The following is a 57,468-nucleotide window of genomic DNA, read 5'->3' as shown; positions in this document are numbered from 1 at the left end:
ACAATTGCCGGTATCGCAACGGGACTTTGGTGTATTTACATTATGGCAAGCCGCTCAATATCAGCTGTGGCAAGGTGATTTTTTTGAATTGCCATCAACAGCAGTGAGTGGATGCCAGCTCATTTACGACCGGGCCGCGCTGGTTGCACTTCCACCGGACATGCGGCAACGTTATGCCCAAACATTAAAGCAATTGCTGCCACAAGCAACGCTATTGTTGATTAGTCTGGAATACCCAGAACACGAAAAACAGGGGCCACCCTTTTCTGTCTCTTCAGCTGAAATTTCACAATTGTTTGATTTTGCCGACATTAACCTTTGTGGTATTCGCAATTTGACCGGTCAGGGGTTTGCCCGCCGCAAGTTTGAAACCAGTTCGCTGGTTGAGAAAGGCTGGTTGATCCGCTGGTAAGTTCATATGAAACCAGACATTTGTGAGAAGGGTGTTTCTAACCGATTGATTTACGGCAAGTCATGTCAAAAAATATACGAAAACCCAATAAAAAACGGCCACCTGGGCCGTTTTCGTCATGCTGAAGCAGCTGCAGGGTTAACTGTCGCGGCCGGCTTCAGGATTGTTAAATACATCAACATCCAGGCATTTTTCGCTTTTGGCAACCAGACACGACACCATCGCATCGCCGGTAATATTCACCGCGGTGCGGGTCATATCCAGTAAACGGTCGACGCCGATAATCAGCGCAATACCTTCAACCGGCAAGCCCACTTGCTGCAACACCATCGCCAACATCACTAAACCAACACCAGGCACACCGGCGGTGCCGATGGAAGCCAGAGTCGCCGTCAGTACCACCAGCACATAATCAGAGGTGGTTAAGTCGATATTGTAGACTTGTGCGATAAAGACCGTCGCAACGCCCTGCATAATGGCGGTGCCGTCCATATTGATAGTTGCACCCAGCGGTATAGTGAAGGATGCCACTTTGTTGTCAACGCCAAGCTTGTGCGTCGTGGTATGCATGTTACTGGCAATTGACGCATTACTGCTGGAGGTACTAAAAGCAAATAATGCAGTCTCTTTCATTTTGCGGAAGAACATCAGCGGGCTTAAACCACCGGCCAGTTTAATAAACAGGCCATAGACAATAAAACCGTGAAACAACAGTACAAACAATACTAAAGCGAAATATTTACCCAAATTACCCATATCGTCTAATTCGAGGGTGGTGAAAAGTTTCGCCATCAGGAAGAACACACCATAAGGCGATAAATTCATCACAATATTGACCAGCTTCATCACGACTTCGTTCATGTCATCGAAGAACTGACGAATACGTTTGCCGGATTCACCACTTAATGCAATGGCAATGCCGAATAACACTGCAAAAATAATGATTTGCAGCATTTCACCTTTAGCCATGGCATCGATTGGATTACTTGGGAACATGTTAATGAATACTTGCGCGACCGACGGAGCTTCTGCCGTTTTGAACTCAGTACTCAGCTGCATATCAACGCCAGTGCCTGGGCCAATTAAGGTCGCGAAAAATACTGCAAAACTGATGGCAAGTGCGGTAGTCAACACATAAAGACTGAAGGATTTTGAGCCGATCCGGCCCAGAGTGCTGATGTCATTGAGCGAGCTGGTACCACAAATCAGCGATACTAATACCAAAGGAACGACTAACATTTTTAAGCTGGCGACAAAAATCTGGCCACCGACATGAAAAATGCCATCAACGAAAAATGCTTTGATGCCAAAAGAGAAACCAGGGAAACCTATTTCGTAATCAGCTTCATTTCCAATGATCCATTTAAACATAGCGCCGACCAGAATGCCGAGTGCCATCGCGATTAATATCTTACTGGTGAGTGAATATTTTGTATTTGTAGTCATCTGGCGAGTAGGTTATAACAAGGATAAGAGGCGGCTAGCCTACCAGTTTTTGGTTTAAAAGAAAAATTTGTACAAAATCGTTAATTTAGCGCTGACGAATTTGAATTTATTCGGCTAAGATGCAGAATTAACAAAATCTAAATATAAGAATCAGCTAGGGAGAGTTTTCATGCGAAACATCCGGCAACTTCTCGTTGCGTTTTTGATGAGTGCAGTAGTCGCTTGTGGTGGTGGTGGTACATTAGGCGAAAGCGGTACTCCAACAACGCCCAGTTATAGTATCGGCCTTGCATTAACCGATGCAAGCGGAGTTCCTTCAACAGGGCTCAGCAAAGCAAATCCATTAAAACTCAAAGCAACTGTCAAAGCGACCAACGGCTCAGCGGCCAACAAGCTTGTGACCTTCACTATTAACGATACTGCACTCGCTTCATTTAATAATGGTGCCGGAACAGCACAAACTCTGGCCGACGGCACTGCTGAAATCGGCTTGCTGGCAGGCACCAAAAGTGGTGCCGGTGAAATTTCAGCATCAATCGACGGTGGCACGCCGGTAAAAATCGCTTTTACTTCGGCTGGGGATAGTGCTGCTGGCGGCGCATTTGTTATTTCAGTTGAAACATTTGCCGCAGATGGTTCCGTCGCAACAGAAGTGGGCAAAAATACGCCTCTGACGGTCAAGGCGACACTGACTTCAGCTTCAGGTGTTGCACAGTCTGGCAAACTAATCCAATTTTCAATTGATAATCCAAGTCTAGCGACCTTCAACAATGACGCGGGAACTGCGGTAACCAATGCCAGCGGTGTGGCGACAATTGGTTTGGTAGCAAGTACTAAAAGTGGTGCTGGTGTCATTACTGCAGCATTGTCTGAAGACAATCAGTTCCGTGGCACAAAAGCCTTTAGTTCCAAAGGTGATGGCGGAGTCGTAGATGCCACTCCGGTGGGTTCGATTTTGCTTTATGCAGATAAGTTACAATTAGGCGCAGGCAGTACAGATCGCGTCGAATTGTCAGCGCTGGTAAGGGACAGAAACAATATCCTGATGAAAAACGTCAAGGTTCAGTTCTCGGCTGACAATGATTCTGAACTTGAAGTTGTTTCCGAAATGACCGGCAATGATGGAGTCGCAAAGGCCAATCTGTCGTCCAGAACGAATTTTAACTTGCGCACAATCAAAGCCACTGCAACTGCCGGTGGCGAAAACAAAACTTCTCAGGTCGATATTAAAGTTGTCGGAACAAACATCAATATTGTTGGTCCGAGCGCCGTTGTTTTGGCAGGGAGTGGACAGTTCACGATTTCATTACTGGATTCAACCGGTAAAGGCATTCAAAACACCGTAATACAACTCTCATCAAGCCTGAAGAATAATTTTAACATTACTTCTCCTGTGACAGACCCTTCGACGGGCAGAGCTGTAGTTACCTATACTGCTGTTAACGGTGGTACAGATCTAATAACCGCAACAGCACTTGGTGTTACAACCACATTCAGTGTGGCTATTGATCCGGACGCTTTTGCATTTGAATCAACCGGCTCAAACACTACGCAGGAAATTCCATTAAACACTGCAGCGCCAGTCTCCGTAAAATGGTTACGCAATAACTCTCCATTGGTTGGTAGTGATGTGCTGTTCACGACGACTCGTGGGGTAATTGCGCCAACAGCGGAAACTTTGGCGGATAAAGTTGTAGCGACTAAAGCAACAGATGATGCTGGTGTGGCGCAGGTATTTGTTCGCTCTGATTTTGCTGGTTTTACCAATATTGGAGCTTCATCAACAGCAAATGGCTCAAAAATCAGTTCGAGTAAATTGATTGAGTACATTGCCACGACGCCAAGTGTGACAAAAGGCATTGAAGTCCAGGTATTCCCGGCACAGTTAGGCGCAGGTGAAAAAGCAACAGTGCAAGCAGTGTTACGGGATGATAAAGACAATCCAATCAAAAATCAGTTAGTGGCATTTTCGCTGTCGAATTCTGCAGGTGGTCAGTTAAGCCCGTCAACAGGTATTTCCAATTCACAAGGCGTTGCGACTACAGAATTTATTGCTGACGTGAATTCTGGTGGGTCAGGAACTCCAACTGCACCACAAGGCCTTCGAATTAACGCAACTTTAACTACAAATTCAAATGTAAAAGGCGATACGGGTGTTGTGGTTGGTCGTCGTACATTATTCTTCCGGTTTGGTAGTGGTAATGTTTTAGCGAAAATTGAGCCTAACTTATACTCAGCGCCGTACGCTATTATTGTAACTGACGCAGCTGGAAACCCGATTCCAAACCAACAATTGAACGTTGCTATCACATCAACTCGATATCGGAAAGGCGTCTTTTTGAAACGACCTCTTATCGGTGCATTTGTTAATTGGGAAGCTGTGAGATCTACACCTGCTGACTGCAGTTCAGAAGATGTAGATAGAGATGGAATTCTAGACTCAGGCGAGGATTTCAATGATGACGAGCAATTGACTCCGGGCAATGTGGCAACTGTGTCAAGAACTGTTACTGCTGATGCGGATGGTATTGCCCAAATTAACTTAATCTATCCGCGTGAATATGCACATTGGGTGATTGTAGACTTGTCAGTGTCATCAACTGCTGCAGGTACTGAAAATGTATCAAGTAGAGAAATTTTATTACCTATTTTAGGTTCTGATGCGACGACGGAAAGTTCGCCACCTCCAAACAGCCCGTTTGGGGTTGGCCGAGGAGTCGATGAAAACAGGCTGGTCTATACTGGTGACCCTGCAAGCTGTGCCACAACGGACTGAGTGCAGTTCCAGAATGAGTGATAAAAACTCCGCTATATGCGGAGTTTTTTTAGTTATGTGATTGGGCTCCGTTCAACCCAAATCCTGACTTTAGTTGCGAAATGACGCCTGGTACATGGACAGGTATTTTGCTGAAAAACAGCTCGTCGATATGGTGAACATTTATTGAGACAGCTGCAAAAAAAAACCTGCAATTAAGCAGGTTTTATCATATTTACTAACACAGTGTCCTACCGCTGGAACTGATAAACCGCACCCAGTTTCAATATCTGCGTCAATTCATCCAGAGCTGTGCGCGATTCATTTAACAGCTGTGGATCAGCTAAATCAGCCTCTGAAATCTGGTCGCGATAGTGGGTATTGACCCAAAGATTCAGCCGGTTAAATAGCGCATCTGTCAGCAACACATTTTGGTTAACAGCTTTATGTTCTTGCTCACTCATCGCCACCCGCAGCCTTAAACAAGCTGGACCACCGCCGTTACGCATGCTTTGTTTCACATCGTAATAGTGGACCTGGCGGATCGGCGTGCCACGACCGGTCAACTGTTCAAGATAAGCCGACACTTGTGGATGGTCGCGACATTCAGTCGGCGCAATAATCGCCATCTCGCCGGATGGCAGTGTGATTACCTGGGTGTTAAACAGGTAAGTCTGTATCGCCTGTTGTACTGTCACTTCATGATCAAAGACTTCGATTAAATGCAGTTCACTGGCATCACCAAACTTACGTCGTACTTCATCAAGCTTTTGCGCGCTGTCGACAAACGCCTGCTGATGGTAAAACAGCACGTTTTGGTTGCCGACTGCAATCACATCATTGTGAAACACACCCTGATCAATCACTTCCGGACTTTGCTGGATGTAGACTACTTGATCATCCGACAGACCGTGCAAACGCGAGACCGCTTCACAGGCTTCAAAAGTATGACGCGCCGGGAAGTTGCGGGGTGCAGGTTTGTTGTAGTCAAAGGCGTAACGGCCAAATACAAATAACTCAACGCCTTTAGCGCCGTAGTCGCTGCAAAGCCTGGTGTGGTTAGCTGCACCTTCATCACCAAAATGGTCATTGTCAGGTAAATGTTTATGGTGCGCAAAGTGCTGCTCATCATTAAACATCGCCTGCAAAATCCGGCCGGTCGTTTCAGGTTCTAACGAACGATGGAATTTGTTGGTCAGGTTCGCCGGCGTAAAGTGAATTTTACCATCATCGGTATCTTTACTTGGCGAGATAGTGGCAGCGTTGGCTGTCCACATACTGGAGGCAGAACAAACCGCCCGGAATACCGAAGGGGCTTGTTTTGCCGCCTTGGCAATCACATCAGCATCAGAACCGGTAAAACCCAACCGGCGTAAAGTGTAGACGTCCGGTCGTTCTTGTGGTGCTAACACGCCCTGAACCATGCCGAGATCGGACAAGGCTTTCATTTTCTGCAAGCCCTGCAAAGCGGCTTGTTTTGGGCTTGAGGTGTTTTTGGCATTGTTGAGTGACGCAACGTTGCCGACGGATAAACCGGCATAGTTGTGCGTCGGCCCAACGAGGCCGTCAAAGTTTGCTTCGAAATACTTCATTTTTGCTTTATTCCTTCAGTTGGGAAGGGGCACTGTTATTGTTTTTATTGCGGCCGTTGATAGATTGCTTCATTTTATTCGGTGATTAAATCACCAGAATGCCCCGTAAATAGCGGGCTTTCACGATAATAATGAGTTTATTCACTTGTCACAACTTCAGTTTGCGGATATACGTTAAAAAGACATGTAGAATGGCCACATAAGTTTAGGGATCTCGGAACAACGATGGCGAAATCACTGGTAATAGTCGAATCACCGGCAAAAGCTAAAACGATTAATAAGTATTTGGGCAATGATTTTATTGTAAAAAGTAGCGTTGGACACATCCGTGACTTGCCTACCAGTAGCAATAAAGACAAAAGTAAAACCAGCGAAGTAAAGCTTGAAAAAGCGCAAAAAGAGTATTTGGCGCTGGTTGATCGGATGGGAATTGACCCGGCCAATGGCTGGAAAGCCCGCTATGAAATTCTACCCGGCAAAGAAAAAGTCGTTAAAGAACTCAAAGCGCTGGCGGAAAAAGCCGACACCGTTTATCTGGCAACAGACTTAGACCGTGAAGGAGAAGCCATCGCATGGCATCTCCAGCAGATCATTGGCGGCGACGAGCAAAAATTCAAACGGGTGGTGTTTAACGAAATCACTCAAAACGCCATTAAAAACGCTTTTGTTGAACCTGGAGTCGTCAATGTCGACCGCGTCAATGCACAGCAAGCCCGGCGGTTTTTAGACCGCGTGGTTGGTTTTATGGTGTCGCCGTTGTTGTGGAAAAAAGTCGCCCGAGGTTTATCTGCAGGTCGCGTGCAATCTGTAGCCGTGCGCTTAGTGGTGGAGCGGGAACGCGAAATCAAAGCCTTTGTGCCGGAAGAATACTGGACTGTAGATGCGGCGACGACGACGGCCAATGCCGTGGCGCTGGCTCTCGAAGTCGTTCGTCAGCAAGGCAAAGCTTTCCGGCCTGTTAATCAGGCTGATACGGCGGCCGCTGTGGCGTTATTGCAGCATGCTGCATACAAAGTCACCGATCGCGAAGATAAACCGTCCAGTAGCAAACCACAGGCGCCTTTTATCACGTCAACCTTACAGCAGGCAGCAAGCACCCGTTTAGGGTATGGCGTGAAGAAAACCATGATGCTGGCGCAGCGACTGTATGAAGCAGGTTACATTACCTATATGCGTACCGATTCAACCAACCTTTCGGTTGACGCAGTTACTGCGGTGCGCGAATTTATTGAACAACAGTTTGGTAGTCAATATCTGCCAGAGCAGCCGCTGACTTACGGCAGCAAAGCCAATGCGCAGGAAGCACACGAAGCCATCCGGCCTTCGGATGTCAACGTGCAGGCGACGATGCTGGGCGATATGGAAGCCGATGCGAAAAAACTGTATGAGCTGATCTGGCGCCAGTTTTTGGCCTGTCAGATGCCAAACGCCTTATACGATGTCACCAACATCACAGTACAAGCTGGCGATTTTGAACTCAAAGCCAAAGGCCGTGTATTACGCTTTGATGGTTGGACTCGGGTACAACCGGCACAAAAACGCAAAGACGAAGAAGAAAAAGAGCTGCCGGACGTTAAAGTTGGTGAAGTCCTTTCGCTGCAGCAATTGTTGCCGGCGCAGCATTTTACCAAACCAGCAGCGCGGTTTAGCGAAGCCAGTCTGGTGAAAGAATTAGAAAAGCGCGGTATTGGCCGGCCTTCTACTTATGCCGCGATTATCTCGACCATTCAGGAACGTGGTTATGTGAAGGTCGAGAACAAACGGTTTTATGCTGAAAAAATGGGCGAGATCGTGACCGACCGGTTAGTCGAAAATTTCAGCGATCTGATGAACTTCGACTTCACTGCCAATATGGAACTCAAACTGGATGATATCGCTCATGGTGCGTTGTCCTGGCGTACTGTTTTAGATAGTTTTTACGGCGATTTCTCCAATAAGCTCAAGACAGCGGAAGCTGACGTAGAGCAAGGTGGCATGCGCACCAATCAGTTTGTACTGACGGACATCGATTGTGCGACCTGTGGCCGGAAAATGGGTATTCGTACCGCCAGTACCGGCGTGTTTTTAGGCTGCTCCGGTTACAACCTGCCGCCCAAAGAACGTTGTACCACCACCATGAATTTAACACCGGGCGATGAAGCCGTACTGGTGGCAGATGATGATGAGCTGGAAACTGAAGTGCTGCGCCAGAAAAAGCGCTGTACTAAGTGTGGTACCGCCATGGATTCGTACCTGCTCGACGAACAGCGTAAGTTGTATGTCTGTGGTAATAACCCGGGTTGCGACGGTTATCTGGTAGAAAGTGGCGCCTTTAAAATCAAAGGCTACGATGGCCCGCTGATTGAATGTGAAAAATGCGGTTCTGATATGCAGTTAAAATCTGGCCGTTTTGGCAAGTATTTTGGCTGTACCAACAGTGACTGTAAGAATACCCGTAAGCTGCTGCGTAGCGGGGAAGCGGCGCCACCAAAAGAAGATCCGGTGCATTTGCCTGAGCTGAAGTGTGAGAAGTCAGACGCCTATTTTGTACTGCGGGATGGCGCTGCCGGTTTATTCCTGGCTGCATCAACTTTCCCACGTTCACGTGAAACCCGTGCACCGCTAGTGGCTGAATTGCAGCGTTTTAAAGACCGTCTGGTACCGAAGTTTTTGTATCTGACTGCGGCACCGGCCCAAGATCCTGCGGGTAACCCGACCGTGGTGCGCTGGAGTCGCAAGACCAAACAGCAGTATGTAATGTCGGAAAAAGACGGCAAAGCTTCTGGCTGGTCGTTATGGTTTAAAGATGGTAAATGGCAGGAAAGTAAAGCCGAGGCTTAATCTCAGCGTTCACTTTCACTTGTTATGAAAAAAGGCCACTTCGGTGGCCTTTATCATTGTTTTATATGCAGAAAATTTAATTGTTATTTGATTGACGAAGATAGGGGCATTCCAGAGTAACCAGAGGATTTCAGGCCTACCATTTGCGTTTGGGGGCAAATAACACGTCCAAGTCGTTGTTTTCCGCTTCGGCTTTTTTCTGCCGATCCCGTAAATTACCTTCTTTGAGCTCTTCCGCAATTTCTGCCAGAATCGAATTCATTTCATTGCGTTTTGCCACCACGTATTCGTCAGCGTGTGATGCGTTCGATAAGGTAATTAAGGCTTTTTCATAACATTGCCGTGCTGAGCCGAGCATCTGGCCATTCCGGGCCTGATTGCCGCGTTTAATCTGACTTTCCACATTAATCCGCAACTGCAAATTTTCCAGCCGCCGATCTTCCTGCACCACCAATTGGGTTTCAATGTTGCCGCGTGCATGTTCGGCGCGCAAAATGGTGCGGAGCTTTTTGATTCCCTGGATCATACCGATAATTTGTTTGTCATTATCCGGCAGGCTGATATTTTCAGAACTTGTGCCCTGACCGGGAGCCATTTCAGTCAGACGTTTTTCAGTGTCGGCCAGCCGGCTTTTCAGATCACGAGAACCAGGTTCCAGTTCGACCATCGCTTTGAGAGTATAAGCAATCCGTTTTAACAGCATCTGACTGATGCCTGGAGTAAGTGGGACATTGGCGGCATTCAGCAGAATTTCTTCGGTGTCTTCCAACATACTGCGCAACTTAGAGAACTCAGCCCGCTTCAGCGTGGCTAACCTGTCTTTATGTTGCTGCATCGCGTTCGTGATGACGGCGAACACCACCAGTGCAATCACCAGAACTATGATTATGGTTACAACCATCTGAACCTCTGACTTGGTATATCTCAAGCATCTTAAACAGAAATTGGCAAAATTACCAATGTTCTGCCAGCGAGTTACGGTAACAACAACCGAAAGACGCCACCACCGTAACGACCACCATTACTGAGTTCAATCCGGCCATGGCGACCCTGATTGCGGTGCGCTTTGGCAATTAAGTGTGCAAAAAACAGGCCTAAACCAGTGCGACCCGCGGCAAGATTAAACTGATTCATACTGCTATCGTTATTTTCCAGCATAAAATCCGGAAATCCAGCACCGTCATCATGTAATTCCAGGCATAGCTGGCCATCTTCTGTGCCCGCTTTTAACAGCAATTTCCCCGAGCTATAGCGTAGCGCGTTGACGAACATATCGTTAATCAGATTGCTGACTAAATCATTGTCGAAAAACCAGCTTAAATGGTTTTCGGTTTCAACCTGCACGGCAATATGTTTTTGCTGACTGTACATTTCATTTTTAATCACCACTTCTTCCAGCAAGTCCTCAATAAAATATTCGTCGAGGTGCAGTGGCAGCTGGTCTTTTTCTATCCGGTACAATGAGAGTAATTGCATCAGATTGGTATTCAGGCGCGAAGCCTCGTAATGGATCCGCGCCAGTTCCTGACTAGCGGTATCAGACTGGGGGGCTAAGTCCTGCTGCAGCATATCCATCGACTGGATCAGCATGCACAAGGAGTTTTTCATGTCGTGTACGGCGGAAGCCAGTACAGTGGCAAAATCTATTTCCGGATGTTCCACGATCTTGGTTTTCCTTCTGACGGAGAATGCAAGGCAGCAGTGAAAAAGTGCTACTGATTTTTACAATTTTTAGCTACTATTGGTTATAGCGATGGCCAAATTTTGATTTGGCTGGAATAATCAGAGCATCTGCACATATGCCTAATCATATGTCAATAACGGAAGGCTGACACATGAAATTACAACAGTTACGTTATATTGTCGAAGTACTGAATCACAATCTTAACGTATCCGCCACGGCGGAGAGTTTGTATACCTCGCAGCCGGGTATTAGTAAGCAGGTGCGGATGCTGGAAGATGAGTTGGGTATTCAGGTGTTTGGCCGCAGTGGTAAACATTTAACCCACGTGACACCGGCTGGGCGTGATGTGATTGAAATTGCTCAGCAAATTCTGGCAAAAGTTGAAAGCATCAAAGCAGTCGCGAAAGAACATACCTTACCTGATCAAGGTAAACTCAATATCGCCACTACCCACACCCAGGCACGTTATGCACTGCCACAGGTGATTGGCGGCTTTATGAAGAAGTTCCCCAAAGTGTCTTTGCATATGCACCAGGGCACGCCGCAGCAGATTTCTGAAGCAGCTTCGCGTGGCGAAGCCGATTTTGCGATTGCCACAGAAGCCATGCATTTATTCAGTGATTTAGTGATGTTGCCTTGTTACCACTGGAACCGCAGTGTAATTGTCCGCAATGATCATCCGCTGGCTCAACTGGCGCATCGGATTGAAATTGAAGACGTCGCCAAACACCCAATCGTCACTTATGTGTTTGGTTTTACCGGCCGCTCTGAACTTGATCGCGCTTTTGGCGAAAAAGGGCTGGAGCCGAAAATTGTGTTTACCGCCACCGATGCTGACGTAATTAAAACTTATGTCCGGTTAGGGTTGGGCGTTGGCGTTATTGCTTCGATGGCGATGGACCAAGAGCTGGACAAAGATTTAGTCTCAATTGATGCCAGCCATTTGTTTGCAGCGTCTACCACCAAGATAGGCTTTCGCAAAGGTTCGTTCTTACGTACCTATATGTATGATTTTATTGAACGCTTTGCGCCGCACCTGACAAAAGATGTGGTCGAAAAAGCCAACTTATTACGCAATCAGGAAGAAATCGACCGCATGTTTGCTAAGTTTGAATTACCGATCCGGTAAAAATATTCATACCTAATTAGGAAGGTCTAACTGGTGGGATCAGAGTACGACTCTGACCCCACCAGTATTCAACCACCAGTTTGACCAATTCAGTTCCTGCTTGCTTTACCCTTCTTGCCAACAGGCATCTAACGCTCGTTTTAACCAGCATTTTGACGATCTGGGGAAACCCTCAACTATAGGTTGTCGAATTTTCACCATTCATTTAGACGTCTGGATGTTGATATGTCTATGTTTGCGGGTTATGCTGGCGTCAGACAACTGAAAAAACCACCCGGTTTAAATGAAGTAAATTCATCATGATTGATTTAAAACTGCTGCGGACTTTGCAGGCGCTCCAACAAACCGGTTCATTGCAGGCCGCTGCCAGCCGGTTATTTCTGACACAGTCGGCGTTGTCGCATCAGCTCAAAGACGCTGAAAATCAGTTAGGCGCCAGTTTGTTTATTCGCAAAACCCAGCCGGTGCAATTTAGCAGTCAAGGAAAAATACTACTGGAACTGGCGGCGCAGATTTTACCCTTGGTCGATATCGCCGCAGCTCAGCTTAAAAGCGGCCAGGCCTTGGTACAAACTTTAAGGTTAACGGTGGAATGTCATGCTTGTTTTCACTGGCTGCTCCCGGCAGTGAAAGCGTTTCGTCAGCAATGGCCGGAGGTGACGCTGTCACTGGATACCGACATTGAACACCATGCGGTGGAAGCTTTACTGAAAGACGAGCTGGATTTGGTGTTAACCACCGACGTTCGACTGGAAGGGCAGGTCAGTTTTCAGCCGCTCTTTGAACTGGAGCTGCTGGCTTATATTTATCCTGAACATCCACTCGCGGCAAAAACAGTGATTGAGCCAGAAGATTTACAGCAAGAAAAACTGTTGTCGTACCCCATTCCGCCAGAGCGGCAGGATTTATTCCGCTATTTTTTAAAGAAAAACCAATTTCACGGCCAACAACGGCAAGTTGGCCAGGCGAGTCAGATTTTACAATTAGTCGCAGCAGGTGAGGGTATTGCGGTATTACCGGCCTGGTTGGCCGAGCCTTTTGTCAGTCAGGGCTTGATTGTGACCCGTCCCTTGGGGGAGGCTGGGTTAAAGCGGCAGATGTATCTGGCGAGTCGGCGGGATGATACAAGTGCTGCGACGCAGGCGCTTTATCAGCTATTGCGCCGGTTTGCGCCGCAATAGCTCGTCACTAACATTAGTTGTATTAATTTGCCAGCACAGCAGCTGTTATTGCGGTTCGTACGGCAGTGGATCAATAGTGTTGTTTAAGGTAAACGCTTCCAGCCGTTCCTGGCATGAGCCACATTTACCACAGGCTTGTTCGCGGCCGTTGTAGCAAGTCCAGGTTTTACCATAATCCAGCCCCATCGCCAGACCGTCTTTGAGGATTTCAATTTTGGTTTGTTGCAGGTAAGGGCTGATGATATCGACTGGTTCATAGTTAGCAATCTGACACACATCATTCATCTTCTGCACAAATTCCGGCCGGCAATCCGGGTAAATAAAGTGATCACCTGAGTGCGCGCCATAGTATACCGCTTGCGCATCCAGCGACACGGCATAGCCAACGGCCAGGCTCAGCAAAATCATATTGCGGTTAGGCACCACCGTTGATTTCATATTATCAGCGGCATAATGGCCTTCCGGGACTTCAATATCGTCGGTTAATGATGAACCGCCAATCAGCTGGTTAATGGCTGAAATATCAACGATTTTGTGATGGATGCCCAGTTCCTGACAGACGCTTTGCGCGCAAATCAGTTCTTTGACATGGCGCTGACCATAGTTAAATGACAAGGCATAAACATCGTGGCCGGCGCGAATAGCATTATGCAGCACAGTGAATGAATCCATGCCACCCGAATAAATAACAACAACTTTTTGCGGCATGCTGTGCGCTCCCGTTATAATGCACCCAAAGAAGGGCGCGCATTGTACTTTAAAATTAGCCGCATCTAAAGGAAATCAACTCAGCGTGTATAAAGTTAACGAAATATTCGAAACCATTCAGGGTGAAGGCAACTACACCGGCACTCCGGCAATTTTCTTGCGTTTACAGGGCTGTCCGGTCGGTTGTTCCTGGTGTGATACTAAGCATACCTGGGAGATCCTGCCCGATTTACTGATCCAGCTCGGCGACACCACAGTTAAAAAAGCTGACTCCGATCACTGGGCACAAGCCGATGCCAATGCCATTCTGGCGTTGTTTCAGCAGCGCAGTTATCGCGCCAAACATGTGGTGATCACCGGTGGCGAGCCTTGTATGTACGACTTAAACCCATTGTGTGAGCTGTTGCATCAACATGGGTTTAGCACGCAAATCGAAACTTCCGGTACTTTTGAAATTTTAGCGCCGCTGCAGACCTGGGTCACAGTCTCGCCAAAGGTCAATATGAAAGGGGGTTACGAAGTGCTGCGTAGCTGCCTGGAGCGCGCCAACGAAATTAAACATCCGGTGGCGATGGAAAAACATGTGAAGGAGCTGGAGCAGTTGCTGGTTGGGCTGGATTGTCAGAACAAACTGATTTACCTGCAACCGATCAGTCAAAAAGCCAAAGCCACTCAGCTAGCAATCGAAGCCTGTATGGCGCACAACTGGCGGTTAAGCGTGCAAGTGCATAAATACCTTGGGATTAATTAGCCAGCTTCGCTGAATTCATTCGATGTTCTGCTGGTGTTGCAACCAGCCACAGAGTGCATCCAGTGCCGGTACTGCATTGTCCGCCGCCATCAATTGGTATTTCAGTGGTGGCTGCATCGTCAGAATTTCGATCCAGCGCTGCGCCAACCAACTTGAGTTTTGCCATTGCGGCGTAGGGTACAGAGTTTCCAGTTGCGGGTTTTGTGCAAACACCGTTTTAAGTTCCTGACTTAATTGCTGATGTTCTGGTAAAAACAGGCAGTCAGTCCAATCAGGAAGAGGGTTCGCTGCCGCAACATGCAAGCCATCTTGCTCTTGCCAACGCTCAGTCAGCTCAACCCGTCTGATACCTTCGATGGTGATCCCAAGCAGGCCGTCGTCGAGTTGCGTAAAATCGGTGACTTGTACCAAAGTCGCCACCGGGAAAATTCGATCCGGATGCGTTTGTGCCACATACGGATTCAGCAGCGCGCTGACAAAAGGCCGTTTGCCAGTACAAGCTTCGCGTACCAGCCGGATATAACGGGGTTCAAATACCCGCAGTTTCATTCGCCCATGTGGCAGTACCACCTGACTTAATGGAAATAACGCTACTTCGGTCAAAATTCCCCCTGGCATCATCAGCAAACTCTTTGCTTATACGCAAGCGACCGTATATTGGATTGCCGTAGTTCCAGCTCCGGGATTTTGTGCATGATGTACTGCGCCTACAAGTTAAAATTTTGCTATGGTTAACCGACAACGTTCATTCAGATGTTGGGTGCTGCTGTTGTCAACTTTGAATTTTAAAGGCTGCTGCGGATGACAGAAATGGTCCAAAAGAAGTGCAAGGATCGGGTAAAGGCAACATCAGTGAACGGCTTTTTTTTGCTGCCTGACTTGCGCCTCAAGGCGGAAATAAGCATTGGGTTGCCGATGTTGCTGACGCTGGCATGCCTGTGCTTCAGCATAGCCGCACGAGCGCAAACGAGCACAACTGCAGCTTCGCCGGTTCTGCGTGCTGTGGTCAGTGAAACCAATCCGGTGCCTTATGCGATGTTTTCTGCTGAAGGTAAACTGATGGGCGGGATCAGTAAAAGTCTGATTGATAAAATTGGCCAGCTGAATCAGCTACCCGTGTTGTATTTAGATGTGCCGCGAGCCAGGGTTGAAGGCTGGCTCATCAGTAATCAGGCCGATATCGGTTGTTTTTTAAGTCCGGATTGGGTCAGTCGTCCAAAAGATTTGGCATGGGTTGGGCCGTTATTTTATTCGTCGCAGCTGGTGGTGCGCCGAAGTAACAGTAAACCGATACTCCGGTTAAGCGATATGTATCACAAAAGGATCGGCACCATTCGGGGTTTTGTTTATCCAGAGCTCGAACAAGCTTTTGCCGAACGGCTGATGATCCGCGATGACGCACATTCGCTGGAAAGTAATTTGACCCGGCTAGCACAGGGGCGGCTGGATGCGGTAATGGCGGTGGATTTGTCTTTAGGGTATGTGATGTCAAAACGACAATTTGAAATTGCCTTAAGTTTTGATCCGTTGTGGACCCAACCACCGGCAATTTTTTGTGCCATTAGTCTCGACTCGCCGCTGCGCCCAGCACTGTTACAGTCGTTTGAGCAACTGCAACAAAGTGGTTATATCCAGCAGTTGTTACAGCAGTATCAGCCGACAATGGCTGCCACCACTGAAACATCTTCGGTCAACTAGCCGCCATTCAGGATTGACGAACAGGATCGTCTTTTAACTTTGGAATTTTTAATCCCAGTTCCTGACCGCGGAATTTGGCATAATAAGTACAGCCAGCAAACATCAGGCAGCTTGCCAGAAGTTCAAGCACTGCCAGCAGCAACGCCATGTGACTGCTGACCCATAGATTGGTCAGACTGTGCACAAAATAAATCATCACAATAAAATTGGCCCAGGCAAAGGTATATGCTTTACCACGCAGCATGCCAGCCAGCGGAAACCACAAGGGTCCCCACAATAAAGCAAGTAATACCCATTGACTGCCCAGTTTGGGCGGATTCAGCCATAACACCGACAGCGGTATCAGCAGAAATAACAAACCAAAGCCAAGCTGACCCAATAATAAAAAACGACGGGTTTTTGGTGCCATCGGCACTTCTGATGCAATTAACCAACTCATGATAATTTTCCGGCAATAGTTGCGAGGCGTTTTCCAAAGGACATCGCCAGTTGTTGTTCGTGTGCCGACAGCAAAGTTGTGGCTGTGCTGCCGCTGACATGGGTCGGGCCATAGGGCGTGCCGCCGGTTTGTGTCTGATGCAAAGCAGGTTCTTCGTAGGGGATCCCAAGCAACACCATACCGTGATGCAACAGCGGCAACATCATTCCCAGCAGCGTGGCTTCATTGCCGCCATGCATTGAACTGGACGAAGTAAACACACCGGCCGGTTTGTCAATCAGCTGGCCTTTGAGCCAGAGGTCGCTGGTATTGTCCCAGAAAGCTTTCATTTCCGCTGCCATCAGGCCAAAGCGGACTGGACTACCTAATGCCAGAGCATCGGCTTGGATTAGTTCATCTTTTTGGATCAATGGATGTCGTGGATCATCATCGTGATTAAACCCTGGGACAGTGCGGATCATGGCAGTTGCGCCGGCGGCTGCCACACCAACTGCAATTTTTTCCGCTAAAGCAGCCACGGATCCGTGGCGGGAATAATACAAAATAAGCACAGTGGTCGGTTGTAAAACAGCTTCGCTCAAAATAACTCCAACAACCGGTTTGCCGGACGGGCGATCACCGCTTTGTTTCCCATCACCACTACGGGACGTTCCATGAGTTTTGGCTGGTCCAGCATTGCCTGAATAATTAAATCATCAGATAGACTGAGGTCGGAAAGGCCAAGTGTATGATATTCTTCTTCTTTATCGCGCAGTAATTGACGTGGACTTAACTGCAGCCGTGTCAACAGCTGACGCAGCGCAGGCTCATTCAGCGGTTCGTTCAAGTAATGCACCACCTGAAAAGGTTTGCCGAGCTGCTCCAGCAACGCCAGAACTTCGCGGCTTTTAGAGCAGCGATTGTTGTGATAGATCGTCAACATTGGCCTTGTCCTCAGTTAAGTTTTTTGAGTCTGCTAAATTCGGTTTGCAGTTGTTTTTTCTTGGCTTCCAGGCGACGGCTTTCCAGTTGGTCATCCGGGGTCAACTGATTCAAAGCAACGTTGATGTCATCAATCGCCTTTGGATAATTGGCCAATTGATAATACAAATCGGCACGCGCTTCATAATAACGCGCCATATCATTCAGACCTTTGTAGGCTTCAACTAACATTTCGTAAGCTAAAAAATTATCATTTTTGTAATACAACAAATTGCGTAGTAAGTGCAATGCCAGCCGGTAGGATTTCCCCTGCATCGCCGCATTGGCGTAGTTGAGAGTAATGATCTGATTGTTCGGCCGCAATAAGTATTGTTGCTCCAGCATTTCCAGCGCTTTGTCGACCCGATTGGTACTGATATACACATCGGTCATGGCATCCAGATAAAACAGATTTTTGTCGTCTTCACTGCGCAGTTTATTCAGTAATTGCTCGGCTCCGGCATAATCTTTTTTATCATACAACGCCAGTGCCAGGCCGTAATGATTGGCTTTGGTATTGCCGCCCGGGCTTGCCAGTTTTTTCTGGAAATGAGCAATAGCACCTTCATTATCCAACTGATAACGCGCCCAAACCCGGGCCTGAATTAACGGGAAATCAGTGCTGTCCGGTACAAAGCGCTGCTGAAACTGTTGTGCCCGCACCCGGGAATCACTGATCCTGGCCTGAGATAATGGGTGGGTATACAAAAACGCCAGTTGGGTATTACTGAATCTGGTTTTTTCACTGAGTTTGTTAAAAAATTCCGGCATCGCATAAGGGTCAAATCCGGCATTGGCCAGCAACTGAATACCAATCCGGTCGGCTTCCTGTTCATTACTGCGGGTGAAGTTAATCGCCGACTGTTGTGCCATGCCCTGACTCGCCATCAAGCCAGCCATCCCGGCTTCCGGATTGACGGTGGCCAGAATAATCGAACCCAGCAACGACGCTAACGTCAGAGGTGCCGATTGCGAGCGTGCTTCCACTGAGCGGGCAATATGGCGCTGCGTCACGTGGACAATTTCGTGCGACATCACCGAAGCAAATTCACTTTCACTGTCTGCCACCGCCAAAGTACCAGTGTTCGAAACTATATGGCCGCCCAAGGTAGCAAAAGCATTGATATTTTTATCATTGACCCAGTAAAACTGAAATGGAAAACGTACTCCTTCCGCTTTCGCAACCAGGCCATTGCCAAGGTTGTTCAGGTATTCGTCGAGTAATGGATCATTAATCATCGGCAAACTGGCGCGGGTTTGCCGCATCATCACGTCACCAATTTGTTTTTCTTTTTCCGGCGTTAAGGTGGCAAACGCATTGCCGCCAAGATCGGGCAGCGGCGTCGCTGCAGTGGCCGGGCAACACAGCGACAAACTTAATCCAACACTACAGACCCATACTACACATAACTTCATCTATTTTTTGACTCTGTTATCCCGGCTTTAATCGCCGAAAGCTGAAGTTCATCGGCATCCGCCTGACCGAGCATTTTTTCCTGCTGATCGTAAAATTGACGGATGGATACACCATCGACCTTGGTCACCTGAACATGTTTTTGCAAAAACTCAATTACCGCATTAACCAGCTTGTGAGAATACAAAATCAATGCAAAATCGGCTTCATCACCATGTTCAAAATAAAAGCTGATAAATTTATGCAACTGATTGATCCGTAATACCATTCGCATAGTCATTGGATCCCAGAGGTTAAACTCCATCAGCCGGTTTCCTTTCACGTACTGATCGATTTCAGAGTCTTTGGCATACGGCAGCGCATGAAGTTCAAATCCGCGATCAGTAAAAACCTGATACACCGCAATTCGCGGTTTGTTTTCACAGTGAATGACATTGGCGTTATCGACATAACCTTTGAGCAGCTGCAGGTTCCAGTTACGTTTATCAATAATACGTTTGATGGCGTTGTCAAAACCATGGGTGAGTAAACCTTCTGACTCACCAAGTGATTGTGCAACCATATGATAAAACGGTGGTAACTCGCCCCAGTTGATTTGTTTTTTGTACCAGTTGATGTCTTTTAAGGTTGGATTTTCTGGTAGTTTACTACGATTTCCTGGTCCACTCATGGCGCTGCTACCTTTTCATTCGGCATGGTCTCTTAGCCGATTATAACCAATTCCGCTGTTGATGCGAAAAGTTATCCCTAACATTTTCAGGGCATCCCCAAAATAATAAATAACGATATAAAACAGTTGATTAAATATATATCGCAGAGGTTTGTACAACATCGGCAAAGTTTGGCTGGCGATGACTTACTTCGCCGCCAGCACAATTTCGGTGTTTGGTTAAGTGTACGGTTGTGTGTTCAGTTGAGTGCGATACTCAGGCGCACACCCGCCACCCATTGCCGTGGCACTCCGGGTTCAAAACTGCGGCCATTGGCCTGATTCACCACGACGGCGCCGGCATAGGTTTTATCCAGCGCATTTTCCAGACCTAACCATAATTGCCACTGGCTGTGCTGTAAGTCAAGTTGCCAGCGGCTGTCCAGATGCAGCAAGGTCACAGCTGGCGCACTTAAACTATTGGCATCATCGACCCACAGTTTGCCACGATAGTTCAGTTGCGTGCGCAGTAGCCAGCGATCATCTTGCCATGGCCGATACTCCAACAGCCAGTCATGTTGCACCCGTGCGACACCAGGCAACGCACGGTTATTATTGTTTTGCACTGCAAAACTGCTATCGAGCAAGGTGCTGCTGAACCGCTGTTGCCAGTGTGCGGATAACTGTTGTTGCCAGAAAAGTTCCATACCGCGGCGGCTGCTGCTGGCCGCATTGCGATAGCTGGTACGTCCGCCAACAGACTGATCCACCACCAGTTCGTCACGGCTCTTTATATAAAACAAATCCAATGATGCTTCAGTCGCTTCGGTCTGATATTTAAAGCCTGTTTCAATTTGCTGATTGCGCGCTGCTTTAAGCGCCAGATTTAAGCCTCCGCCATTACTTTGATAAGCCATTTCGGTCAGCGTCGGCGTTTCAAAACCCTGGCCAATATTCAGGCTCCAGCTGAAATCCGGCAGCAGCGGATAGCTGACACCCAGTGCAAATGCCGGATGTTGATCAGATTTTCGGCCACTGTCGTCCGGATTGCCCGGGCGGATAAAATAGTCGCTAACAGCAAACTTCAGCTGACTCAATCTTACTCCAGCGCTGAATCGCCAAAGTTCGGCCGATACATATTCACTGCGAAAACCAATCTCGCTGCTTTGTACCTGACCACTTTCATCGCGGCGCAAATCACCAATATTGCCCCGTTGATTGACATAGCCCTGACGCTGATCGGTATGTTGTTCAAATTGTGCCGAATATTGCAGCCACCAGCGGCCAAGTTCAAACTGGCGCTGACCTTTGAGACCAAAAAAATGTCGATTCAGGTTGACGACACCGCCAGCAGAACTAATGGCATCACCACTAAATGCCAGCAATTGCTGGATATCACGTTGCCCGTGCCAGCCAGCAAGTTGCCAGTCACCTGACAAAGGTTCGAGCTGCATGCTCAGTTGACGCTGTGCGCTATTTTTCTGACTGTTAAACAGTGTCGCGACTGTCGCGGTTTGCCTGGGGTTTTGCTGCCATTCGGCGAAAGTCAGCCCTAGTGGGTCTTGCAGCAGCGGATCATCCGACCAATCATAGCGCCAGTTCAGTTGCAGATGATCAGCGAACAGGTGTGTTTGACGCAGGCTGGCCTGACGTTTTTCGACGCTGTTGTGGGGCCGGAAACCATCATGCTTCAGTTGTTTCAGCGACAGTTCGGTGTGACCGCTGCTGACTTGTAGTTGCTGTTGTTGTAACAGATCGCCCGAAACCTGTGTCAGGCTGGCCGAGGGCGGAGCAATTGGTTTACTTTGTAAGGCCAACACGCCACCGGCGGAATTGCCATACAATGCAGCAAAAGGGCCGCGCAAGACTTCAACTGAACCAAGTTGCTCCAGCAGCATACTGCCAGGCTGGCTTTGACCATCGGCCGTTGACCATGGCATGCCATCAAGTAACACTTCAATACCACGCACGCCAAAACTACTGCGACTGCCAAAACCACGCAGGCTAATACGGCTGTCCTGAGCAAAATTGGCGCGTTGATCGGCCTGCACTCCAGGTAAACCCTGCAGTAACGAAGCGATATCCAGTGCCGGGGCTTCGTCGGTTAAATCACGGCTGTTAATGGCTGCGCTGCTGCTGAGCCAGGGTTTAGGCTGTTGCGTGGCGGTGACGACTAAACGTTCGATACTAGTTTCACCGGCATCGCCATCTGCTGTTTTACTTGCAATGAGCAACGTCGGTGACTGAGCAGATGCACCGGATGTTGTCGAAACTGGTACAGTATGATCTGAGCTCAATGCCGCATTTGAGGGTGTTGCAACAACATGACAACAGACAACCGTCGCAGTAACACTCAGCAGTGATTTAAACACGGAGGAAAACTTAGCAGGCATGACAGTACTCAGCCGGCTGTGAACCGGCTGATCCAAGGTTATTTCATCGGAGTGATGCGTAAAATAGCGCCGTTATCTTCGTCGGTCAGCAGATAAACACTGCCATCCGGATGCACTTTGACATCACGAATGCGGCTGCCAATCCGGATCCGCTCTTCGTGACTGACTTTATCGTCTTTGATTTCCAACCGCACCAGTTGACCAAATTTCAGCGAGCCCACTAATAAGCTCTGTTGCCAGCCATTTAACATGGTGCCTTGATAGAAGGCCATGCCACTTGGTGCAATGGACGGCACCCAATAATGCAGCGGTTGTTCAAGGCCAGCTGCAGTAGTTTTGCCAATAACGCCACCACCATACTCTTCACCGTAAGTGATGAGTGGCCAGCCATAATTTAAACCGGCTTTAGTGATATTGATTTCATCGCCGCCTTGCGGACCATGTTCATGGGTCCAGAGCCGGCCACTATTATCCAGTGTCGCACCCTGAATATTGCGATGGCCAAACGACCACAGTTCTTTTTTTGCATCGGCTTTTGTTGTAAAAGGATTTCCGGCGGCAGCTTCACCCTTTGACGTAATACGAACCACTTTACCCACATGTGTCGTTAACGGCTGTACATCTTCGCGGCGGCTACCCCGATCGCCTAAAGTCACAAATAAGTTGCCGTCAGCCTGTTGCACCAGCCGTCCACCAAAATGGTATTTGCTGTTCACTTTTGGCTGCTGGCTGAAAACCACTTGCGTGTCTTTCAGAGTCTCGCCGGCAAGCGTCGCCTGCAATACGGCAGTGCTGTTGGTATCGTCGGCACCTGGCTCGGCGTAACTCAGATAAATTTTCTGGTTGGAGGCGAAATCTTTGTCCAGTAGTACATCGAGTAAACCACCCTGACCACCCACAGCAATTGGCGGCAGGCCAGTAATTGGCGCGCTTAATTTGCCTGCGGTGACATACCGCAACTGGCCATCACGTTCTGTAACCAGTAACCGGCCATCCGGCAAAAATGCCAGGCCCCAGGGATGCGCCAGACCTTTGGCAACGGTTTCAATTTTCAGTGCGTGTTTTTCAGTTTGCAAAAACGCCGGTTCAGCCGCAACAGCGAATGGTAAGGCCAGGGCAATCAGCACAGGTGATAATAAAAATCGGGTCATCAGGTTAGGCTCCTTTGGGTAACAGGCCTTCAGCGGCCAGGGCGGCTTGCACCGCAGGACGTTGATTGCAGCGCGCGACATAACTTAATAAATTCGGATAAGGGGTCAGGTCAAACTTTACCAATCTGGCCCAGCCCGCCACAGTAAACAAATAGGCATCGGCGATGGTGAAATAGTCGCCAACCAGATACTGCAATGCGGCGAGCTGTTGATCAAGCTGGCTCAGACGTTGCTCAAGCTTTTGCCTGGCTGAATTTTTGGTGGCTTCAGCGGCAGTTGGATCAAATAATGGGGTAAAGTTTTTATGCAATTCGGTGGCGATAAAATTCAACCAGCTTTGTAGTTTGTAGCGGGCAAAACTGCCATTTGCTGGTGCCAGGTTACTGGCCGGTGCCTGATCGGCGATGTACTGCAAAATGGCCGGACCTTCGGTCAGTACTTCGCCATTTTTCAGTTGCAGGGCAGGCACATAACCTTGCGCGTTTACGAGCCGGTAATCACTGCCGTCGGCTAGGGTTTTGCGGCGTAAATCAACTTTTAACGCGGTAAATTTCAGACCAGCCTCAAGCAAGGCGATGTGAGAAGCCAGGGAACAAGCCGCTGGCGCATAATATAATTTCATGGTCGACGCTCCTGATGATGCCGCCAGTCGAAACAGACCGTCGCTTGCTGGCGGTTTATGGCAGAGACTTTAGCACGACTTGATGGTGGTTGCTGGTTTTAAAGTCCTGATAAACCTGCTTAATCAGGCCATCACTGCCGATTAAAAAACTGGTGCGATGGATGCCATCGTACACTTTGCCCATGAATTTTTTCTCGCCCCAGACGCCAAAGGCCTCAGCGATTTGATGCTCTGGGTCAGACAATAAAGTGAAGTTTAATTGATCGCGCAGCGCAAATTTGGTCAGACTTTTCACCGGATCGGTGCTAATTCCCACCACAGTCACGCCTTTTGCTGCAAGTTCAGCCTGACTATCGCGCAGGGCACAAGCTTGCACTGTGCAGCCGGGTGTCATGGCTTTTGGGTAAAAATACACCAGCACTTGCTGGGTTTTCAGCAATTCGCTAAGTACTACCGTTTGATTATCTTGATTGAGCAGCGAAAAATTGGGTGCGGTAGCGCCAACTGTTAACATTTGCATGATGGTTCCTTAGAGGCTGGCAGATCCAGCAGGATGATTACAAGTCATTTTTTTGCAGCAGGGTGGTCACTTTGTATCAGGCGATATTGATCAAAATGCTCACTTACCCTTGGGGTTCAAAACTGCCGGTCAGTGCCATTTCCTGCAGTTGCTGTGCAATGAGTCGTTGCAGTTGTTGTGGTTGCACCTGCGCCGGTAATTGCACTGTCATCACTGTATTTGTCAGTGGGACACCTTCTTTGACCACAGTTTCTGATCGCAACGAACCGATATACACCTGATGATCGGCAAGCAAACTGGACATTTTACCCAAAGTGCCGACTTTATCCGGTCCGGTATACGACAGCTGATAAGGTTTGGACAACGGTTGTGGTTTGTGGGCAGAGGTACGTTTGGTCATCGTCAGCAGATCAAGGGCCAACCCCGAACTTGGCAATAAATATTCAATTTTGCTGATGGCGGCGGCATCGCCGGCTAACAACATAATAAAGGTAAATTCATTGCCAAAAATCGCCATGCGGCTGTCGACAATGTTGCAGTTGCAATCGCTGACCAGACGCGCCAGCTGACTGACGATACCGGTACGATCGGTACCAATTGCCGTAACCACCAATTGTTGAGCCATCTTTGGGTACAACCTTATGCCAAAATGCTGTAAAAAGGCCGCCGAGTTTACCATAGTTCGTTGAAAATTCATCAGCTGCTGTCGCTGTAGCTTGTGTTTGTCAGGCTGCGTCATTACCATAGGCAGCCTGAAAATTATGGAGCAGTTGTTATGTTCAGAGGAAGTTATGTTGCCCTGATTACCCCAATGACCGACAGTGGTCTGGTTGACTATGCCGGTTTAAAGCAATTAGTGGAGTATCAGATAGCGCATGGCACTGACGGCCTCATTATCATGGGCACGACCGGTGAAGCGGCAACCATACCATTTCCGGAACAGCTGGAAGTGCTGGCAGCAGTGATTGAGCAAGTGGCCGGGCGCTGTCAGGTGCTTGCCGGTAACGGTTCTAATTCAACCGCTGAAGCCGTTGAAAAAACCCTGCAACTGAACCAATTTGCCATCGATGGTTTTTTAACGGTCACTCCTTTTTACAATAAGCCAACCCAAAAAGGCATGATTGCGCATTTTAAAGCGGTCGCTGCCGCTGCTGCCAAACCGGTCTTACTGTATAACGTACCTGGCCGTACTGGGGTTGATTTGCTGGCAACAACCGTTGGTGAACTCAGTGCCGTCAACAACATTGTAGGTATTAAAGAAGCCACGGGTTCGATGACCCGGCTTGCTGAACTACAACAGTGCTGTGAAAAAGGTTTTAGTTTACTCAGCGGGGATGATGCCACTGCTGCAGAATTTGTGTTAAAAGGTGGGCACGGTGTTATTTCGGTGACAACCAATGTGGCCCCACAAGGCATGACTGCGATGATTCAGGCGGCTTTAGCCGGCAACCGCGAGGTCGCACTGACAGTTGACAGTCAGTTACAAGCGCTGCATCGTGACTTATTTATCGAAAGCAATCCAATTCCAACCAAGTGGGCATTACGCCGGATGGGATTTATTCAGTCAGATTTTGCCCGTTTACCTTTAACCCGGCTGGAACCAATCCATCAGGTTGTAATCGAACAAGCGCTGCAACAAGCCAAAATTAATCTTTAGGAGTTTTTAGGTGCATTATTGGATTTCCGGCTCAGTATTGGCCACTTTGTTGTTATCTGGTTGTTCCATGTGGACAACTCCCGAACCAACAACCGCAACAGAAATTAAAAAAATCAATGAACTGACGATCCCGAAAGGGCTCATTGCGCCAAGAAAGCCTGGTCAATTTGATATTCCGGCAGCGGTTGCTGCAGGCGCTAAAGGTGAAGCGGTTGAATTAAAAGCGCCGATGCAGGTGCTGGCAGTGTCGACCAATGCCCGGGTGGAAGAAGACGACAAAGAAGTGCGGGTGTTTTTTGAACGTAATGAGTTCACCGGCGACTTGATGCCATACTTGACAACTAATCTGCAAGAATTTTTCACCCAGAATAATATTGTGATTACTGAGGCTGCTAATAACAGTTGGCAGACCGACTGGATCAGTCAGTTTGAAGATACGGGCTGGTGGTTGTGGGAATCGCAGGAACTGACTCAGCAGAGTAAGTTTCAGGTGTTACTGGAACCAAAAATTCATGGCCGTACTGCCGCACTACGGGTTGCCATGTTGCAACATCAGTATTCACAAGCCGAACAGCCTATTACGGCTATCGCGCAGCGCCGTGAAGAAGTACATTTTTTAAATCGGATGATTGATCATCTGGCAACCGTTGAAATGGAAAAAATCAGAGCGGCGAAAGCCAGTCTGCCGGATGTGTTGTTAACCCGCGCTGTGAATGAAAAAGACGAAGCGGTGTTGTTAACCACGCAATCCATCGATGTGACTTGGAATCAGCTGGAATTGTTGTTTGAGCAGGTTTCGTTGACCGTGACTGACTTAAACCGTACCGATTATGTTTATTACGTCAACTTCACCAAACCGGATGCGGGTTTCTGGGGTTCAATCTGGGGTGGCGAAGAGCAACCTGTGCTGCCGATTGCCGAAGGCGAATATCAGTTACATCTGAGCAAAACTGACAAAGGCACCGCCATTAAATGGCGTGATAAAGATGGCAAAGCGCTGGATCAAGCAACCGTCTATGCAATTTACGATGTATTTGTTGCGGCGATCCGTCAGGCTAAACTGGAGCTGTAAGCCGGTTTTCCAGGTACCTTACTGCAGAAATAAATAAAAAAGGCGCAATTCTTTAATGAGTTGCGCCTTGTTTTTTGGATGAGACCAGCCGAGCAGGTGTGGAAGTAACATCGCTGCTGGCGCTCTGAGCGTGCTCCAGTTAGCAGCCATAACCAGACCCAAAGCCCGGATCAACAAAAGTTGGTTTAGATTATTCTGCTCATTTTGCTGTTGTGATCAGGTAAAATAACTTTCAGGTCGGATGACAACGGTCATTGGCCGCTTGGTTGCTGTTTGAAGATTGCTGTTTGAAGGCCCACTTTTAACGAATTTAGCCAATTGGGGGATTTTCACTCCATGCTGGTTTGCTGAGGAAAACTGTTGATGCGTCATTTATGGTCGTTATTTTGCAAAACTCTGGGCCTGAGTTGTTTACTGAGTCTGTCTTGCTATAGCTTCAGCGCTGAATTAACCGATCTTTTTCAGGCCGAAGTGGACGCCAATCAAAGTCAAAGCCAGTGGCAACAGGCTGCAGTCTCCGCGGTGCTGGTGAAGTTAACCGGCGGCGAACAAATTCTGACCCACCAGGCGGTGAAAACAGCCATCCGCAGTAGCAGTGATTTCATTAAACAGTACCAGATGGTGCAGCGTGATGGTCGCAATCTGCTGCAAGTCAGCCTGGATCAGCAGAAAATTACCAGCATGTTGCAGCAACTGCAGATCCCGATTTGGGGCAGTCGCCGTCCGGATGTGTTGATTTGGCTGACCGAAAAAACCTTAGACCAACCGCAGTTGGTTTTGCTTGCCGAACATCCGCTGCGAAATGCCCTGGCGGCACAGGCCAAAAGGTATGGCCTGAGTTATCTGTATCCAAAATATGACGAACAGGAGCTGGCGCAGGTCAATGCCCCGGCTTTGTGGTCTGGAGACTGGACGGGATTAAGTCAGGTTTCGCCACGTTATCAGGCGACTCAGGTATTTAATTTATTGTTGGAACAACAAGTAGACATGACCGGGCAATTGCAATTCCGGTTAACGCTGCAGACGATGGTCGACGCAGCTATACAGCAACAGGAACTCAGCGGTCCGGACGCGACCGCCTTACTATTACAATTCAGCCAGCAGTTGGCTGCAGCACAGGCCGCAAAATATGCGGTTAATGTCCAGGCCAGTGCCGTTTCTGATGGCGCTGTGCAGTTGACTCTCGATGGTATCGAAGGTTTAACTGACTTAGTCGCAGTACAGAAAGTTTTTAGCTCGATGCTGACGGTACGCCAGCAACAACTGGTTGAGTTTAAGCCCGGAACCGCCACCATTCGGTTAACCTTTGCCGCAAGTGAACTGGATTTTTATCAGGCGTTGGCGCTTGAAAAGAAATTGCAGCCGGTGATCAAAGCAGATGGGACAGTTATCGACCCGGCAAATATGGATCAGCCGTCAGTTGACCAGGCCGCCATTGCTCAAAACGCTACTCAGCCGAGTGTCGATAATCCACCAGCAATTTCAGCAGCTGAACAAGCATTAGAAGCTGCTTTGAGTACAGACAGCGCCAGCACGACTGAGATGCCGCAAGCTGCCGCCCAAACGGAGACACCGGTAGCGGTGCCGGTTGAAGTTCAAATCCCGGCTGGTCATACCCATTTTAGGTTTGTCCGCCCCTGATGCAGCCAACTCAATACACACTGGCAGTCACCCTGCCGGATGACGAAACACTGCAAAGCTTTTTTGGTGCGAAAGAGAGCCCGGCGGTGCAGTTTATTGAACAGTTTCTGGCACCTGGTAAACCGCAGCTGCCGCTGTATTTGTTCGGTGCCAGCGGCAGTGGCAAGTCACATTTGTTGTACGCAGCATGTGTGCAGGCGCAAGAGCAGGGACTGACCAGTCAGCTACTGGCGCTGGATGATTTTCGCCAATACAGCCCCCGTTTATTCGATGGATTGGAGCAGCTAGATCTGGTTTGCCTCGATAACATTCAGGCCATTGCCGGTGACAGCCATTGGCAGGTGGCGCTGTTTGATTTGTACAACCGGATGGTAGAGCAGGGCAAACGGCTGTTGATTGTCGCCGACGAAGCACCGCTGCAGCTTGGTATTACCCTGCCGGACTTAGTCTCGCGTTTGCAGGCTTGCACCATTTTTCAGCTGCGGCTATTAAGCGATGACGACAAGCAAAAATTACTGCAACAAAAAGCCCGCTTACGTGGCATAGATTTGCCCGATGAAGTGGCGCGGTTTTTACTCAATCGCCAGCAGCGCGAAATCCGTGCTCTGGTGGCCATTCTCGATAAACTCGACAAAGCTTCAATCGTGCATCAGCGTAAGCTGACCATCCCTTTTGTCAAAGACGTACTGGCGCAAAGCGGCAGCTGACGCCTTCATTCTTCGTAAATTCCCCGAAAAAACCTCAGCATAAACAGCGATCCGCCGCCAGTTCTGGTGTATTATTGCCGGTTGAATCAAGTCATCCATTTTAGGCCGGTCTGAGGACAACAATGAACCTATCTGCCATTTTAGAAAACGCCTTAGCTGCTGTTGCTGCAGCGGCCGATGTACCAGCGCTGGAAGATGTGCGCGTCGAGTACTTCGGTAAAAAAGGCAGCATTACTGAACTGTTAAAGTCGCTTGGCGCGATGGACGCTGAAACCCGTAAAGTCGCTGGTCAGCAAATTAACGAGTTAAAACAACAAGTTCAGGATGCATTAAACGCCCGCCGCGATACCATGCAACAAGCCGTGTTATTGCAAAAACTGGCCTCTGAGCAGATTGATATTTCTTTACCAGGCCGCACGTTGGACGCCGGTGGTTTACACCCGGTGACCCGCACCATCCGCCGGATTGAAAGCTTTTTTGGTGAACTTGGTTTTGAAACCAAGCACGGCCCGGAAATCGAAGATGATTTCCACAACTTTGATGCACTGAATATTCCGGAGCATCATCCGGCCCGCGCCGATCACGACACTTTCTACTTTAATCCAAAGCTGATGCTGCGTACCCAAACCTCAGGCGTGCAGATCCGGACTATGGAAACCGAACAACCACCGCTGCGGATCATTTCGCCAGGCCGCGTCTACCGTAATGACTACGATCAAACGCACACGCCAATGTTCCATCAGGTCGAAGGTCTGATGGTGGATAAAAACGTCAGCTTCACTGAACTGAAAGGCATTTTGCACGATTTCCTGAATAATTATTTTGAAGAAGATCTGCAGATCCGTTTCCGCCCGTCTTTTTTCCCATTTACCGAGCCTTCAGCTGAAGTCGACGTGATGGGCAAAAACGGCAAATGGCTGGAAGTTTTAGGCTGCGGCATGGTGCACCCGAACGTCTTACGCTCGGTCGGCATTGATCCAGAAGTTTACAGCGGTTTTGCCTTTGGTATGGGCGTTGAGCGTCTGACCATGCTGCGTTACGGCGTGACTGATTTACGATCATTTTTCGAGAACGACCTGCGTTTCTTGAAGCAATTTAAATAAGCGGGGAGTGAAAAAATGAAATTCAGTGAATCCTGGTTACGCGAGTGGGTGAACCCGCAATTATCAACTAACGATCTGGCCGAGCAGATTTCGATGGCCGGTTTAGAAGTTGACGGTATTGAAGCCATTGCCGGCGAATTTAGCGGCGTGGTTGTTGGCCATGTGGTGGAATGTGGCCGCCATCCGGAAGCCGACAAGTTACAAGTCACCAAAATTGATATCGGCAGCGGCGAGTTGCTCGACATCGTCTGTGGTGCAGCCAACTGCCGGCAGGGCTTAAAAGTTGTCGTGGCCACAGTCGGTGCTGTGCTGCCGGGCGATTTTAAAATTAAAGCGGCGAAACTTCGTGGTCAGCCGTCCAATGGCATGCTGTGTTCATTATCTGAACTTGGCATGGCAGAAAGTTCTGAAGGCATTATCGAATTGCCACAAGATGCACCTTTAGGCACAGATATTCGTGTCTTTTTGCAGCTTGATGACAAGGCAATTGAAGTCGATTTGACCCCAAACCGCGCTGACTGTTTAGGCTTAATTGGCCTGGCGCGCGAAGTCGGCGTGTTGAATCAACTGGATGTGACGGTGCCGGTGATTGCCCCGGTTGCTGCGACTATCAAAGATCAGTTAACTATTACGCTGCAGGCACCAAAACTTTGCCCAAGATATTTGGGTCGTGTCATCAAAAACATCAACACCGGCGCTGTGACGCCGTTGTGGATGGTCGAAAAGCTGCGTCGCAGCGGCATTCGTTCGATTGACCCGGTGGTTGATGTAACCAACTTCGTGCTGTTGGAATTGGGCCATCCAATGCATGCCTTTGATTTAAGTAAAATTGAAGGTGGCATTGTGGTGCGTCAGGCGAAAGCTGGAGAGACTCTGGTGTTGCTGGATGAGTCCGAAGTCAAACTGCAAAGCAACACCTTGCTGATTGCCGATGAGCACAAAGCACTGGCGATGGCCGGGGTATTTGGCGGCTTGCATAGCGGCGTGACTAAAGACACCACTGACATTTTCCTGGAAAGTGCCTTTTTCTCCAAAGTCGAAATGGCCGGTATAGCCCGTCAATATGGTTTGCATACTGACGCATCACATCGTTACGAACGCGGCGTGGATCCAGAATTGCAACATACCGCGATGGAGCGTGCAACACGGTTGCTGCTGGATATCGTTGGTGGTGAAGCCGGTCCGGTGGTTGAAGCAAAATCTGCGGAGCATCTGCCAAAACCAGCAAAAATCAGTCTGACGCGTGCCAAACTGGACCGTATTCTGGGTATCTCAATTGCCACCGAAACCGTCACGGAAATTTTCCAGCGGCTGGGTTTTGCGGTCACGGCAGAAAACGACAGCTGGCAAGTCAGCGTGCCAACCTATCGTTTTGATATCAGCATCAGTGAAGATCTGATTGAAGAAGTGGCACGGGTTTATGGTTACAACAATATTCCAAACGTGGCGCCGGTTGCCAGCTTAAAAATGCGTGACCATGCTGAAGCTGAGATTTCGGTCAACAGCCTGCGTGATGTGCTGGTAGGCCGTGGTTATCAGGAAGCGATTACTTATAGTTTTGTTGATCCAAAAGTGCAGCAGGTATTGTTCCCAGGCGTTGAAGCTTTAGTGTTACCGAACCCAATTTCAGCTGATATGTCGGCAATGCGGTTAAATCTGTGGCCAGGATTGATGCAAGCGGTGCAATACAACCAGAACCGTCAGCAGACCCGCATCCGGTTATTTGAATATGGTCTGAAGTTTATTCCAGATGCAGCCGCTGAAGGCGGTGTGCGCCAAGTGCCGGTATTGGGCGGGGTGATTATCGGTAGTTTTGCCAATGAACACTGGACCATTGCTGAGCGCAACGTCGATTTTTATGATGTAAAAGGTGATGTCGAAGCGCTCATTGCCATGACGTCTGCCAGCGGTGAATTTGGTTTTGCCAAAGGTGAGCACAGCGCCTTACATCCGGGCCAGACTGCAGCTATTACCCGTAATGGTCAGCCGGTTGGTTTTATCGGTGCACTGCATCCGGAAGCCGAGCGTAAGCTGGGTATTAAAGGAAAAGCTTATTTATTTGAAATTGAGCTGGCAGCCTTTGGTGCAAAACACATTGTTTTAGCTCAGGAAGTCTCAAAATATCCGGCAAATCGTCGTGATCTTGCAATTGTTGTGAAATCTGATGTGCGTTTTTCAGATATCCTTGCTACTATTAGAAAAGTTGGCGGAAATCAACTAGTTGACCTAAAGTTGTTTGATGTGTATACAGGACAGGGTATTGCTGACGGAATGAAGTCGCTGGCAATAGCACTGACCTTGCAGGACAAGGCGCGGACACTGGAAGATAAAGACATCCAACAAGTCATTTCTTCAGTAGTTCAGACGCTTGGTGAAGAGTTCAACGCAACGTTGAGGGATTGAGAATGGCGCTTACCAAAGCCGATTTAGCAGAACGTTTATTTACCAAATTTGGCATCAGCAAACGCGATGCTAAGATGATTGTCGAAGCTTTTTTTGAAGAGATCCGAGTGGCTTTGGAAGCTGGCGACCAGGTGAAACTGTCCGGTTTTGGTAATTTTGACCTTCGTGTCAAAAATCAGCGCCCAGGACGGAATCCAAAAACTGGCGAAGATATTCCAATCTCAGCCCGCTGCGTAGTGACTTTCCGGCCTGGCCAGAAGTTAAAAAGCCGGGTTGAAGTCGGTACCGCAAAAAAATAATTCTCAATAATCAATTTTGATTATTGTTGATGAAAAGGAGCTCCCTTATTTTAAGGGCGCTCCTTTTTTGTTGTTTGCACTGATCGATATGGTGTAGCCACTCGGTTAAACCGCTCGCCTGCAATTTTTAGCCAACCATCTCTTCCTTTCAGCCAGTTGAAAACTTCCAGTTTTTGCTAAAAAATTTAATCCAGTGCTGATCCGAATGAACCGTTAGACTGTAAAGCATTGTATCCACGACCGTAATCAGTAGACCCTATGACAATCCATATTGGGATCAGCGCTTGTGTGCTCGGCGAAAAAGTCCGTTATGACGGCGGCCATAAAAATTCTCCTTTTTGCAGTGCAGTATTGGCATCTTTTGTCCGCTACCTGCCTATCTGCCCGGAGCAGGCAATTGGCATGCCGATCCCACGACCAGCGATCCGTTTGCTAAAAACTGATGCTGGTGACATTCGCTTAGTCAATAGCAAAGACAGCAGCATTGATTTTACTGAAAAAATGCTCCAATTCTCCGATCAGAAGATGCCGGTGCTGGCACAGCTATCTGGTTATATCGTTTGTGCTAAATCGCCCAGCTGCGGGATGGAACGGGTACGGCTGGTTAATGAGAAAGGCGAGTTGCTTGGTAAAGTCGGCACAGGCTTATTTACCCAGCGACTCATGCAAAAATATCCGTGGCTGCCGGTGGAAGAAGATGGTCGCTTGTTGGATTCTGAATTAAAAGAAAATTTTATCACCCGGGTGTATGCGTTAAGCGCCTGGCATCAGCTGATTGCCGGTGGTTTTTCGGTGGGCAAGTTGGTGGAGTTTCATAGCCAGTTTAAATTTTTAATTATGGCGCATCATCCAACGGCTTATCGCGAGCTCGGCCGGCTGGTCGCTCATGCGAAGTTGTTTGAAGCTGACGATTTAGCCGAGCGATATCTATTAGATTTTATGCGGGCGCTGAAACAGCCGGCGACGCGTAAACAACACGCCAATGTGTTGATGCACTTGCAGGGTTTTTTCAAAAAGCTGTTAAGTTCGACGGCAAAACAGGAACTCTTGAGTCTGATCCATCAGTATCGGCTCGGACATGCGCCGTTGATGGCACCGTTAACGCTGCTTAAACATCATTTAAGTCTGCATCCACATCAGTATGTGGCGGCGCAGCGTTATTTATTGCCATATCCGGTGGAATTGGGGCTTCGCGCATGACGTTAGTTCACTCTGCGGCACCTTTATCGGCAACAACAATGACTTCAGCTTTGTCACCTTTTGCACTGGTGTGGTTGCGTAACGATTTACGTTGTTTTGATAACGCAGCGCTGTTCGAAGCGCAGCAAACCGGCTTGCCCGTGGTTGCGGTTTATATTGCCACGCCAATAACCTGGGCGCAGCATCAGATGGCGTCGATAAAACAGGACTTTCTGCGCCGGCGGGTGCAACAAATGCAACTGGAACTGGCTGAGTTTGGCATTCCGCTACTGCTGATTGAAGGCTTAGATTATCTTCAGTGCCAACAGCAGCTGCGCGAAATTTGTAAACTTGGTGCTGTTTCCCTGTATGCCCAGCATGAGTACGAGCTGCGCGAACTACAGCGTGATCAGGCAGTGGCTCGCGCTTTAGCCGGGCTTGGCGTCGATTGCCACTTTATCGACAATCAATGCCGGTTTGCGCCAGGTTCGGTACTGAGTAAAACCGGCGACGTGTATAAAATTTTTACGCCATTTAAGAAAACCTGGCTGGGTAAATTCCGTGAACTGGGTGTGCAATGTATTGCCAAACCAAAACCACAAAGCGGATTTCTGCTGCAATTGCCGTCAGGGTTACCGGCGATGCAAGCCGGTGATGACAGCTCCAAAGCCTATCCGGTAGCAGAAGCTGAAGTGCTGAATATGCTACGGAGTTTTTGCCGCGAGCGGGTGCAGGATTATCAACTGGCGCGAGATTTCCCGGCGCGTCCCGGTACCTCAGGTCTATCGGCTTATCTGGCAATCGGCGTGATTTCGGCGCAACAAGCGATGGCGAGGTTGCAGCTCGAAGCAGGCGATAGTTTCTGGCACGAGCAATCTGGCGCTGCAGTGTGGCTCAGTGAACTGATTTGGCGTGAATTCTATAAACATATTCTGGTGGCCTACCCGGAACTGATTAAACATCAACCCTTTCAAAAAGATACGGCGGCCATAGTCTGGGGCAATAACAAACAATGGTTTCAGCGCTGGTGTGATGGGCAGACCGGCTACCCAATTGTTGATGCCGCAATGCGCCAGCTGAATCAAACTGGCTGGATGCACAATCGGCTGCGGATGATTGTCGCGAGCTTTTTAGTCAAGGATTTACAAATCGACTGGCGCTGGGGTGAAGCCTATTTTATGGCAAAACTGATTGATGGCGAATTTGCCGCGAATAATGGCGGCTGGCAGTGGGCGGCTTCAACCGGTACTGATGCCGCGCCTTATTTTCGTATTTTTAACCCGGTGACCCAAAGCGAACGATTTGATCCGAATGGTGATTTTATCCGCAAATTTTTGCCGGAACTTGCCGGGATCAGCAACAAACATATTCACTGGCCACATCCATTACCGATGTCAGTGCAGTACGCCACACCGGTGGTCGACCACGCCAAGGCCAGATTACGCACGCTGGAGATGTTTAACGCAGTAAAGAAACCAGGCACAGGAGTCCCGGATGACCAATAACGCCGTCGTTGGATATGCTCAGGATCCAGGCATCAGCCGCATTGAAGATTTTGTGTGTTTTTACAATAGTTTAAATGCCAACAATCTCGGAACTCTTAAACAGGTTTACCACCAGGATGTCGTATTCAGCGATCCGGTGCATCGTATTGAAGGTCTACCGGCACTCCATGATTATTTTGCGCATGCCTATGCCAGGTTAACCCAGAGTCATTTTCAAGCGCAGCAGATGGCAGCTAACGGGCAAACCGGTTTTGTCAGCTGGCAAATGCGCATTCGTCATCCGGCAATTGCCGACGGCAACGAAATTCTGGTCGACGGTTGTAGTGAACTGCGTTGGCACGAAGATGGCCTGATTATCGCGCACCGCGACTATTACGATTTAACCCAGATGGTTTATCAGCATCTACCGGTGATTGGCTGGTTAACCTCTAAAGTAAAACAACAGATGGCAAAGGAATAACGGATGCGCATTGCAGTAGTAGGTGGTGGTATTGCCGGCATGATGAGCTGGTATTTGTTGCGGCAGCAACACCAGGTGACGTTGTTTGAAGCCAATGATTATCTCGGCGGGCACACTGCAACCGTTGATGTAACGGTCAATGGTCAGCAGTATGCGATTGATACGGGTTTTATTGTGTTTAACAACTGGACCTACCCGCTATTTAACCGTTTTTTAGCGCAACTTGGTGTGGCGTCGCAGCATACGCAAATGAGCTTTTCGGTGAAAAAACCAAGTCAAAATCTGGAGTACAACGGTAATACCTTATGGAGCTTGTTTGCGCAAAAACGTAACTTGTTGCGGCCTTCGTTCTGGCGGATGCTCAGAGATATTGTGCGTTTTAACCGTATTGCCAAAGAATTATTGGCCGCGCAGCATCCGGATTTAGATTTAGCTATAGACGACTTTCTCACTCGTTACCGTTTTGGCAAAGAGCTGCGAGATAATTATTTGCTGCCGATGGGGGCGGCCATTTGGTCGGCTGGTCTGGCTGAAATGCCAGAATTTCCATTGCGATTTTTCCTGCAATTTTTTAAAAATCATGGACTGTTGAATATCACCGATCGGCCGCAGTGGTCCGTGATTAAAGGTGGTTCGCGCAGTTATGTGCAAAAAATGCTGGAACAATGTGGCGACGAAGGTATTCGGCTGAGTAGCCAGGTGCAATCGGTGCATCGTTTTGCTGATCGGGTTGAAATCACCTTGCCAGATGGCACAGTGGAGCTGTTTGATCAGGTGATTTTCGCCTGTCACAGTGATCAGGCGCTGGCGATGCTGGCCGATGCCAGCCAGGAAGAACAGCAAGTTCTGGGCGGCATTGGCTATCAGCAGAACGAAGTGGTGCTGCATACCGATAGCCGGATTTTACCTAAGCGCAAAGCCGCCTGGGCGGCATGGAATTATCAATTAGGTGCCAGTAGTACTGAGCGAGCGACCTTAAGTTACAACATGAGTATTCTGCAGGGCTTGGTTGATGCACCCACTTTTGTGGTGACTCTCAACGATAGTCAGAACCTTGAAGCCGCAAAAATTCTGCGGACTTTCCATTATGCCCATCCGGTATATAACCATCAGACGATGCTGTCACAACATCGCCGCGGCGAAATTAATGGCGTGAACCGCAGTTTTTATTGTGGTGCTTATTGGTATAACGGTTTTCATGAAGATGGAGTCAGAAGCGCGGTGGATGTCGCCGGCATGCTTGGAGTGCAGTTCTGATGCAAGCAGGACATGCCTGGTATCAAGGTCAGGTCGGGCATCAACGGTATTTGCCCAAGGGCCATGGTTTTGGCTATGACACCAGTTTCTTCTGGCTGGATTTGTCGCAGTTAGCCAGTCTCGAGCACAATGGCTCTTTGTTAAAACATGAAAAGTTCGGCGCCTTTAGCTACCGGCGCCGCGATTATTTGGTTGGTGATGCTGATCTGAAGAGAGCGGTATTGGATAAAGTTGGCCGCCTTGGCGCTGACATCAGTGACGTTGATCAGGTGTTTATGCTGTCGCCACTGGCCAATTGGGGGCTGTATTTTAGTCCGCTGACGCTTTATTACTGCTTTGCGCATGGAACTTTGCAATCTTTATTGGCGGAAGTCAGTAATACTCCCTGGAATGAACGGCATTATTATCTGGTTCCGGTCACAGCGACAGAAACTGCCGTCAGTGAATATACCCACCGTAAAAACTTTCATGTATCGCCCTTTAATCCGCTTGATATGCTGTATCAGTGGCATGTTGGTCTGCCGGGCGTTGAACTGCAACTGAGCATCACCAACTGGCGGCAGCAGCAGAAGATATTCAGCGCCTGGTTGAAGCTTGAACGTAAATTTTTGTCCGCACCGGCGCTAAAACAGTTATTGATCCACAACCCATGGCCCTGCGTACAAGTGGTGTTTCGAATATATTGGCATGCGTTGAAGTTACTGTTAAAAGGACTTCCGCTGTATGGCCACAAAAAGCCTGAGGATCCTGCTTTATGACATTTTCACTCTCACAGCCATCGGTACTTGCGGATCTGGGAACGCTCGACAAAATCTGCCGCAAATTGATGCTGGATTATCTGGGGAAGCTGCAGCAAGGGTGTATTGAGCTGGTTGAAGACCATGACAAACAACTGCTTGGCGATAGCAAAGCGCCGCTGCGCGTCACACTGACTGTGGTTGACGCCGCTTTTTATCAGAAGCTGGTGTTAGGCGGTTCGGTCGGCGCCGGAGAATCATATATCGAAGGCCATTGGCGCTGCGACAACCTGACCGGTTTGGTGCAATTATTTGCCCGCAACGCCGCGTTACTGGATGCATTGGAATCTGGTTTAGCGCGCTTAAGCAAACCTGCATTGAAATTACTGAACTGGCGTAATCGAAATACGGTATCGCAATCGAAGAAAAATATTTCTGCGCATTATGACTTGGGCAACAGCATGTATCAGCTGTTTCTGGATCAAAGCATGATGTATTCCAGTGCTGTTTATCCGACGCCTGAAAGCACGCTGGCAGAAGCGCAGCAGTATAAACTGCAGCAGATCTGTGAAAAGTTACAGCTCACCGAACAAGACCACCTGCTGGAAATTGGTACCGGCTGGGGCAGTATGGCGATTTTCGCCGCACGTAATTACGGCTGTAGCGTCACCACCACCACCATTTCGAAAGAACAACATGACTACGCCGCGGAGCAAATAGCAGCCGCAGGTTTACAACATAAAATTACCTTATTGTTTCAGGATTACCGCGAACTCAGTGGACAGTATGACAAGCTGGTGTCGATCGAAATGATCGAAGCGGTTGGCCATGAATACCTGGAGGGCTATTTTAAAAAATGCGCTAGCCTGTTAAAGGACAATGGCTTGATGGTATTACAGGCCATCACTATTGCCGATCAGCGGTATGAGTTTTACCGAAAAGAAGTTGATTTCATTAAGAAGTTTATTTTTCCAGGCGGCTGCTTACCCTCCATGGTACGCATGGCGACTGCCGTGGCGAACCACACCGATTTAGTGATCCGGCAGGTGCAGGACATTGGATTTGATTACGCCAAAACTCTTGCTGACTGGTGCAGTAACTTTATGGCGGCACGCGATGCGGTGCATCAGCTGGGCTATGACGACCGCTTTGTGCGGCTCTGGCACTTCTACCTTTGTTATTGTGAAGGCGGATTTTTAGAACGGGCCACCAGTGCCGTACATATGGTGCTAACCAAACCGGGCAATCGCTCTTGGGGATCTACCCAAAATCAATGATGTAGCCAAATAGCCACCTTTGAACCACGACAAGTGAGCGAGACTGGCGTTCCAGCGAGAGAGCAAGGTCACCACGAAGTGGCAGTAACCCTGCAACTTCAATGATGAAGGGGAGGCAATTTACCATTGCGGCGGAACTGTGTTATAACTTGATAAAAGTTAACGGATATTCCGCTTCAATGACCAGCATCCAGGACGGTAATTCAACGCCAACTGCAGCCGAGGCAGAAAAGGTTCAGCAACTGCAGGCAGATAACCTGCAGTTGTCACAACAACGTTTGGCTTTACTGCAACAAAATCTGGCGCTCCAACGCGAAACCACCATTTTGCATCTGATCAATAAACTGGCTTTGCAACTGAACGAGCTGATGACCGAAGCGGCTATTTATCGCTTTGTCGCTCAGCAAATTGCTGCTGCGCTGGGTTTTGAAGATTGTGCAATTTTTAGCTGTAATGAGCAGGAACAGACGCTGCAGCGGGTCGCAGCTGTGGGATCGCGTGATGTGCCGGAGCATCAGGGCATTGGTCAGTTGAAATACGGTCAGGGTATTGTTGGCTTATGCGCCAGAACCAAAGCGCCGGTGTTAGTCGCCGATACCCGGCAATCGCCACACTATCTGCTGGATGTGTCAGAGCGGTTATCTGAGCTGGCAGTACCGGTCTTGGATCAAGGCCGGTTGTTGGCAGTGATCGATTGTGAGCAGTGGGAGGCGCGGTTTTTTGATGAACATCATCAGCAAATTCTGCAGCATGTAGCGTCGATCCTGAGCAGCCGCTTGCGCAAACTGCAAGATTTAGCCCAGCTGGAACAATCGATTAAAAAACTGGAATATGCCGAGCTGGTGCAAAAAGCGTTGTTTAATATTGCCTCGCTCAGTTACGACGCCACTAATTTTCATGCCTTTTATCAGCAAATTCACCACAATGTGAACTCGCTGATTTATGCGCCAAACTTTTATATTGCTTTGTACGATGATCAGGAAGAAATCCTGCATTTTCCCTACTTTGCCGACACCACTGAACACATCAGTCCGGAAACCATTTACCCCAAGGAGATTTTATCCAACAGCCTGACCGGTTATGTCTTTCGCAGCGATAAACCGCTGCTTGCAGATCGGCAGTTGCTGGAAGAGTTTGATCGGACTAAAGAAATTACCGCTTATGGCTCACCGCCGGAAAGTTGGTTAGGAGTACCGTTTCGCTCCGGTGATGCGGTACGGGGCGTGGTGGTGGTACAAAGTTATGAAGCCAGCGTGGCCTATGATCAAAAAGATCTCGAGCTGCTGACCTTCGTGTCGCACCATATTTCCAGCGCACTGGAACGGGTATTTGTACAGCAACGCTTATTGCATCAGGCGTTACACGATGCACTGACCAATCTGCCAAACCGCATTTTATTTATCGATCGGGTTAATCACGCTTTTAAACGCCGCAAACGTTTTCCGGATAAAGTCGTTGCCGTGATGTACCTCGATCTTGACCGTTTTAAAATGGTCAACGATACCCTGGGTCATCAGGTTGGCGATGAATTTTTAATTGCCGTGGGCAATGCGCTGAAAAGCTGTCTACGGCAAAACGATACCCTGGCGCGACTGGGGGGGGATGAATTTGCGGTGCTGCTGGAAGACGTGAAAACGCTGGCGGATATTACCGAAGTAGCTGATCGCATTGCTGAGAAATTGCAAATTCCGCTGCAACTGAAACAACATCGGCTGCAAACTTCGACCAGTATCGGTATCGCGTTTGCAGATTGCCTGACCGAAGATATTGATACCGATGAATTGATCCGTCAGGCCGATATCGCGATGTATCAGGCCAAACAAGATGGCCGGGGTATATGGCGGTTGTTCTGTACCGAGATGGATTTAGAAACCACAAAAAACTATCAGCTGGAACAGGAAGTAAAAACCGCCCTGCAACAGCAGCAATTTATATTGCATTATCAACCTATTATTGATTTAGCGACCGAAAATACCGCCGGTTTCGAAGCCTTGATCCGCTGGCATCACCCATCCCGTGGTTTTATTGCCCCGAACGATTTTATTCCGTTGGCGGAAGAGCTGGGTTTGATGAGTCAGATTGATTTGTATGTGGTGCGCACTGCGGTTGAACAAATCCAGCGTTGGCGCTTTGATTACGCCACGGAATTTTATGTCAGCGTGAATATTTCAGGTCGGAGTTTTTCGGAAATAGATTTTGCTGACAAAGTGTTAGAGTTGCTTAGTACACTTGGAGTGCCAGCAAGTTATCTGGCGATAGAAATCACCGAGCGGGCGTTAATTGATAAAATCGGCCAGGCAAAAATTAGTATCAATAATTTACGCGATGCCGGGGTGAAAGTGCTGTTGGATGATTTTGGTACTGGTTATTCCAGCTTAAGTTATCTGCATGAATTTCAACTGGATGTATTAAAAATTGACCGCACTTTTATTGCCGGGATCCGGCCGCGGATCCAGGAAAACCCGGTGGTGAACACCATTATTACCCTGGCCAAAACCTTACACTTAAAGGTGATTGCTGAAGGTATTGAAACCAGTCTGCAGCGCAAATTGTTGACGGAGCTGGGTTGTGATGCTGGCCAGGGGTATTGGTTCGCCAGGCCAATGCCAGCGCGCGAAGCGGTAGAGTGGCTAAAATAAGCTCAATTTACCTGTGAGAGAAGAACATAAAGCCCCGCATTCGGGGCTTTAGTCATTTTACAAGTCTGTAGCTATTAGCTTTGTTTTAGCACAATTTTTTGCGGTTCAATGCTGATTTTGCCATCTTTCATCAGGCCGCCAATCGCTTGCTTAAACACTTTTTTGCTGACACCAAAAGCGGCGTAAATGGCTTCCGGTTCACTTTTGTCTGACAAAGGCAATTCGCCGTTGGCTGCGTTCAGTTTTTGCAGAATTTGATCGGCAATCGAGAGTGTTTTCTGATAACCAGGTTTTTCCAACAACAAATCAATTTTGCCATCGGCACGGACTTTATTGATAAAAGCTTTGGTGGTGTAACCACGGCGTAGTGGCTTAAAGACCTGATCTTTATACAAAACGCCCCAGTGCTGGTGATCAACCACGGCTTTATAGCCCAGCTCAGTCGGCTCGGTGACCATAATGTGGACTTCATCGCCCGGTTGGTAAGACGGGGTGGTTTTACCAATAAATTTGTCCAGTTTGCTGGAAGCGACAATGCGGTTGCTGCGGTCGACATAACAATAAACTAAGTAGCTGTAATCCAGTTGCATCGGCAAATGCTGTTCGGAAAAGGGCACCAGTAAGTCTTTTTTCAGACCCCAGTTTAAGAAAGCGCCGACTTTGGTCGAAGCAACGACTTTAAGCTGAGCCACTTGACCGACCATCACCAATGGTTTTTCGGTGGTCGCGATCAGCTGGTCTTCGGAATCCAGGTACAAAAATACACTAACAGAGCTACCAACTTCGGCATCGAGTGGTACATAACGGCGCGGCAGTAAAATGTCACCCCAATGCAAGCCGTCAAGGTAGACGCCAAATTCGACTTTTTTCTTCACAACTAAGGTATTTAATTGGCCTAAGAACATAATTACTCCAGCGTAAATAGTGGGTTAGTTGCGACTTTTAATAAAACAGGATTGATAACGACCGATTGCTCGTTGTCAGCAAACCACATTTGTCCTTCCTGGATGGTGCATTGTAATTGCATGGTGCGCTGACAGAGTTTAGTTAAGGCTTGTGATTCGTCAGCCTTAATTGCGACCACGGTTAGATTATCCAATTCTTTGGCAATTTTTTGTTGATTGGCCCACCATTTATCGACGACGGTTCCGCCATAAGCCAAGATCATGCCTTGTTTGGCGCGGTGGCTGGCACGGCGGATCAGTTTGTCTTCCGGCAAACCCAGCTCCACCCAGAGTTCAATCTCGCCAGCAAGGCTGTGTTGCCACAGATCTGGTTCGCTGTCTTCGGAAATTCCTTTGCCAAACAGCAGCCGTTCGTCGGCACATAAGGCAAAAGCGACCAGCCGTAACATCATCCGCTCCAGTGTTTCCGATGGATGCTGCGCCAGCGTCAGGCTGTGGGTCTGATAATAATGCCGGGTCATATCAGCGATTGCGAGTTCTGCTTTGTAGATGGTTGCTTTAAGGGCCATAGCCGCCTTGGAGTCCTGCTAAGAGCGCCGGAACTGGCGCACATGCTGCGAAAAGGGCGCTAGTGTAACTGTTTTTTGCAGGCGGTGATATTGCTCTGTGTTTTGGCGGCATTTAGCCAACAACTTTAGGTCGATACCGACAACGCTGAACTCTGCTGTAGAGAATGCCCAAGACGAAGACCACGACGCTGCCAGAACTTCTCGTGGAAAAAATAAGCTACCGTATTCACGGCCGGTTCCACCACCGCTAACAGGCCGCCGACTACCCAATCGCCGGTCAACAGGTAGGCGACAGTAAAGGCAACACAAAAATGCATAATGGCAAAGCTGATGGTTTTTAACATGGTGGTCATTCCGGTGGCGGTTGATGCAGTAAATAATAGCGATTCGCATTTATCAAAGATAATGGAATAAAATGGCAATACTCATCGGAAAAAACGAAACGGCAGCAACCTGGCCGATTTAGCATAAATTGCCAGCAGTTGACTAGATTGATTGCACCAAAACGCTGTGAATGCCGTATGCTGAATAGCTATAACGACTTAAAACTAAAGCAATAGCGGGGCTTTTAATGAGTATGGATTGTCGAGATTTTCTGGACGTAAAACAGTATGTGTTTTTGATGAACTGGTTTATGCGACGGCAGCAGGAAGTTGGCCTGGCGGCGTTGGATGAGCCATTGTCTTATGATGGCGATAGTCAGTATGACCGGTTAGCTGCTCAGCTGATCGCACAGGCCAGTATTGCTTATCTGGAGAAATTTGAGCAAAACGCACCGGCTATCGTCTTTACCAATTTATTTCATTTAGCAGAGTTGGAATTGCAGGGCAGACGGGGATTAAAAATAAAGCCGAATAAAACAGTGCAATAAATCTATACCCAAAATCATTGAAGATTCGGGTAGGCGACGAAGGAGCGAGACTGGAGCGCCAGCCCGGCCCGGAGCATAGTAGTCCTATGTGACTGGGGCGAGCGACTGAAGACAACAACCCCGCATCTTCAAGGATGAAGGGTATAAGCTGTTATTCGTTGGTGTCCGGCAGGCGTTGTAATGCATCGGTCAGCATTGGCAAATCAAGCCGTTGTTCCAGGCGGACTAAGGTACCAGCCGACCAAACGCTATAACTGCCATCTTCATTTACGACCAGCATCTTGTCTTTACGGAAGCTATACAGCTGATTATTCAGTAAATTTAATTTGGCTTGGGTCACTGGCCGCAGTAGGTTATCGCCAATCCAGGGTTGTTGATTGACACAACCGGCACCGGCCAGAATCGTCGGCAGTATATCCAGGTGTTGTGTCACATCATTGATCCGTTGTTGGTGCAATTCCGGCCAGCGATACCAGACTGCAGTTTGCCCCAATGCAAACTGGCCCGCACCGGCGTTTAGCTGCACGACCAGATGATAAGCATCAGGCAACGCCAGCAGTGCGGTGCGCAGTGCATTGGCGTCGTCGAGTAAATGCAATTGCACCGCAGCCAGACTGTTTTCTGCCTGCTGTGTTAACCAAGGCAGTTGTTGCTGCCAACTCGAAGATGCACTGATGCCAAAATAGCTGGCCGGTAACTGGCTGAGCCAAACCGGCGGCTGCTGTTGATCAAGCGCGGCAACATCGGCATATAACAAATTCAACACGGCACTTTGCGGCGACACCGGCGCCATATGTTGTGGCAATCGCCGCCAGCCATCATTGGGCAGTTGCGCCGCCAGTGAACCGTCTGCTGCGGTCACAACCCACAAATGTACCGCCTGGCTGTTCGCGGCCGCCGGGCACTGTAATTCAATGCTGGCGGCTTTGGTTGATTTCGCCTGCAGCCAGTCAGGGCTGCGTTGTTCGGACAAGGGTTGGGCTAACTGCGCCGGATCTAACAATTTGTAGCGGACCAGCATGGTACGCGCAGTTGCCGGATAGGTCAGTGGCAACACATTGTCTTGGCGGATAATGTCCTGATGTTGGCTGGCATCGCCCCAGATATGCAACAGGTGGCTACACATAAAGCTACCCAGTAAAATCACCATCGCAGGTTTTCCAACCCCGGAGTGACTGAGCCTGGCAATCTTTTTCCAGCAATAATTACTAATTACCAATTGAATAGTGACCAGCAATACGGCAACAGCGGTAGTGATCAGCACAAAATTGCGCAAATTCGTCACTACTTGCTGGCGTAATAAATCCAAAGTTTGTTCGTAAGAAGCACTACCGGCGTGATAACCCAGGCTGTGATAGACGTAGGCGTCAAAAATCAGCGCGACCAAACCACAAGTCGCCAAAATTGCCGCCATACCACGGACATGGCGCTGGTAGGGGAAAATCAGACTGATCGGAAAAATGGTGATGATAAAAAACAGAAAACACAAAAATGCGGTATGGCCGAGCCAGTTCAGCAGCAGATAACTCCAGCCCATGACTGATGCTGGCAGCGGATCAGCCAGAAAATAGCTACCGGTCACCAGCAACGCCAATAACACATTAAAGAAGGTAAACCAGTGGCCCCAGCGTAATAACCGGTCAATTTTATTGACGAGTGACAGGTTTTGCTCGAGCACCATAAGGTTTTAGTGGGCCTTGCTGTTGACGGCGTCTTGTAACGCCTGACTGAAGTGTTTGGTTACTTCTGCCTGTTGCGCGGCGGGGACATTGGTTTTGATGATATGGCTGATGGTATTGCCCAGACACATCAGACTAAGTTCGGTGGTAGCGTTTTGCTGCCGTAAAGTTTCCAACAGAATGTTGACGAGGGTTTCGATTTGCTGGTTGGAATACTTGGATTGGATCGGCATGAATTACTCTGAAATTAACTGAATGAAACAGGTAGAATATTAACAGAAATCCATTTAAACAGGAAAACTTATGTCTGTCGACGTGCATCTGCTGGCGATAAACTTTATCGAAGCCAATGAATCTGCTCAATTAACCGCCCATTTTCGACAGGAGCTGGTTCCGGTCAGCGCTCAGGTCGCTGAACTGATTGAACAGTTGCACCTTGCCTATAACGGCAAACCGGCCAAAGGTTATGCCGCGTTCAGTCCGGCAAAAAGCCCGGATTTTTGCGACGCTATCGCCAACTGGCAAGCGCAGGATTTAAATTTTGTCAGCCTGGCTGAGCTCGCTACCGGTCAGTTGGTGGTAGAGCTGACCAAACATCAAATTCCGGAAACCGGTTATTTTATGTTGTGTCATTATCGCTATCTGGCCAACGAATATTTGCTGATTGCACTGCTCGGCAGCAAAGAACACTTTTCAGTCTCCTCTGATTTACAACTGACCAGCGCCAAACATCTGGATATCGCGCGGATGCAGTTAGCGGCGCGCATCGACCTGACCGAATATCAGATGGCGAGCGAACAGGGCAAATACATCAGCTTTATCCGTGGCCGCGCCGGACGCAAAGTCGCCGACTTTTTCCTGGATTTTTTAGGCTGTGAAGAAGGGATAGACCCCAAAGCCAGCAGTAAAATGGTGTTGGCTTCGGTTGAAGAATATCTGGCCGAAGGTCAGTATGATGCGGCCGAAAAACATGATGTGCGCAAACAAGTCTATCAATACTGCGAGGAGCGCGCCAAACAAGGCCAGGATGTGATGCTAAGCGAGCTTTCAGCCACAGTCGATAGCTCCGACGACAACGCCTTTGCCCGTTATTGTGCTGAGCGTGAAATGCCGGTTGCTGAGCAGTTCCCGGTTGATGTGAAAGAGTTAAAAACGCTGGTGAAATTCTCTGGTGCCGGCGCCGGGTTGAGTTTGAGTTTTGAACAGAAGTTATTGGGCGATCGGGTGCAATACGATGCCGAGCGCGATATTCTGGTGATCAAAGGTACTCCGCCAAACCTGCGCGACCAGCTACAAAAATTTATTCGCGGTTATTCCAGTTTTGATCGCAATAATGACAACAGCTAGTGACAAGATTTGACCAGCAGCACTTGTCGCTCAATCAGTTGTAAGTTAACCATCTGTATCTGCATCATCTGGATCGGACGCAGCTAACACGCATAGCCGCCTGGCGGTTAGTCACCGCCGGAGCCGCTGTCGTTACTATCCGCGGGACTGGTTTTATTACTTTCAATCGTGTTTTTACCGGGTTCAGTCGGCGTAGTTGTTAATGGCATTGCGCTGGTCGTGGCGGCTTGGGTTTTTCCGGGCGCTGCAGTGTCTGAAGCTGTGTGCGGTTTTTTGTCCTTTACCGGCATCGGTTTACTACCAAAACGCAGCAAGGCAATATTGGCAAACACGATGCCAATCACCAGTAGTAAAATCAGAATAAAAGTCAGGCTCATGCAAGTGCATCACAAATAGTGGAGACATATCGCTCAAAGATGACCGGTAACTGTTGCAGGATCAAGGTTTGTTCAGGTAAATCGGCATTCTCAACTGCTTGTTGCAGCATTTGAAGTGAAAAACGTTGCAAATAAGGCCCGGACAAGGGCAAATAACTTAAATGCCAGGGTTCAGCCGCCACGCCCCCACGATACTGGCGATAAGGTAAAAAGAACCCAAATTCAAAGGCATGCACCGCGAGCCATTCGCACATCGGCGCGAACGGGCCACCTGCGTGATACTCATGTTCCAACAATTGCACCTGATAGTCACGGTCAACCGCAGCAGCGTCATACAAATCAAAATCGGTGCCCCAATGGTGACGGCTGGCGCCCGGCAAAGCCGAATACAGCAATACTGCTTCCAGTTTGGCAAAACCTTGCAAGGTAGCGAGATCAAGTTTTTGCTGCCGGGCATCAAATACCGGCCTTAAGCCTGTCAGTTTGGCGCGCCAAATTGCTGCTTGCCGATCAAAACTGCGATAGCCCGATACCAGCTGCAGATCAAAACCATCCTGCGCTGCGGCATATTGCATTTGTGTAAAGGCCGCAGCGGTTTGGCGCTCCAGTTGCAAAGTGCCAATGTCAACCAGATCTGGCGGCTCGCGGCCGGTTAGCAGCAAGGAATGGTCCATCAGGTCAGCATCTGTTCCAGAATGGACTCGTACATATCGGTTAACAGCTCTAAATCAGCCACTTTGACACATTCATTAATTTTATGAATGGTGCCATTGCAAGGCCCGAGTTCCAGTACCTGAGCGCCGGTTGGCGCAATAAACCGACCATCTGAGGTGCCGCCGGTTGTTTCCAGCGATGGGGTAAAACCTCGGCTTTGTTCAACCGCTTTGACTGCGGCCGCCACTAACGAACCGCTGTCAGTTAAAAATGGCAAACCGTTCAGGATCCAGTCGAGCTGATACTGCAACTGATGCTGATCCAAAATCGCCAACACCCGTTGTTGTAATTGCTCGGCAGTGACTTCGGTGCTATAGCGAAAATTAAAGGTTAAGGTCAGCTCGCCGGGCACCACATTAGTGGCGCCAGTGCCTGCATGGATGTTAGAAATCTGAAAACTGGTGGCAGGAAAAAACTCATTACCGTGATCCCACACTTCCTGACTCAGCGCTGCCAAAGCCGGTGCTGCGCGATGAATTGGGTTGACCACTAAATGTGGGTAAGCCACATGACCCTGCACACCTTTCACCGTCAAATAACCGGTTAACGAGCCACGGCGGCCGTTTTTAATCACATCACCGACTTCTGCGGTGCTGGAAGGCTCGCCGACTAAGCACCAGTGGATTTTTTCCTGCCGTGCTTCCAGTACTTCAATCACTCTTTTGGTGCCATTAATAAACGGCCCTTCTTCATCCGAAGTAATTAAAAACGCGATATCACCGCTAAGTTCGGGGTTTTTCGCCAAAAAGCGTTCGGTGGCGATAATCATCGCCGCCAGTGAGCCTTTCATATCGGCAGTACCGCGGCCATAAATCATGCCGTCGATAATGGCCGGTTCAAACGGCGGAGTGTGCCACTGTTCAACCGGACCAGTGGGTACCACATCGGTGTGACCAGCAAAACAAAACAACGGTTTACCCTGACCACGGCGCGCCCACAGGTTTAACGTATCTTCGAAAAACATCGATTCAATGTTAAAACCGAGTTTGGCCAAACGCTCGGCCATCAGTTGCTGACAGCCTTCATCGGCTGGAGTCACTGAAGCGCGGCGGATTAATTGCTGAGTCAATTCAACGACCGGGCTTAGTTCTGACGGGGTGGCATGACCGTTCGTGTGGTGGGGGGCGCTAAACTGATTCATACGGCACTCTTAAATAACTGCTGATATTGATCCTGGCTAAAACCAAGGTGAAGCTGGCCGTCGATGTCCAGTACCGGCCTTTTGATGATGGCGGGCTGGGCCAACATCAGCGCAATGGCTTTTTCTTGGTCAAGATTAGCTTTTGCCTCATCCGGCAAGGTGCGAAAGGTGGTGCCACGAGTATTCAGTAACAATTGCCAGTCGAGCTGCTGGCAAAAATGGTTTATTAATGCCGCGTCCAGACCATCAACACGATAATCGATAAATTGATGCGCAAGCTGATGTTCTGTTAAAAACAGCCGGGCTTTTTTCATCGTATCGCAGTTTTTTATACCGTAAATTTTAATCATAAGCAGTGACTTTTCAGAAGTTGGGTTAACCGGGTTCGGCGGTTTTGGGTTCAATTAAAAACAGCGGATCAACGAGCGCCTGATGGTAACAAGGACGACTCCAGATCCGATTGAATTTGTTATATTGGGGCAGGGTTATCATGCAATAAGGCGCGTCCAGCCAGTTTGAGAACAATGCCAAATCAAATTGCAGCAGGCATTGCCCTTTATTCATTGTGGTTTGTTCCGGAATTTGCCAATCAAAACCTTTGCCGTGATGCTCGAGGCATTGTGGTGGAAAGTGAATGTCTAATCGTAAACCATTGTGTTGGCGCAAAATAATGTGCTGGCCGGCCTGATCCAGTCGTTGGCAACTACCGTCAAAAGGCGCGAGCAATCGATTGCCCTGGAGCTGGATAAGTACACCTTCACCGCAAAGGCCGGCCGCAACCAATGCTTCGTTTGCCTGATGTAGCGGCAAAATTAAACCGCTCAGCGGGCTGGCAACGGATATTCCATGCTGGGCTGGCAGACTGTGAACCAGATGCAAATTGCCAAAGGGGGCAGGCATGCCAATATTTCTCCGGCTGGTAGCTGATGATGCAGAGCTTTGATAGTACCCAATTATTCCGGTTTTGGGTGGAGAAAGTTGATTTTTTTCCACAGAAATTTTCAGCGCTATGGCTTGCCGATACAGCAGGGTCCTGTGTTTCTGAAAAAGCAGTTTAACAGTGACATGGAATTTTATCCGTTTCGACATTAAATTGTCATGAAGTTGCTATTTGTAACTATCAAATTTACCGGCATCTAGCTGGAAGCTGCAGTTTATCTGAAAAAAGTTGTCCACAGATTCTGTGGGTAACTTTGTGCACTTCTCTGTTTATAGTTGTTATCATCATGAAATGTATAGGAAATATGTAATGGCATATTTTTTGTTATTTCTGGATTTTCTGAATGTTGTCTGAAGAGCTTAAAAAAAGCCAAATTGGATCTGTTCAACAGCTGACAATGTTGTTTCCCGGTGCGGAAACAGCCAAAACGAGGGGATATAACCAGATAGAATGAAAAAGTGTCTGGTTAGTTTTCATGCAGACGAGTGCTGATTGACTTTAGGTGTGATGCAGGAGCCGTGAGCCCGGATCAGAACTATGCTATGGTAAAAGGGTATGGTCGCTGCAGGCAACCTGAGGGGTTCAAAATGCAAAGTAGTTTAATGATGACCCTGCAACAAGGGGTGCAATACAGCAAAGTCTGGCCGTTGGTGAACGAATTAAATTCGGTATTTCCGGAAAATCAGGTGATCCGTCTAACCCGATTCGGCCAGCAGGTTCTGCCGGCGCTGAGTATTTTGTCAGTGGTGGTGCAGTTGCAATGGCTGGGGCAGAATTACCTGGCGCAAGCACTGGCATCGGCGTTTTTCCTATTATCGCTGCCATTGCAAGGTTGGTACTGGTTAGGTGCGCGCGCCGCGTCGCCGTTGCCGCCAGCTATTTTGCGCTGGTATTTGGAAATTAGCGACAAACTCAAACAAAACGGTGTGGCGCTGCCGGTTGCTGCGAACAAGCCTTGTTATCAGGATTTGGCTGGCGTGTTGAATGTGGCGGTGAATCAACTGGATAAAACTTTTATCCGGCAGTGGTTGTAACCAATAGTTGGATTTCCCGGTACAGATTTTTGTGTTACTTGCTCGAGAAAATCTTTCTCAATCAACATACTTCCCAATAAAAAATGGCCGCTCTATGCGGCCATCTGTGGTAATTGCCAAAGAGGCTCAGAGTTTAAACTCCGACCAAACCGGGGCATGGTCTGAAGGTCGTTCCATCGATCGTAGCTCATAATCCACATCAGAAGCGATACACAAATCGGCCAAAGGTTGGGTCGCCATCACCACGTCAATGCGTAAGCCGCGGTTATCATCAAATCCTTTAGAGCGATAATCAAACCAGCTGTAACGCTCGGTGCGATCAGGGTGCAGAGCGCGGAAGGTGTCAATTAAACCCCAGTCCTTTAACCGCTGCAGGATGTCACGCTCTTCCGGCAAAAATGAACATTTGCCTTCTTTTAACCAACGTTTACGATTTGCTTCACCAATGCCAATATCGACATCCAACGGCGAAATATTGATATCGCCAATCACAGCAATCAGTTCATCAGGTTGATGATTTTGTTCAAGATAAGTCATTAAATCAGCATAAAACTTCAATTTAGCCGGAAATTTGAATTCGTGGTCACGGCTTTCACCTTGTGGAAAATATCCGTTGAGCAAGGTAAATTTCCGACCATCGGCCAGGGTCCAGCGACCAATTAACATCCGGCGTTGTGCATCCTCTGCATCGGTCGGGAAGCCATAGAGCATCGAATCGGCTGGTGTTTTACTTAAAATAGCCACGCCGTAATGACCTTTCTGACCAAAATGGTACACCTGATAACCCAGTGGTTGCACGTCAGCCATCGGGAATTCGTCGTCATGGACTTTAATTTCCTGCAGGCCAAGAAAGTCGGGCTGATGTTGTTCGACCAACGCCTGCAGTTGATGAGGTCTGGCACGCAAGCCATTAATGTTAAAAGAGATGATTTTCATAGTTGAACTAAACCTGCCAGAAGTGCTAATCGTGTTGAAAGTGGCGATTGCCGGATGCCACGATGATAGCACTAACTATTCCGCCTTGCGAAGCGCTGGCTTGCCCAAAGCCCCGCTGCTCAGTTAAGCTGCCACCTATCGCCAAACCTCAGAGAGTGTGAGTTGCCGTTGGAAATTTGCCAGTTCAGTGCCATCCGTTATCAGCTAAAACGCTCCAGTCGCCGGCGTAGTGTGGCGTTGCAAATTCGTCAGGGGCAACTAGCGGTGTTAGCGCCTGATTATGTTGATAAGTTTCACATTGATCAGTTTGTGGCGCAAAAGCGGCAGTGGATCCAGCATCACCTGCAACGTCAGGCGACAGTCGCCGCAGTCCCTGATTATCTGGCTCTGCAACAATTGCCACTGCTTGATGAACAACTGCAGTTAAAAATTGTGCCGGATAGTCACAACGCGGTGTGCCGCGAGGGCATGCAGCTCTGGGTGCAATTATCAAAACGGGTTAAAACCGAAAATCACCGCGCCAAAACCCTGCAGCTGTTACAGAGTTGGTATCAACTTCAGGCTCAAAGCTGGTTTATGGAGCGGGTGGTCTATTGGCAGCAGCAGATGGCTGTCAGTGTGACGGCGGTTGAAATTAAGAACTGGAAACAAAAATGGGGCACCTGCAGTGCCAGCGGTGTAGTGAGTTTTAACTGGCGGCTGATGCTGGCACCTTCGTGGATTGCCGATTACGTGGTGGTACACGAACTGGCGCATCGTCGGCATATGGATCACTCACCGGCATTTTGGCAATTTCTGAGCAGTTATTATCCACGGGAAAAAGAGGCGCGAACCTGGTTTTTACAGCATCAGCAGCTACTGGTACTCGATTCACAAGACTAACAGCAGATGATTAAAATCTGAGATCATCCGGTTAATCGCCGCATGCCACTTAATTTTCTGCCTAAATTCTGTTTTAATCCAGCCACAAAATAATTGATAAACCGGTTATCCCCACGAAAGACAGTACCCTATGTTTTGCTGGGAAAGACCGGAACTTCGACAGGACCAGGACAATGACCAATCAACTTAAATTACAACAGCTGATCAAATTGTTGGATTTAACTCGTTTAAGTGACAATGACCATGCGGGCGCGATGGACGAATGGTTGCAACAACAAGCTGATGCGCCATTCAGCCCGGCAGCGTTTTGTGTCTACCCGCAATTTTTAGGGCAGACCAGACTATTTATCCAGCAACAAGTTTGGCCGTCAAAATTGGCTACAGTGGTCAATTTTCCTTCCGGTGATTTGGCTGCTGACTTGGTGGTTGCCGAAGTGCAAGCGGCACTGGCACAAGGCGCCGATGAAATTGATTGTGTGCTGCCATACCGGACTTTACTGGCCGGGCATTGTGCTCAGGTAAAGGACTTTTTGGTACTGGTGCGCCAGTCCTGTCGCGATCAGTGTTTAAAAGTAATTATTGAATCCGGCGAACTCAGCACGCCGCAGCAAATTTGCAAAGCAACCGAACTCGTCATCGACAGTGGCGCCGATTTTGTAAAATCTTCCACCGGCAAAGTTCCGATTGGCATTACCAACGAAGCGGCCCGAATCATGTTAACGGTCATCGCAGCGGCAGGTCGCCCGGTTGGTTTTAAAGCTTCTGGCGGGGTTCGGACTGTGGCGCAGGCACTGGAACTGGTGAGAATGTATGAAGAAATCACTGGTCAACTGGCGAAACCAGAACTGATGCGGATCGGAGCCAGTACCTTATTTGGTGAGATTAATCAGTTGTTGGCTGCGACAAAAGCTTAACTGCTTTGTTTCAGCTCTTGCCGGTATTGCTGATATTGGTTTTGCAGTTCAGCGTAACGCAGCTGGTGCCGTTCGGGCAAATGGGCATGTTCGATCAGTTTAAAAGTTTGCCGGCAGCGCTGATAAATCGCCAATGACTTGTTTTTTTGTTGTGATTCAAGAACCTGCAGCAACGATTGAATTAGGTTTAATGCCGCGCCAGTATTGCTTGGCGCGATGTTGAGCGCTTGATCGAAGATGACGATTGCCTCCTGAAACTTCCCTTCCTGATACAACTGCATGCCGGTACGGTTTAATTCGGCCAGTTGCTCTGCTGCACCTGCAAATTTCTGCTGTTGATGTTCGAGTAAGTCACTCAGGATCGGATCATTTTGTTCGGTGTCTGAAAGCTGCGCAATAAACTGACTGGCATCTTCAAATTCGCCGATACTTAGTAGCAACATGGCCAGATCCGGAATATCCGGATCCTGTAACGCCATTTGCGGGCTCAGTGTGGCAGCAGTCTTTTTGGCTGGCTGAAATCTGCCATCCAACGCCTCCAGCCGCGCGACACAAATTTGTTCAAATCGGTCAAAATTGGTATCGCGGATCAGCTGCTCGTCGTTTTGGCTACGATGTAACGTCAATAAGGTTTCTTGCTGTAACCGATTGCGTTTACTGGCGTCGGTGGTGTTGCCAATCGCATCAAGCATGGTTCGAATGTAATTAAACAGGTGGCTGATATCCTGCTGGCTGGTTTTTCTGGTTAAATCAAAAATTTGCTTACTGGCCGAGACCATTTCCGGAATTTGCCCGGCAGCACGGGCGACTTTCAGTGTCAGATATTGCCGTGGTAAATGATAAGGTGCGATAGCGAGAGCCTGATTGATGCTCGTCATTGCGGCTTCAAGGTCGCCTTGCGCCAATTGGCAGCTGGCCTGTAAATCGTAGGCCTGCGCGCATAGCCGGTTGATTTCAATAGATTCCTGACATATTTCCAGACAACGCGGGTAATCCTGTTGTTGTAAGCGGAATTTGGCTTCCAGCAGCAAAGCCCAGCTAGGCCGGCGTTGACTCATGCTGTCGGACAGTAACAGTTCAAGTTCGTCGAAGCATTGTTGTTCAAATAAAGTTTCGGCCAGCACCCGCCGGCAAAATTGCTCATAACGGCCGGCTGAGGCAATTTCCTGACGGCAAAGCTGAATAATCTGTTCCGGTTGTTGTTGCAATAACGCCTGATACAAAGCTGCCAGTTGCTGCTTTTTTTCTGCCAGTTTTTGCAAACGGCTTTTTAATAAACTTTGGGAAAAGGGTTTAATCAGATAGTCGTCGGGTTCCAGTTCAACCGCGCTCATCACCATAGTCACGGTATTTTCGCCTGTCACAATAATAAAAATGCTACTGGCTTTGAGCAGTTGTTTCTGACGTAAATCAGCTAATAATTGCCGACCGTTTTTGCCGGGGCCAAGGTTGTAATCAACAAACAACAAATCGTATTCATTCTGACTGCAACGTTGCAGTGCTTGTTCACCATGATTGGCAAAATGAATGTGGGCTATTCCCAAACTATTTAAAATCCCTTTAAGCATCACCTGAAACGGCCGCTGATCGTCGACGACCAACACCATTAAACCAGATAGCTGTAGTTTAAGCATGCAACAATACCAGATTGCAATTATGTTGCTTCAGTGTGGGAAACGTTTAGCGATTAAGCAAGCTGGAGTAAAAATTGAGACTAACAGAGGCGATATTGTTAGGGCAAAGACAATTCATTGTTTTGTCTATTCAGAGCGTTATGATTTTTTTGTAGTTTAGTTTGGACATTTCGAGCGAACAAAAGCAGAAGTGGCAGTTGAAATGGTGGAGGGGGAAGGATTCGAACCTTCGAAGGCAGTGCCGGCAGATTTACAGTCTGATCCCTTTGGCCACTCGGGAACCCCTCCACGTGGCCGGCATCTTATCAAATCATTGGCTGTTGTAAAGAAATAAACTGCAGAAACTGAACTGATTGCCGATAAAGTCAGCACATTCCTGCTTAAAGATATCAAAATGATCCCACTGGTCAATGAATGGCAACTTCAGAGCCAATTAAATCAGGCGTTACAAACCCATCATCGGGCTGATTTTTCGTTATGGTTGGCGATGTTATCCCCAGCCGTTGAGGAAATGGCGCAGTTTTTCCCGACACCTTTAGCTGACGAACCCAAAAAACCGACCTTGTATCAGCAACTCGGCGTCAATCCACAGCGTGATTACGCGATGCAGGAAGATGATGTTGCATTATTTGATGCGCAGCATCAGGCATTGGTGGCAGATGGCTACGCCCAATGGCGTTTGATGTCGCTGTTGAATCCAAATGCAGTGGTGGTGCGGCATGATCCGAAAAAATTGTCAGCCGATGTCAGCGAGAGTCTTAGTTTTCATACCAAACGGCGGTTGTCAGCAACCCCACTGAGCATGCCGACGGCCGATCCCACTTTGATGTATGACATGCTGCAGCATATGTCGGCGATGAACTAATATACCCGTCATCCTTGAAGATTCGGGGGTGTTGGCCGCCTTCACTCACCCCAGTCACATAGGACAACTATGCTCCTGGGGATTCACTCAGTTGCCGCCTACCCGCATCTTCAATGATTTTGGGTATATTTAAACGATTAAACTAAAACCAGCTTATTATAGATCTTGCCCGGCAATACGATGTGGCCGGCAATTTTTATATTTTTTGCCACTTTGGCAGGGGCAGCTGTCGTTCCGGCTTAACTTCTGCGCTGGATGATCCCAAAGGGTTCCATCCAGATAAGACCAACATAGATTGGTTTTGATAAACCTTGATGTCTCTTCCAACAAATGCAGTTTATCTTGCATGATAAATTGCACTTTAAAATGCACAGTACCGTAGCTGAGGGTGTCGCCAGCA

Annotated in this window: 56 protein-coding genes and 1 tRNA gene (2 of these 57 only partly in view); 27 read left to right on the top strand and 30 right to left on the bottom strand. The window is 48.5% G+C overall.

The genetic code is table 11. From position 1 onward, the window contains the following. Positions 1 to 412, top strand: the 3' portion of a protein-coding gene (locus A5320_RS09040) for a hypothetical protein (protein WP_068063649.1). It extends 227 nt beyond the left edge of the window; only the last 412 of its 639 coding nucleotides appear in the window; the start codon falls outside the window, past its left edge; its stop codon occupies positions 410 to 412. A gap of 138 nt (positions 413 to 550) precedes the next feature. On the opposite strand, the gene A5320_RS09035 is transcribed toward A5320_RS09040, so the two are convergent. Further along, positions 551 to 1,783 (bottom strand): dicarboxylate/amino acid:cation symporter, encoded by a 1,233-nt coding sequence (locus A5320_RS09035; protein WP_231916693.1) that lies wholly within the window; start codon positions 1,781 to 1,783, stop codon positions 551 to 553. A 244-nt stretch (positions 1,784 to 2,027) separates the two neighbouring features. Here A5320_RS09035 and A5320_RS09030 point away from each other — a divergent pair, with 244 nt between their 5' ends. Further along, entirely contained in the window at positions 2,028 to 4,634 is a 2,607-nt protein-coding gene (locus A5320_RS09030; protein ID WP_157605749.1) for an Ig-like domain-containing protein, read from the top strand. 230 nt (positions 4,635 to 4,864) lie between these two features. Here A5320_RS09030 and astB read toward each other — a convergent pair whose 3' ends face one another. Further along, on the bottom strand, positions 4,865 to 6,205 hold the full coding sequence (gene astB / locus A5320_RS09025) for an N-succinylarginine dihydrolase (RefSeq protein WP_068063645.1): 1,341 nt from the start codon (positions 6,203 to 6,205) through the stop codon (positions 4,865 to 4,867). A gap of 225 nt (positions 6,206 to 6,430) precedes the next feature. Here astB and topA point away from each other — a divergent pair, with 225 nt between their 5' ends. Continuing rightward, on the top strand, positions 6,431 to 9,025 hold the full coding sequence (topA, locus tag A5320_RS09020; protein ID WP_068063644.1) for a type I DNA topoisomerase: 2,595 nt from the start codon (positions 6,431 to 6,433) through the stop codon (positions 9,023 to 9,025). Between the two features lie 136 nt (positions 9,026 to 9,161). On the opposite strand, the gene A5320_RS09015 is transcribed toward topA, so the two are convergent. Together A5320_RS09015 and A5320_RS09010 are read right to left on the bottom strand one after the other, a co-directional pair. Next, positions 9,162 to 9,926 (bottom strand): hypothetical protein, encoded by a 765-nt coding sequence (locus A5320_RS09015; protein WP_068063642.1) that lies wholly within the window; start codon positions 9,924 to 9,926, stop codon positions 9,162 to 9,164. A gap of 74 nt (positions 9,927 to 10,000) precedes the next feature. Next, complete coding sequence (locus A5320_RS09010) at positions 10,001 to 10,687, bottom strand: sensor histidine kinase (RefSeq protein WP_231916692.1); 687 nt, start codon at positions 10,685 to 10,687, stop codon at positions 10,001 to 10,003. A gap of 173 nt (positions 10,688 to 10,860) precedes the next feature. Between A5320_RS09010 and cysB the strand changes: the two genes are divergently transcribed. Together cysB and A5320_RS09000 are read left to right on the top strand one after the other, a co-directional pair. Next, positions 10,861 to 11,838, top strand: a complete 978-nt coding sequence (gene cysB / locus A5320_RS09005; RefSeq protein WP_068063640.1) for an HTH-type transcriptional regulator CysB — start codon at positions 10,861 to 10,863, stop codon at positions 11,836 to 11,838. Between the two features lie 299 nt (positions 11,839 to 12,137). Further along, a complete protein-coding gene (locus tag A5320_RS09000) occupies positions 12,138 to 13,019 on the top strand; it encodes a LysR substrate-binding domain-containing protein (protein WP_068063637.1) in 882 nt (293 codons plus the stop codon). Positions 13,020 to 13,064: 45 nt separating this feature from the next. Here A5320_RS09000 and queC read toward each other — a convergent pair whose 3' ends face one another. Further along, positions 13,065 to 13,727, bottom strand: coding sequence for a 7-cyano-7-deazaguanine synthase QueC (gene queC / locus A5320_RS08995; RefSeq protein ID WP_068063636.1), 663 nt, complete (start codon positions 13,725 to 13,727; stop codon positions 13,065 to 13,067). An 85-nt stretch (positions 13,728 to 13,812) separates the two neighbouring features. On the opposite strand from queC, the gene queE reads away from it, so the two are divergent. Then, positions 13,813 to 14,478 (top strand): 7-carboxy-7-deazaguanine synthase QueE, encoded by a 666-nt coding sequence (gene queE, locus A5320_RS08990; RefSeq protein ID WP_068063635.1) that lies wholly within the window; start codon positions 13,813 to 13,815, stop codon positions 14,476 to 14,478. 15 nt (positions 14,479 to 14,493) lie between these two features. Here queE and A5320_RS08985 read toward each other — a convergent pair whose 3' ends face one another. Then, on the bottom strand, positions 14,494 to 15,099 hold the full coding sequence (locus A5320_RS08985) for an LON peptidase substrate-binding domain-containing protein (protein ID WP_231916691.1): 606 nt from the start codon (positions 15,097 to 15,099) through the stop codon (positions 14,494 to 14,496). Between the two features lie 231 nt (positions 15,100 to 15,330). Here A5320_RS08985 and A5320_RS08980 point away from each other — a divergent pair, with 231 nt between their 5' ends. After that, complete coding sequence (locus tag A5320_RS08980) at positions 15,331 to 16,176, top strand: substrate-binding periplasmic protein (protein ID WP_197490048.1); 846 nt, start codon at positions 15,331 to 15,333, stop codon at positions 16,174 to 16,176. Positions 16,177 to 16,183: 7 nt separating this feature from the next. Here A5320_RS08980 and A5320_RS08975 read toward each other — a convergent pair whose 3' ends face one another. The 10 genes from A5320_RS08975 to A5320_RS08930 all read right to left on the bottom strand — a co-directional run bounded on the left by A5320_RS08975 (position 16,184) and on the right by A5320_RS08930 (position 24,949). Beyond that, the gene (locus A5320_RS08975; RefSeq protein ID WP_068063631.1) at positions 16,184 to 16,615 is read right to left on the bottom strand and encodes a DUF2069 domain-containing protein; all 432 of its coding nucleotides are present in this window, start codon (positions 16,613 to 16,615) and stop codon (positions 16,184 to 16,186) included. Then, positions 16,612 to 17,196: an NAD(P)H:quinone oxidoreductase gene (gene wrbA / locus A5320_RS08970; protein ID WP_068063629.1), complete on the bottom strand. Its 585-nt coding sequence runs from the start codon at positions 17,194 to 17,196 to the stop codon at positions 16,612 to 16,614. Before wrbA ends, A5320_RS08975 begins: the two co-directional genes overlap by 4 nt. After that, complete coding sequence (gene arsC / locus A5320_RS08965) at positions 17,193 to 17,537, bottom strand: arsenate reductase (glutaredoxin) (RefSeq protein WP_068063627.1); 345 nt, start codon at positions 17,535 to 17,537, stop codon at positions 17,193 to 17,195. Before arsC ends, wrbA begins: the two co-directional genes overlap by 4 nt. 11 nt (positions 17,538 to 17,548) lie before the next feature. Further along, positions 17,549 to 18,991: a M48 family metalloprotease gene (locus A5320_RS08960; RefSeq protein WP_068063626.1), complete on the bottom strand. Its 1,443-nt coding sequence runs from the start codon at positions 18,989 to 18,991 to the stop codon at positions 17,549 to 17,551. Next, a complete protein-coding gene (locus tag A5320_RS08955; protein ID WP_068063624.1) occupies positions 18,988 to 19,659 on the bottom strand; it encodes a hypothetical protein in 672 nt (223 codons plus the stop codon). Before A5320_RS08955 ends, A5320_RS08960 begins: the two co-directional genes overlap by 4 nt. Before the next feature lie 239 nt (positions 19,660 to 19,898). Further along, entirely contained in the window at positions 19,899 to 21,872 is a 1,974-nt protein-coding gene (locus tag A5320_RS08950) for a TonB-dependent receptor family protein (RefSeq protein ID WP_197490047.1), read from the bottom strand. 197 nt (positions 21,873 to 22,069) lie between these two features. Then, positions 22,070 to 23,182: a PQQ-dependent sugar dehydrogenase gene (locus tag A5320_RS08945; RefSeq protein WP_068063621.1), complete on the bottom strand. Its 1,113-nt coding sequence runs from the start codon at positions 23,180 to 23,182 to the stop codon at positions 22,070 to 22,072. 4 nt (positions 23,183 to 23,186) lie between these two features. Beyond that, on the bottom strand, positions 23,187 to 23,804 hold the full coding sequence (gstA, locus tag A5320_RS08940; RefSeq protein WP_068063619.1) for a glutathione transferase GstA: 618 nt from the start codon (positions 23,802 to 23,804) through the stop codon (positions 23,187 to 23,189). A 55-nt stretch (positions 23,805 to 23,859) separates the two neighbouring features. Continuing rightward, on the bottom strand, positions 23,860 to 24,324 hold the full coding sequence (bcp, locus tag A5320_RS08935; protein WP_068063617.1) for a thioredoxin-dependent thiol peroxidase: 465 nt from the start codon (positions 24,322 to 24,324) through the stop codon (positions 23,860 to 23,862). Positions 24,325 to 24,427: 103 nt separating this feature from the next. Continuing rightward, on the bottom strand, positions 24,428 to 24,949 hold the full coding sequence (locus A5320_RS08930; protein ID WP_068064806.1) for a glycine cleavage system protein R: 522 nt from the start codon (positions 24,947 to 24,949) through the stop codon (positions 24,428 to 24,430). A 150-nt stretch (positions 24,950 to 25,099) separates the two neighbouring features. Between A5320_RS08930 and dapA the strand changes: the two genes are divergently transcribed. The 14 genes from dapA to A5320_RS08860 all read left to right on the top strand — a co-directional run bounded on the left by dapA (position 25,100) and on the right by A5320_RS08860 (position 42,260). Then, entirely contained in the window at positions 25,100 to 25,981 is an 882-nt protein-coding gene (gene dapA / locus A5320_RS08925) for a 4-hydroxy-tetrahydrodipicolinate synthase (RefSeq protein WP_068063615.1), read from the top strand. A 10-nt stretch (positions 25,982 to 25,991) separates the two neighbouring features. Continuing rightward, the gene (gene bamC / locus A5320_RS08920; protein ID WP_082971644.1) at positions 25,992 to 27,053 is read left to right on the top strand and encodes an outer membrane protein assembly factor BamC; all 1,062 of its coding nucleotides are present in this window, start codon (positions 25,992 to 25,994) and stop codon (positions 27,051 to 27,053) included. Between the two features lie 363 nt (positions 27,054 to 27,416). Further along, positions 27,417 to 28,694, top strand: a complete 1,278-nt coding sequence (locus tag A5320_RS08915; RefSeq protein WP_068063613.1) for a DUF2066 domain-containing protein — start codon at positions 27,417 to 27,419, stop codon at positions 28,692 to 28,694. Continuing rightward, the gene (gene hda / locus A5320_RS08910) at positions 28,694 to 29,401 is read left to right on the top strand and encodes a DnaA inactivator Hda (RefSeq protein WP_068063608.1); all 708 of its coding nucleotides are present in this window, start codon (positions 28,694 to 28,696) and stop codon (positions 29,399 to 29,401) included. Before A5320_RS08915 ends, hda begins: the two co-directional genes overlap by 1 nt. 122 nt (positions 29,402 to 29,523) lie before the next feature. Then, entirely contained in the window at positions 29,524 to 30,504 is a 981-nt protein-coding gene (gene pheS / locus A5320_RS08905; protein WP_068063606.1) for a phenylalanine--tRNA ligase subunit alpha, read from the top strand. Between the two features lie 15 nt (positions 30,505 to 30,519). Next, positions 30,520 to 32,907 carry a phenylalanine--tRNA ligase subunit beta gene (pheT, locus tag A5320_RS08900; protein WP_068063604.1) on the top strand — a complete coding sequence of 796 codons (2,388 nt, stop codon included), beginning with the start codon at positions 30,520 to 30,522 and terminating at the stop codon, positions 32,905 to 32,907. A gap of 2 nt (positions 32,908 to 32,909) precedes the next feature. Continuing rightward, positions 32,910 to 33,206 carry an integration host factor subunit alpha gene (gene ihfA, locus A5320_RS08895; protein ID WP_068063602.1) on the top strand — a complete coding sequence of 99 codons (297 nt, stop codon included), beginning with the start codon at positions 32,910 to 32,912 and terminating at the stop codon, positions 33,204 to 33,206. Positions 33,207 to 33,464: 258 nt separating this feature from the next. Continuing rightward, positions 33,465 to 34,406: a YbgA family protein gene (locus tag A5320_RS08890; RefSeq protein ID WP_068063601.1), complete on the top strand. Its 942-nt coding sequence runs from the start codon at positions 33,465 to 33,467 to the stop codon at positions 34,404 to 34,406. Continuing rightward, positions 34,403 to 35,890, top strand: coding sequence for a deoxyribodipyrimidine photo-lyase (gene phrB, locus A5320_RS08885; protein ID WP_231916690.1), 1,488 nt, complete (start codon positions 34,403 to 34,405; stop codon positions 35,888 to 35,890). The genes A5320_RS08890 and phrB overlap by 4 nt, the downstream gene beginning before the upstream one ends. After that, the gene (locus tag A5320_RS08880) at positions 35,880 to 36,350 is read left to right on the top strand and encodes a nuclear transport factor 2 family protein (RefSeq protein WP_068063599.1); all 471 of its coding nucleotides are present in this window, start codon (positions 35,880 to 35,882) and stop codon (positions 36,348 to 36,350) included. The genes phrB and A5320_RS08880 overlap by 11 nt, the downstream gene beginning before the upstream one ends. A gap of 3 nt (positions 36,351 to 36,353) precedes the next feature. Further along, positions 36,354 to 37,607, top strand: coding sequence for an NAD(P)/FAD-dependent oxidoreductase (locus A5320_RS08875; protein WP_068063598.1), 1,254 nt, complete (start codon positions 36,354 to 36,356; stop codon positions 37,605 to 37,607). Next, the gene (locus tag A5320_RS08870; protein ID WP_068063596.1) at positions 37,607 to 38,365 is read left to right on the top strand and encodes a DUF1365 domain-containing protein; all 759 of its coding nucleotides are present in this window, start codon (positions 37,607 to 37,609) and stop codon (positions 38,363 to 38,365) included. The genes A5320_RS08875 and A5320_RS08870 overlap by 1 nt, the downstream gene beginning before the upstream one ends. Further along, entirely contained in the window at positions 38,362 to 39,621 is a 1,260-nt protein-coding gene (locus A5320_RS08865) for an SAM-dependent methyltransferase (RefSeq protein WP_068063594.1), read from the top strand. Before A5320_RS08870 ends, A5320_RS08865 begins: the two co-directional genes overlap by 4 nt. Positions 39,622 to 39,800: 179 nt before the next feature. Further along, entirely contained in the window at positions 39,801 to 42,260 is a 2,460-nt protein-coding gene (locus A5320_RS08860) for an EAL domain-containing protein (RefSeq protein WP_197490046.1), read from the top strand. Positions 42,261 to 42,334: 74 nt separating this feature from the next. Here the strand turns inward: A5320_RS08860 and A5320_RS08855 are convergent, their stop codons facing one another. The 3 genes from A5320_RS08855 to A5320_RS08845 all read right to left on the bottom strand — a co-directional run bounded on the left by A5320_RS08855 (position 42,335) and on the right by A5320_RS08845 (position 44,078). Then, positions 42,335 to 43,165, bottom strand: a complete 831-nt coding sequence (locus tag A5320_RS08855; protein ID WP_231916689.1) for a CvfB family protein — start codon at positions 43,163 to 43,165, stop codon at positions 42,335 to 42,337. A 2-nt stretch (positions 43,166 to 43,167) separates the two neighbouring features. Continuing rightward, the gene (locus A5320_RS08850) at positions 43,168 to 43,734 is read right to left on the bottom strand and encodes a YaeQ family protein (RefSeq protein ID WP_068063590.1); all 567 of its coding nucleotides are present in this window, start codon (positions 43,732 to 43,734) and stop codon (positions 43,168 to 43,170) included. A 125-nt stretch (positions 43,735 to 43,859) separates the two neighbouring features. Continuing rightward, the gene (locus tag A5320_RS08845) at positions 43,860 to 44,078 is read right to left on the bottom strand and encodes a DUF2061 domain-containing protein (protein WP_068063588.1); all 219 of its coding nucleotides are present in this window, start codon (positions 44,076 to 44,078) and stop codon (positions 43,860 to 43,862) included. A 227-nt stretch (positions 44,079 to 44,305) separates the two neighbouring features. Between A5320_RS08845 and A5320_RS08840 the strand changes: the two genes are divergently transcribed. Then, positions 44,306 to 44,605, top strand: a complete 300-nt coding sequence (locus A5320_RS08840) for a hypothetical protein (RefSeq protein ID WP_231916688.1) — start codon at positions 44,306 to 44,308, stop codon at positions 44,603 to 44,605. 151 nt (positions 44,606 to 44,756) lie between these two features. On the opposite strand, the gene A5320_RS08835 is transcribed toward A5320_RS08840, so the two are convergent. After that, positions 44,757 to 46,286 (bottom strand): DUF3413 domain-containing protein, encoded by a 1,530-nt coding sequence (locus A5320_RS08835; RefSeq protein WP_068063586.1) that lies wholly within the window; start codon positions 46,284 to 46,286, stop codon positions 44,757 to 44,759. 6 nt (positions 46,287 to 46,292) lie between these two features. Next, on the bottom strand, positions 46,293 to 46,517 hold the full coding sequence (locus A5320_RS08830) for a DUF1414 domain-containing protein (protein WP_068063583.1): 225 nt from the start codon (positions 46,515 to 46,517) through the stop codon (positions 46,293 to 46,295). 70 nt (positions 46,518 to 46,587) lie between these two features. Here A5320_RS08830 and yejK point away from each other — a divergent pair, with 70 nt between their 5' ends. Further along, a complete protein-coding gene (yejK, locus tag A5320_RS08825) occupies positions 46,588 to 47,631 on the top strand; it encodes a nucleoid-associated protein YejK (protein WP_068063578.1) in 1,044 nt (347 codons plus the stop codon). A gap of 107 nt (positions 47,632 to 47,738) precedes the next feature. Here the strand turns inward: yejK and A5320_RS08820 are convergent, their stop codons facing one another. From A5320_RS08820 to A5320_RS08800, 5 genes are read right to left on the bottom strand one after another with little or no spacing between them, the layout of a single operon-like run. Next, positions 47,739 to 48,008, bottom strand: coding sequence for a DUF2897 family protein (locus A5320_RS08820; RefSeq protein WP_068063576.1), 270 nt, complete (start codon positions 48,006 to 48,008; stop codon positions 47,739 to 47,741). Further along, positions 48,005 to 48,682: a M15 family metallopeptidase gene (locus tag A5320_RS08815; protein ID WP_068063575.1), complete on the bottom strand. Its 678-nt coding sequence runs from the start codon at positions 48,680 to 48,682 to the stop codon at positions 48,005 to 48,007. The genes A5320_RS08820 and A5320_RS08815 overlap by 4 nt, the downstream gene beginning before the upstream one ends. Further along, on the bottom strand, positions 48,682 to 49,863 hold the full coding sequence (dapE, locus tag A5320_RS08810) for a succinyl-diaminopimelate desuccinylase (RefSeq protein WP_068063572.1): 1,182 nt from the start codon (positions 49,861 to 49,863) through the stop codon (positions 48,682 to 48,684). The genes A5320_RS08815 and dapE overlap by 1 nt, the downstream gene beginning before the upstream one ends. After that, on the bottom strand, positions 49,860 to 50,213 hold the full coding sequence (locus tag A5320_RS08805) for an ArsC family reductase (protein ID WP_068063569.1): 354 nt from the start codon (positions 50,211 to 50,213) through the stop codon (positions 49,860 to 49,862). The genes dapE and A5320_RS08805 overlap by 4 nt, the downstream gene beginning before the upstream one ends. A 25-nt stretch (positions 50,214 to 50,238) precedes the next feature. Continuing rightward, on the bottom strand, positions 50,239 to 50,763 hold the full coding sequence (locus A5320_RS08800; RefSeq protein ID WP_068063568.1) for a PTS glucose transporter subunit IIA: 525 nt from the start codon (positions 50,761 to 50,763) through the stop codon (positions 50,239 to 50,241). A gap of 627 nt (positions 50,764 to 51,390) precedes the next feature. Here A5320_RS08800 and yfbV point away from each other — a divergent pair. Then, on the top strand, positions 51,391 to 51,837 hold the full coding sequence (yfbV, locus tag A5320_RS08795) for a terminus macrodomain insulation protein YfbV (protein WP_068064791.1): 447 nt from the start codon (positions 51,391 to 51,393) through the stop codon (positions 51,835 to 51,837). A gap of 126 nt (positions 51,838 to 51,963) precedes the next feature. Here yfbV and xthA read toward each other — a convergent pair whose 3' ends face one another. Continuing rightward, a complete protein-coding gene (gene xthA, locus A5320_RS08790; protein WP_068063566.1) occupies positions 51,964 to 52,773 on the bottom strand; it encodes an exodeoxyribonuclease III in 810 nt (269 codons plus the stop codon). A 162-nt stretch (positions 52,774 to 52,935) separates the two neighbouring features. Between xthA and A5320_RS08785 the strand changes: the two genes are divergently transcribed. Then, positions 52,936 to 53,655 (top strand): M48 family metallopeptidase, encoded by a 720-nt coding sequence (locus A5320_RS08785; RefSeq protein WP_068063564.1) that lies wholly within the window; start codon positions 52,936 to 52,938, stop codon positions 53,653 to 53,655. 173 nt (positions 53,656 to 53,828) lie between these two features. Continuing rightward, complete coding sequence (gene deoC / locus A5320_RS08780; protein ID WP_068063563.1) at positions 53,829 to 54,569, top strand: deoxyribose-phosphate aldolase; 741 nt, start codon at positions 53,829 to 53,831, stop codon at positions 54,567 to 54,569. Here deoC and A5320_RS08775 read toward each other — a convergent pair. Further along, positions 54,566 to 56,203: a tetratricopeptide repeat-containing response regulator gene (locus A5320_RS08775; protein WP_068063562.1), complete on the bottom strand. Its 1,638-nt coding sequence runs from the start codon at positions 56,201 to 56,203 to the stop codon at positions 54,566 to 54,568. The genes deoC and A5320_RS08775 overlap by 4 nt on opposite strands. A 203-nt stretch (positions 56,204 to 56,406) precedes the next feature. Further along, a tRNA-Tyr gene (locus A5320_RS08770) sits at positions 56,407 to 56,491 on the bottom strand. 106 nt (positions 56,492 to 56,597) lie between these two features. On the opposite strand from A5320_RS08770, the gene A5320_RS08765 reads away from it, so the two are divergent. After that, complete coding sequence (locus A5320_RS08765) at positions 56,598 to 57,068, top strand: VC2046/SO_2500 family protein (protein ID WP_068063560.1); 471 nt, start codon at positions 56,598 to 56,600, stop codon at positions 57,066 to 57,068. A gap of 156 nt (positions 57,069 to 57,224) precedes the next feature. On the opposite strand, the gene A5320_RS08760 is transcribed toward A5320_RS08765, so the two are convergent. Continuing rightward, positions 57,225 to 57,468 carry the final stretch of a YchJ family protein gene (locus A5320_RS08760; RefSeq protein ID WP_068063558.1) on the bottom strand. It continues 305 nt past the right edge of the window, so only the last 244 of its 549 coding nucleotides appear in the window; the start codon falls outside the window, past its right edge; its stop codon occupies positions 57,225 to 57,227.

Origin of the sequence: Rheinheimera sp. SA_1, assembly GCF_001669775.1 — a bacterium.
In the GTDB taxonomy this organism is placed as follows: Bacteria; Pseudomonadota; Gammaproteobacteria; order Enterobacterales; family Alteromonadaceae; genus Pararheinheimera.
This window is presented reverse-complemented; position numbering and strand designations above follow the sequence as displayed.

Excerpts from the sequence above, each read along its gene's own strand:
- arsC (WP_068063627.1), bottom strand. The coding sequence starts at position 17,537 with ATGTTGACGATCTATCACAACAATCGCTGCTCTAAAAGCCGCGAAGTT.
- topA (WP_068063644.1), top strand. The coding sequence starts at position 6,431 with ATGGCGAAATCACTGGTAATAGTCGAATCACCGGCAAAAGCTAAAACG.
- bcp (WP_068063617.1), bottom strand. The coding sequence starts at position 24,324 with ATGCAAATGTTAACAGTTGGCGCTACCGCACCCAATTTTTCGCTGCTC.
- yfbV (WP_068064791.1), top strand. The coding sequence starts at position 51,391 with ATGCAAAGTAGTTTAATGATGACCCTGCAACAAGGGGTGCAATACAGC.
- A5320_RS08845 (WP_068063588.1), bottom strand. The coding sequence starts at position 44,078 with ATGTTAAAAACCATCAGCTTTGCCATTATGCATTTTTGTGTTGCCTTT.
- deoC (WP_068063563.1), top strand. The coding sequence starts at position 53,829 with ATGACCAATCAACTTAAATTACAACAGCTGATCAAATTGTTGGATTTA.
- A5320_RS09030 (WP_157605749.1), top strand. The coding sequence starts at position 2,028 with ATGCGAAACATCCGGCAACTTCTCGTTGCGTTTTTGATGAGTGCAGTA.
- A5320_RS08945 (WP_068063621.1), bottom strand. The coding sequence starts at position 23,182 with ATGACCCGATTTTTATTATCACCTGTGCTGATTGCCCTGGCCTTACCA.
- A5320_RS08820 (WP_068063576.1), bottom strand. The coding sequence starts at position 48,008 with ATGAGCCTGACTTTTATTCTGATTTTACTACTGGTGATTGGCATCGTG.
- pheT (WP_068063604.1), top strand. The coding sequence starts at position 30,520 with ATGAAATTCAGTGAATCCTGGTTACGCGAGTGGGTGAACCCGCAATTA.
- A5320_RS08865 (WP_068063594.1), top strand. The coding sequence starts at position 38,362 with ATGACATTTTCACTCTCACAGCCATCGGTACTTGCGGATCTGGGAACG.
- A5320_RS08915 (WP_068063613.1), top strand. The coding sequence starts at position 27,417 with ATGCGTCATTTATGGTCGTTATTTTGCAAAACTCTGGGCCTGAGTTGT.
- A5320_RS09035 (WP_231916693.1), bottom strand. The coding sequence starts at position 1,783 with ATGTTTAAATGGATCATTGGAAATGAAGCTGATTACGAAATAGGTTTC.
- yejK (WP_068063578.1), top strand. The coding sequence starts at position 46,588 with ATGTCTGTCGACGTGCATCTGCTGGCGATAAACTTTATCGAAGCCAAT.
- A5320_RS08975 (WP_068063631.1), bottom strand. The coding sequence starts at position 16,615 with ATGAGTTGGTTAATTGCATCAGAAGTGCCGATGGCACCAAAAACCCGT.
- A5320_RS08880 (WP_068063599.1), top strand. The coding sequence starts at position 35,880 with ATGACCAATAACGCCGTCGTTGGATATGCTCAGGATCCAGGCATCAGC.
- pheS (WP_068063606.1), top strand. The coding sequence starts at position 29,524 with ATGAACCTATCTGCCATTTTAGAAAACGCCTTAGCTGCTGTTGCTGCA.
- A5320_RS08830 (WP_068063583.1), bottom strand. The coding sequence starts at position 46,517 with ATGCCGATCCAATCCAAGTATTCCAACCAGCAAATCGAAACCCTCGTC.
- A5320_RS08835 (WP_068063586.1), bottom strand. The coding sequence starts at position 46,286 with ATGGTGCTCGAGCAAAACCTGTCACTCGTCAATAAAATTGACCGGTTA.
- A5320_RS08850 (WP_068063590.1), bottom strand. The coding sequence starts at position 43,734 with ATGGCCCTTAAAGCAACCATCTACAAAGCAGAACTCGCAATCGCTGAT.
- A5320_RS08840 (WP_231916688.1), top strand. The coding sequence starts at position 44,306 with ATGAGTATGGATTGTCGAGATTTTCTGGACGTAAAACAGTATGTGTTT.
- A5320_RS08800 (WP_068063568.1), bottom strand. The coding sequence starts at position 50,763 with ATGCCTGCCCCCTTTGGCAATTTGCATCTGGTTCACAGTCTGCCAGCC.
- cysB (WP_068063640.1), top strand. The coding sequence starts at position 10,861 with ATGAAATTACAACAGTTACGTTATATTGTCGAAGTACTGAATCACAAT.
- A5320_RS08930 (WP_068064806.1), bottom strand. The coding sequence starts at position 24,949 with ATGGCTCAACAATTGGTGGTTACGGCAATTGGTACCGATCGTACCGGT.
- A5320_RS08815 (WP_068063575.1), bottom strand. The coding sequence starts at position 48,682 with ATGGACCATTCCTTGCTGCTAACCGGCCGCGAGCCGCCAGATCTGGTT.
- queC (WP_068063636.1), bottom strand. The coding sequence starts at position 13,727 with ATGCCGCAAAAAGTTGTTGTTATTTATTCGGGTGGCATGGATTCATTC.
- A5320_RS08875 (WP_068063598.1), top strand. The coding sequence starts at position 36,354 with ATGCGCATTGCAGTAGTAGGTGGTGGTATTGCCGGCATGATGAGCTGG.
- A5320_RS08855 (WP_231916689.1), bottom strand. The coding sequence starts at position 43,165 with ATGTTCTTAGGCCAATTAAATACCTTAGTTGTGAAGAAAAAAGTCGAA.
- A5320_RS08870 (WP_068063596.1), top strand. The coding sequence starts at position 37,607 with ATGCAAGCAGGACATGCCTGGTATCAAGGTCAGGTCGGGCATCAACGG.
- A5320_RS08890 (WP_068063601.1), top strand. The coding sequence starts at position 33,465 with ATGACAATCCATATTGGGATCAGCGCTTGTGTGCTCGGCGAAAAAGTC.
- A5320_RS08765 (WP_068063560.1), top strand. The coding sequence starts at position 56,598 with ATGATCCCACTGGTCAATGAATGGCAACTTCAGAGCCAATTAAATCAG.
- ihfA (WP_068063602.1), top strand. The coding sequence starts at position 32,910 with ATGGCGCTTACCAAAGCCGATTTAGCAGAACGTTTATTTACCAAATTT.
- A5320_RS09015 (WP_068063642.1), bottom strand. The coding sequence starts at position 9,926 with ATGGTTGTAACCATAATCATAGTTCTGGTGATTGCACTGGTGGTGTTC.
- gstA (WP_068063619.1), bottom strand. The coding sequence starts at position 23,804 with ATGAAATTATATTATGCGCCAGCGGCTTGTTCCCTGGCTTCTCACATC.
- A5320_RS08805 (WP_068063569.1), bottom strand. The coding sequence starts at position 50,213 with ATGATTAAAATTTACGGTATAAAAAACTGCGATACGATGAAAAAAGCC.
- astB (WP_068063645.1), bottom strand. The coding sequence starts at position 6,205 with ATGAAGTATTTCGAAGCAAACTTTGACGGCCTCGTTGGGCCGACGCAC.
- A5320_RS08775 (WP_068063562.1), bottom strand. The coding sequence starts at position 56,203 with ATGCTTAAACTACAGCTATCTGGTTTAATGGTGTTGGTCGTCGACGAT.
- phrB (WP_231916690.1), top strand. The coding sequence starts at position 34,403 with ATGACGTTAGTTCACTCTGCGGCACCTTTATCGGCAACAACAATGACT.
- A5320_RS08955 (WP_068063624.1), bottom strand. The coding sequence starts at position 19,659 with ATGAGTGGACCAGGAAATCGTAGTAAACTACCAGAAAATCCAACCTTA.
- dapA (WP_068063615.1), top strand. The coding sequence starts at position 25,100 with ATGTTCAGAGGAAGTTATGTTGCCCTGATTACCCCAATGACCGACAGT.
- A5320_RS08985 (WP_231916691.1), bottom strand. The coding sequence starts at position 15,099 with ATGATGCCAGGGGGAATTTTGACCGAAGTAGCGTTATTTCCATTAAGT.
- xthA (WP_068063566.1), bottom strand. The coding sequence starts at position 52,773 with ATGAAAATCATCTCTTTTAACATTAATGGCTTGCGTGCCAGACCTCAT.
- A5320_RS08960 (WP_068063626.1), bottom strand. The coding sequence starts at position 18,991 with ATGAAGTTATGTGTAGTATGGGTCTGTAGTGTTGGATTAAGTTTGTCG.
- A5320_RS09000 (WP_068063637.1), top strand. The coding sequence starts at position 12,138 with ATGATTGATTTAAAACTGCTGCGGACTTTGCAGGCGCTCCAACAAACC.
- dapE (WP_068063572.1), bottom strand. The coding sequence starts at position 49,863 with ATGAATCAGTTTAGCGCCCCCCACCACACGAACGGTCATGCCACCCCG.
- A5320_RS08860 (WP_197490046.1), top strand. The coding sequence starts at position 39,801 with ATGACCAGCATCCAGGACGGTAATTCAACGCCAACTGCAGCCGAGGCA.
- hda (WP_068063608.1), top strand. The coding sequence starts at position 28,694 with ATGCAGCCAACTCAATACACACTGGCAGTCACCCTGCCGGATGACGAA.